This window comes from Kitasatospora sp. NPDC086009 (assembly GCF_044540385.1).
In the GTDB taxonomy this organism is placed as follows: domain Bacteria; phylum Actinomycetota; class Actinomycetes; order Streptomycetales; family Streptomycetaceae; genus Kitasatospora.
This window is the reverse complement of record NZ_JBITSA010000005.1, coordinates 6013-62825: the sequence shown is the minus strand read 5'-3', so window position 1 is coordinate 62825 and position 56813 is coordinate 6013. Positions and strand designations below refer to the sequence as shown.

Sequence of the window (56813 nt, the reverse complement as noted above, 5' to 3'; positions counted from 1 at the left end):
GCCATGCCGGCGATGCCGTAGACGACCCCGGCGCGGGAGGTGCGGTGCTGGGACAGCCCGGCCAGACTGAGGATGAACAACAGGGCGGCGACCAGGTCCGCGGCATGGGCGGCCGTCGTGGTAGTCATCGGGGCTCAGCCTTTCGAGAACATGGACAGCATGCGGCGGGTGACGGCGAAGCCGCCGAAGATGTTCACGCTCGTCAGCAGGATGGCCACGAAGGACAGGACGGTGACGAGCGCACCCCCGTGTCCGATCTGCAGCAGCGCGCCGACCACGACGATCCCGGAGATCGCGTTGGTCACCGACATCAGCGGGGTGTGCAGGGCGTGGTGGACCTTCCCGATCACGTAGTAGCCGATGACCACCGCGAGCGCGAACACCGTGAAGTTCTCGGCGAGTTGGGCCGGTGCCACGGCGACGAGGAGGAACATCGCCAGCATGCCGAGGCCGATCAGGCCGAAGCGGGCGGCCGGGGTGAGCCGGGGCCGCTTCGGTTCCGGCGCGGCCGGCGCGGCCGCGGGCTGCGCGGCGGGCGCGGCCGAGACGGCCACCGGCGGTGGCGGCCAGGTGACCTCGCCCGCCCGGACCACGGTCACCGCGCGCTGGACCACGTCGTCGAGGTCGAGGACCAGCCGCCCGTCCTTGCCGGGGGTCAGCAGGGTGAGCAGGTTGACCAGGTTGGTCCCGAACAGCTGGGAGGCCTGGGCGGGCAGCCGGGCCGCGAGGTCGGTGTAGCCGATCAGGGTGACGCCGTTGGCGGTGACCACCGTGCGGCCCGCCACCGTTCCCTCGACGTTGCCGCCCTGGGCGGCGGCCATGTCCACCACGACGCTGCCGGGCTTCATCGCCGCCACGTCCGCGGCGGTGAGCAGCCGCGGGGCGGTCCGCCCGGGGATCAGCGCGGTGGTGACGACGATGTCCACGTCCTGGGCCTGCGCGTGGTACAGCTCGGCGGCGGCCCGGTCGTAGTCGGCGGAGGTCGCCTTGGCGTACCCGTCGGTGCTCGCCTCCTGGGCGACCCGCACGGGGAGGTACTCGCCGCCCAACGACTTGACCTGGTCGGCGACTTCGGGCCGCGGGTCGGTCGCCCGGACGATCGCCCCCAGGCTGGAGGCGGCGCCGATGGCGGCGAGCCCGGCCACGCCGGCGCCGGCCACCAGGACCTTCGCCGGCGGGACCTTGCCCGCGGCGGTCACCTGGCCGGTGAAGAAGCGGCCGAACGCGTGGGCGGCCTCGATCACGGCCCGGTACCCGGCGATGTTCGCCATCGAGCTGAGCACGTCCATCGACTGCGCGCGCGAGATCCGGGGCACCGCGTCCAGGGCGAGCGCGGTGACCGGGCGCGCGGACAGCGCCTCCAGCAGGTCGGGTCGCTGGGCCGGTGCGAGCAGGCCGACCAGGGTCGCGCCGTCAGTCAGCCGGGCGATCTCGTCGGTGGACGGCGCGTTGACCTTCAGGACGATGTCGGCCCGCCAGGCGTCCCCGATCCGCGCGCCGGCCTCCGTGTAGGCCTCGTCGGCGAAGCCGGAGGCCGCGCCGGCCTCGGACTCGACCGCGACCTCGTAGCCGAGCGCCAGCAGTCCGCGCACCGTCGAGGGTGTCGCGGCGACGCGGGTCTCCCCGGTGGCCGATTCGGCGACCACACCGATGCGCAGCGGGGGGTGGTGCGTGGCGTCCTGTGCAGACATCACTCGTGCCTCTCTCGTCGGAGGAACTCTTGACGGCGGGACCTGCGCCCGAAGGGGGAGTCTCCTCCCCTTGGACGCAGGAACCTACCCGCCCGGGCCCTGCCGGGGGACGGGGCGAGGCCGTGACATGCTTCACCCGTTCGCGCCCTGTCGGGCGGGTCGGGTCGCGTGCTCGCCACCCGGGTGTGCCCCGGGCGTCGTGCCATCCTCGCTCCGCCGCAAGGTTTCTGACACCCCGTCCGATCGGCCGTGGCTTCGCGCCCGCGTTCGGTAACAAAGGTTGCCAGATGCGTTTTCGGAAACTAGGGTTGTCGCATGACTTCGGCTGAGATCACCCTGGAAGAGCAGGCGCAGCTGGCCAAGGCGCTCCTCGACGCCCTGAATCCGCTCGCCTCGGCCCTCCATGCGCGCACGTCCGGGCTGCCCGAGGAGCGGATGTGGGAGGCGGAGCCGGTCGAGGTGACCCTGTCCGTCCTCGCCGCCTGGAAGGTGGTGGACGCGGAGGTCAAGCGGCTGACGGCGATCGCGGCCGGCACCGCCGGCTCCTACGGCGCGAGCTACGAGCAGCTCGGCGCGGTATGGGGGATCACCCGGCAGGGCGCGCGCAAGAAGTGGCCCGAGGCGGTCACCCGCCCCGCGGCGCGGGCAGGCGCGGCCCTGCGGCTGTTCGGCGGTACGGCCGAGCTGGTGCGGGCCCCGGAGTCCGGCGGCTGGAGCTGGTCGGGCGAGGGTGCGGACGGCACGCGCGGCGCCGCCGACACCCGGTGCGCGAGCAAGGAGGAGGCCGCCGCCCACGCCGGAGCCTTCCTGGCGGCGCACGCCGCCTGACCCTCGCCGACCGGCCACCCCGCCGGACGGAGGTGGCCGGGGCGGTCGGGCCTGTGTGATCATCTCCGGATGATCTTCCGCGCTGCCACCGCAGACCCCTCCGACCTGGACCGTGCCGTCGCCTACCCGGCCGACGGCCCCGTCCCCGCCCTGACCGCCGAGAAGGTCCGCGAGGAGCTCGCCGAGAACCGGATCCGCCCCGAGTGGGTCTGGGTCGCCCAGGACGAGGACGGCGGGATCCTGGCCCGCGCCCTGTGGTGGGGCCGTTCCGACAGCGAGCGCCCGATCGCGCTGGACTGCCTCCAGGTCCGCGCGGGGGTGGCCGATCGGGCCGCTGTCGCCACCGCCCTGCTGGAGGCCGGCCACGCCGCCTTCGGGAACCGTCCGGGCTACCACATCTCGCTGCCGCGCGGATGGCGGGCGGAGCCCGAGCTGGCCGAGGCGGTCGCCTGGCGCCGGCAGGCGGCGGAGCGGGCCGGTCTGACCCGGGAGATCGAGCGGCTCCGCTACGAGTGGACCCCGCGGCGCGGGACCGCCGAACCGACCGGGCGGCTGGTCTTTCGTGAGGGCACCGACGAGGAGTTCCTGGAGGCCTTCGTGCGCCTCTCGCAGGACAGCCTCGACCTGGCGACGCAGAACGAGCTGCTCACCATGGATGCCGGGCAACTGGCCCGGGAGGACTTCGACTTCTACCTGAGCTGCCCCGGCGAGCGCTCGTGGTGGCGGCTGGCCGAGCTTCCGGACGGCACGCCGGCCGGGATGGCGATCCCCTCCGCGACGCCCTACCACCGCAACGTCGGCTACCTGGGCGTCGTGCCGGAGCAGCGCGGCAGGGGCCTGATCGACGAGATCCTGGCGGAGATCACCCGCTTCCACGCGGCGGCGGGCGCCGAGCGGATCACCGCGACCACCGACACCGTCAACGTCCCGATGGCCGCCGCGTTCGACCGTGCCGGGTACGAGGTCACCGAGATCCGCCTGGTCCTGGAGTGCCCCCCGCGGTAGCCCGGGGACCGGGCGCCGGTCGCCACCGGCTACCGGAATCTGACGCTCCGTCATCCACTCGTGTCCGGTTCGGAACACGGTGCGCGGCGTGCCCGGGCCACGGGCGGGGGAGGCTCGGGGAATGCGCGGGACGGGGGAGTGGGGAGCGGTCCGGCCGGTCGTCCGCTGGGCGGGGCACCCGGGGACGTCGGGCGCCGTGCTGGTGCTGCTGGTCAACGACCATGTCGCCAAACGGCTCTGGCCGGGTGCGGTCACCGGGAAGGTCAGCGACCTGGCGTGGATGCTGGTCTCGCCGGTGGTCCTGGCCCTCCTGCTGACGCCGCTGCTGCGCCTGCGCGGTGACCGCCCGGCGATCGCCGGACTGGCGGTCACGGCGGTGATGTTCACCGTCGCGAAGTCCGGCGAGGCCGGTGGCGAACTCGCCTCGACCGTCTGGTCGTGGAGCGGCGTACCGAGCCGGATCCAGGGGGACCGGAGCGACCTGCTGGCCCTGCCGGCGCTGGGCGTCTCCTGGTGGCTGTGGAAGCGGTCGCGGGCGACGCGGCGGCCCCGGCGGTGGGCGGCCCTGCTGGGCGTGCCGCTGGCCGTGGTCGCCATGGTGGCCACCTCCAAGATCGGGGAGCCGCCGCGGCCCGTCCTCTGGCACGCCGGGGCGCGGGCGATCCTGGACACCGAAGCCGGCCGGTGGGCGTCGCAGGACGGCGGCGCGACCTGGATCCAGGAGAAGCGGTCCGGTGACGTCGAGAAGTCCCGGCGGAACAGCCGGCCGCAGGACGGCCACTGCCTGGAGGGCGAGCCGGGGCCGTGCTTCCGACTGCTCGACTCCACCTCGCCGATCGAGATCAGCGAGGACGGCGGCCGGACCTGGCGGGCCGCGTTCGACCCCGGTCCGCCGTGGCGCGACGAGCCGCTCCCGCCCCCGACTCCGTCACCCACCGGCGTGGACGGGGCACCGGTCGACCCTGCCGTGCCGCCCCCCGGCGTGCCGGTCCCTGCCGTTCCGTCCCCCGGCGTGCCACCCCCTGCCGTGCCGTCTCCCGCCGAGCCGTCCCCCGGCGCGGAACCGACCGGGGGCCGCGCCGGGTATCCCGCCGACCTGTTCATCGTCCCCGCGCCGGAGGGCTGGGCGGTGCTGGCCCACTACCCGGGCGGCGGACTGGTGCGCGGCACCCCCGACGGCACCTGGTCGCGCCGGAGTTACCCCGTCCACCAGACGATCGTCGTCCCCGAGCAGCCCCGCCGTCCGGCGCTGGGCCTGCCCGTGGCGCTGACCGCCGGTTTCGCCGGCGTGCTGGCGGCCACGGGCGCCCGGCTGCTGGTCGCCGCCGGACCGGCCGGGCGGTCGCGCGAGCTGCTGCTCCTGCTGCTCCGTCAGGGAATCTGCCTCCTCTGGGTCCGCCTCGCGGCGTACCTCTGCGGCGGCGAGCTGTTCTGGAAGGTGCCCGGGGTGCTGCCGGCGAGTGTGCTGACGGTGGGCCTGCTGCCGATGCTGTGGCTCCTGCGGCGCGGCCCCGCGCCGACCGGCCGCGCGGTTCCCGTCCTGGCCGTCCTCGGCTCCGGGGCCGCCGCGGTGGCGCTGATCCCCTACGTCCACTGGGCGGCCCACCGGCTGGCGGCCTGGTCGGACGCCTCGGACCAGGCCTTCCTCTGGGCCCTCGCCGCCACGGCCGCCGGCGCGGCGGTGGGCGCCCTCGGCCGCCCCGTGGGGCGGCCGAGGCGGGTGTGACGCGACGAGGCGGGTGTGACGCGACCGCTCGGGGTACGAGCGGCCGGTACCGGAGCGCCTCGCCGGTGATCGCCTCGATCCCACGAGATCGCTCCCACGGGCGGGGGAGCGGTTCCGGTCGGTTCGGCGGGGCTCGTCACCGTCCGACGCACGGGCCCACCCCGCGGGCGGCTCCCGGGGGCCGCCCGCCGCCGTGACCGCTCCTACCCGCCGTGCACGAGCTGGATCAGGTTGCCGCAGGTGTCGTCCAGCACCGCCGTGGTCACCGGGCCCATCTCCTGCGGCTCCTGGGTGAAGCGGACCCCGAGCGCGCGCAGCCGCTCGTACTCGGCGGGCACGTCGTCCACGGCGAAGGAGGCTGCCGGGATGCCGTCCTCGACCAGCGCCCTCCGGTACGGCCGCACCGCGGGGTGGCCGCTGGGCTCCAGCAGGAGCTCCGTGCCGCCCGGATCCTCCGCCGAGACGACGGTCAGCCACCGGTCCTGGCCGAGCGGGACGTCGTGCTTCGTCACGAAGCCCAGCACCTCGGTGTAGAAGCGCAGGGCCTCGGCCTGGTCGTCGACGAAGACGCTGGTCAGGTGGATCCTCATGGACTACTGCTCCCCAGGTCACGATGCGTTCGGTGGGCACATGGGTGACGGCGGCCGGAGCCGGTCGGTCCGGCCCGGCGTCCGGACGGCTCTGACGCCCCGGGCCGGCCGTCCCGTTCTACCAGGCCGTCCGGAGCGGAGGCAGCCTCGGCCCCGCCGTGTCGCGACCGGGAACGGCCCCTGGGGGCGCGCCGGGATCCGAGTGGTTTGTCCGGCCGGATCGGGGTGAGAAGAGGACCGGGTGGGAAGAGCGTGACCCGGGCGGCGGGTACCCCCACTCCTCGCCGTCCGGGCCCGTCCCGCCACGGCTCAGAGCCCGGCCACCGTGACGACCGCTACCGGCGGCCGGGCGGCACGCCGAATCCGTGCCGCGTCCCGCCGTGACGCCCTGAGCCCGCACCCTCCTCCTGCGGAGGGCCACGGCCATTCGGCGCAGCCCGGCCCGCGCGTCGCCGACCCGGTGCCTAGCGTGGGCGGATGACCGATCGTCGGATCACGCGGCCGACTGCCGGACGGCTGGGCTACCTCGGGGCCGCCGCCGCCTTCGCCGTCTGCATGGCGGGCACCACGCTGCCCACCCCGCTGTACGGGCGCTACCAGGCGGAGCTCGGCTTCTCCGAGCTGATGGTGACGGTCGTCTTCGCCGTCTACGCGTTCGGCGTGATCGGTGTCCTGCTGCTCGTCGGCAACGTCTCCGACTCCGTCGGCCGCCGGCCCGTGCTGCTCGCCGGGCTGGCGCTCGCGGCCTGCAGCGCCGTCGCCTTCCTGGCGGAGGGCGGTCTGCCGCTGCTCTGCCTGGGGCGGCTGCTGTCCGGGCTGTCGGCGGGTCTGTTCACCGGGACCGCCACCGCGTACGTGCTGGAACTCGCCCCGCCGGGGCGCGAGGCCAGGGCGGGTTTCGTGGCGACCGCCGCCAACATGGGCGGCCTGGGCTGCGGCCCCCTGCTGTCGGGGCTGCTCGCCGAGTACGCGCCCGGGCCGCTGGTGCTGCCGTTCGTCGTGCACCTGGTGCTGCTCGCCGCTTCGTCCGCGGTCCTCTGGTTCCTCCCGGAGACGGTCGACGGGGCCCGGCCGCTGCGCACCGCCCGGCCGCACCGGCCGTCGCTGCCACCGGAGGTCCGGGGGGTGTTCGTGCCGGCCGGGATCGCCGCCTTCGCCGGCTTCGCCCTGCTGGGCGTCTTCACCTCGGTCAGCCCCGCCTTCCTCGCCGAGAGCCTGGACGTCCACAACTCCGCGGTCGTCGGCCTGATCGTCTTCACGGCCTTCTTCGCGTCCACCCTCGGCCAGCTCCTGGTGCCCCGCCTGGGTACGGCACGGGCGATCCCGCTCGGCTGCCTGGTGCTCATCGCCGGGCTGGCCCTGCTGGCCGCCTCGCTCGCCCGGACCACCCTCCCGCCGCTGGTGCTCAGCGCCCTGGTGGGCGGCGCCGGCCAGGGCATGGGCCTGCGCGGCGCGGTGGGCGAGATCGCCGCCGCCGCTCCCGCCGAGCACCGCGGCGGCGCGCTCTCGGCGCTCTTCGTGGTCGCCTACTTCGGCATCTCGATCCCGGTCATCGGGGTCGGCCTGCTCGCCGAACCGCTCGGCCTGGCCGACGCCGGCCTGGTCTTCGCCGCCTGCATGGCCGTCCTCGCCGCCGCCTCCGCGCTCTACCTGCTGCGCCGGGCCCGCGCCGCCCACCGACCGCGCGCCGGCCACTGACCCCGCGCCGCCCACCGACCGCGCGCCGGCCACTGACCCCGCGCCGCCCACCGACCGCGCGCCGGCCACCCGCTTGCCGCCCGGCCTCCCGCTCCGTCGGCGCGGGAACCGCCCGTGCGGCGTCCCACCCGCTATCCATGATCCATGTCGCCTGCGCACCCCCGTAGCCCCCGGTCCCACCGCCGGCCCCCGACGCCGGGCGGCCGCCCACCCGCGCGTGGTGCCGCGCCGGCGGGCGCGGCGGCCGGCGGTGCGGCATGCGGGTGAGACGGCCCGGCCCGCGCAAAAGGCCGGCTCCCGCGGCGGCCGCCCCCGGCGCGGGCCCGGGGCTGCGCCGGCTCTCCGACTACGCCTGGCGGCTGCTGGTCGTCGCGGTGGCCGCGTACCTGGTGCTCACGGTGCTGGGGCAGTTCCACCTGATCACGCTGGCCGCCTTCCTCGCCCTGGTGATCACCTCGGTGATCCGCCCGCTGGTCGACCTGGCGGCCCGCGCGGTACCCCGCCCGCTCGCCGTCCTGATCGGCCTGGCGGTGGCGCTGCTGCTGCCGGCCGGCCTGCTCGCGCTGATCGGCGAGAACGTGGCGGACGACGTGTCACGCCTCGCCAGGGAGTTCCAGGGCGGCCTGGACCGGCTGGAGAAGCTGCTGAAGGGACCGCCCCTCCACCTGGAGCCGACGTCCTTCGACGACCTCAAGCAGAAGGTCTCCGACTTCGCCGCCAAGCACCGCGCGACGCTGATCAGCACGGTCGTCAACGGCGCCCACCGGGCGGTCGAGATCGGGACGGGCGCGGCGCTCGCGCTCTTCATGTCGGTGTTCTTCCTGCACTCCGGCGAGCGGATGTGGCGCTGGACCGCCGCCCAGCTGCCGCCGGCCGCCGCCGACCACCTCGACCGGGCCGGGCGGGTGGCCTGGCGGACCTTCGCCGGCTACACCCGGGGCATCTTCGTCGTCGCGGCGAGCAACGCGATCATGGTCGGCATCTCGCTGTTCCTCCTCGACGTGCCGCTCGCCCTGCCCCTGACGGTGCTGGAGTTCCTCGCCTCGTTCGTCCCGCTGGTCGGCTCCCCGATCGCGATGCTGGTCGCCGCCCTGGTGGCGCTGGCCGCTCGCGGCCCGGTGATCGCGATCGTGGTGCTGCTGCTGATCGTGGTGATCGGTCAGATCGAGGGCCATCTGCTCCACCCGCTGGTGATGAGCCGGGCGGTCAGCCTGCACCCGGTGGTGGTCGCGGTCTCGGTGCTCGCGGGCAGCATCGCGGCCGGGGTGATCGGCGCGGTGGTCGCCGTCCCCGCCGTCTCGGTGCTCTGGTCGGTCTACGCCGAGCTGCGCCGCCCGCGACCGGCGCCGCCGACGCCCTGACGGCGGGGAAGGATCCGCCGGGTACGAACGGAGGGCGCGCTCCGGCGGGGCGGGGCGAGGTCTTTCGGACGCGCCGTCGGTGCGCGACCGGCGGTGGCACGCAAGGCCGTTCACGACCGGGTGTCGGACAGGTGTTCAAGAGATGCCAAAATAACGGCGCGCCCCCTTGCGGAATGTGTGATCAGATGTGACGTCGCTGTGGCGCTTCCTGCCACAGGGGAGGGATCGGCCTGCCCCCGCACCAGGCCCCGTCACACAGGAGACGTACCATCAACACCGCTATCCGCCGGGCCGCGCGCGGCGCAGTTCCCGTCGTCGTCAGTGCCTCCGTCCTCGCCGCGGGCCTGACCGCCTGTGGCACGGTCGAGCAGCTCACCGCCGCCCAGAAGGTGACCAAGGCCTTCGACAAGCTCGGCGACAGCAAGGCCGCCGGCCTCACCTTCTCCGTGGACGCCTCGCCGGAGCAGATCGTCGCCTTCGGCAACGCCACCGGTGACAAGATCGAGCAGAAGACCGCCGAGGCGCTGTCCGGCCTGAGCATCTCGGTCGCGATGGCCGCCGACAAGCCGCTCAAGGACCTCGACACCTTCAAGAACACCCGGGGCGCCGGCAAGGAGGTGACGCCGGACAAGTCGCTGCGCGTCTCCTACCTGCTCGCCGACAAGAAGGGCACCGCGCTCCTGGAGTTCCGTCAGGTCGACGCCAAGGCGTACGTGCGCGCCGACGCCAAGGGCCTGGTGAAGCTGGTCGGCGAGGACCCGGCGGAGGTGGACGCGGTCGCCGAGGACCTGCCCACCGAGCTGAACCCGGTCAAGGACGTGCTGGCCGGCAAGTGGGTCGCCTTCGACCTGCAGGAGCTCGCGGACACGGCCAAGAAGCCCGCCGACGCCGGCACCCCCGCCCCGTCCGGCCGGCCCACGCTGGACCCGGAGACCGCCGAGCAGCTGGCCGTCTCGCTGAAGGACGTCTTCTCCCGGACCGTCACCTTCGACGACAAGGGCAAGAAGGACGGCGCCGAGCACCTCCTGGTGAGCGCCCCGGCCCGACAGCTGACCGACGAGCTGCTGAAGGCGCTCAAGCCGCTCTCCGCGAAGCTCCCCGAGCAGTTCGGCAAGCTCCCCACCAAGGTCCCGGACGACCTGGCCGACACCAGGATCGGCGTCGACCTGTACCTGAAGGGCGGCACCTTCTCCTCGGCCACCTTCGACCTCGCGCAGCTGGAGCCCAAGGCCGGCCCGGGCAGCACCTTCCCGGTCAAGCTCGCGTTCAACAGTTCCGCCCCGGCGGTCCAGGCGCCCGCCGACGCGGTGAAGATCACCGACAAGGACATCCAGAACGCGACGCTCGCCCTCGTGAGCGCCGCCGCCGGTGAGGCCGGTGGCCCCGGTGCCCCCGCCGGCGCCGGCCGGCCCGGCACCCCGGGCAAGCCGCTGACCGACGCCCAGGTCAAGGAGCTGGTCGGCCTCGGCATGCCCGAGCAGCAGATCCAGGTCTTCAGCCGGCTCGGCATGGACTACGAGGAGATCAAGAGCCTCGCCCAGGAGGGCTGAGAGCAGTCCGGTGGCGCCGGGGCGTGGTGAGTCGGTTCGGCCGGCCCGCCACGCCCCGGCGCTCGTCGGGGCCCGTCCGACCGCGGCCGGCGTCGCTCAGAACGTCCACCGGGTGTGGCTGTAGACCCCGTCGTCCCGGCCGAAGCCGTACGCGGTGACCGGCGCCACCGCGAACACCGTCACGCTCCCGTTCCGGAACGCGTCCCCGATCCCGTGGAAGGTGCCCTCGGGCGAGGTGATGTGCGAGCCGTACTGCGACTCGTACGCCGTGATCACCGCCTCCAGCACCGCCGGATCGGTCACCGGCTCGGCCGTGCCCTCGATCACCAGGTCGAGGCCTTCGGTGAGCGAGTTCCCCCCGGTCGTCAGCGCGCAGTGCCCGTCGTGGGCGAGGTTCCTGGCCTTCTGTTCGTCCGGGCCGGTGGAGAAGTACAGCACCCCGTCGTGCCAGGCGGCGATCACCGGAGTGACGTGCAGCCGGCCGTCGGGCCGCACCGTCGACACCCAGAAGATCTCGGCGGCCTCCAAGCGGCGCCGGGCCTCGGCCCAAGGCGTGGCCGTGACCTGCTCGGCGCCCGGACGGGGGCGGAGCGCGGAGCTGTAGCGGGCGTCGAGCTCGGTGGTGGGCTGCTGCGCGGATTCGTGGGCCTGCATGGCGGTCCTCCTCACCTGTGGCCACCCTCCCGGTCATTCTCCCCGCCGCCCGCCGGCCCTGCCACGCGTCCGTCCCCCGCCGGCGATCGGTGGCGGGGGACCGGCCGACGGGCCGATCCTGGAAAGCGGAGGGCCCGGTCCGTCCACCCCGGAGGTCTGCCCGACTGTCCGCCTGTCCGTGCGCCCGGGCGTCCCCCGCCTGTCCGCCCGCCCGTCGCCAGGAGGTCCGCCGTGATCACCGTTGCCGCCTACGCCACGCCCGCCGCCAAGGCCCCGCTGGCGAGGACGACCATCGAGCGCCGCCCGGTGGGGAAGCACGACGTCCTGATCGACATCGCCTTCGTCGGCATCTGCCACTCCGACATCCACCAGGCCCGCGAGGGCTGGGGCTCGGCGATCTTCCCGATGGTGCCCGGCCACGAGATCGCCGGTACCGTCGCGGAGACCGGCCCCGGCGTGACGAGGTTCGCGGTCGGCGACCGGGTGGGCGTCGGCTGCATGGTCGACAGCTGCCGGGAGTGCGAGAACTGCCGGGCGGGCCTGGAGCAGTACTGCGCCGAGGGCCCGGTCTGGACGTACAACGCCGTCTGCAAGGACGGGCGGCCCACCTACGGCGGCTACTCGCAGAAGATCGTCGTCGACGAGAACTACGTCGTGCGCATCCCGGAGGGGCTCGCGCTCGACGTGGCCGCCCCGCTGCTCTGCGCCGGGATCACCACCTACTCGCCGCTGCGCCACTGGGGCGCCGGCCCCGGCCGGCGGGTCGCGGTGGTCGGCCTCGGCGGCCTCGGCCACGTGGCCGTCAAGCTCGCGCACGCGCTCGGCGCCGAGGTCACCGTCCTGTCGCAGTCCCTGCGCAAGAAGGAGGACGGCCTGCGGCTGGGCGCCGACCACTACTACGCCACCGGCGACCCGAAGACCTTCGAGGAGGCGGCGGGCCGGTACGACCTCGTCCTCAACACCGTCTCCGCGCCGCTCGACTTCGCCGCCTACCTGTCGCTGCTGCGCACGGACGGCACCATGGTGAACCTGGGCCTCCCGGAGGAGCCGGTGCGGCTGACCCTCCAGGCGCTGTCGGGCAACCGCCGCAGCCTCAGCAGCTCGGGCATCGGGGGCATCGCCGAGACTCAGGAGATGCTGGACTTCTGCGCGGCGCACGGCGTCGGCGCCGAGATCGAGCTGATCGGCGCGGACGGGATCAACGAGGCCTACGAGCGGGTCCTCGGGAGCGACGTCCGCTACCGCTTCGTGATCGACACCGCCACCCTGTGAGGCCCCGCGCGCTCGGCCGAGCGGACGCGGGGTCAGGTCGAAGCGCGGCCCGGCGCCGGCAGTCCGGGGTCCGGCCGCCCGCGGGCCGGGGCCGCCGTAAATGCCGTGCGCGGCGGCCGGGTTGCGGGTTAGGGTCCTGAACATGTGCTTCCACCAGATCTACGGCTGATCGGACGGGGCAGGCCCCCGTCCCGTCTCGCAGACCCGAGTGACGCTCCGCCGGCGGCCTCTCCCGCGCCGGGCCGGGCGCACGGGTCTGCCGTGTCCTCCCCGCCGCAGACCTGAAACGAGTGATCGCCCATGTCCCGTCGCCGTGCCCACATCGCGATGGTCGGTGTCCCCGCCGTCAGCCACGTCCTGCCCAGCCTTGAGGTCATCCGCGAACTGGTGGCCCGCGGCCACCGGGTGACCTACGCCAACGACCCGGCGGCCGCCGCGCTGATCGAGGCCACCGGCGCCGAACTGGTCCCCTGCGCCTCCGTGCTGCCGGTCGGTGACCAGAGCTGGCCCGATGACCCGATCGCCGGGATGGACCTCTTCCTCGACAACGCCGTCCAGGCCCTCCCGCAGCTGCGCACCGCCTACGACGACGACCCCGCGGACCTCTACCTGTACGACATCGGCGGCTACGCCGCGCGTGCCCTCGCCGAGTCCCAGGGCCGCCCCGTCGTGCAGCTGTCCCCGACCTTCGTGGCCTGGCAGGGCTACCACCAGGAGGAGGCGGTCCAGCTGTGGGAGCTGCCGGGGGCCGCCGCCCACCGGGCGAGGTTCGCCCGCTGGTTGGCCGGGAGCGGCGCCACCACCACCGACGTGGACGCCTTCGCCGGTCTCCCCGTACGGGTCCTGGCCCTGATCACGCGGGCGATGCAGCCGAACGCCGACCGGGTCGACGCGGACGCGGTGACCTTCGTCGGCCCCTGCTACGACCTGAGCGCGGGCGCGGACGCCTGGACCCGCCCCGCCGGTGCCGAGAAGGTCCTGCTGATCTCGCTGGGTTCGGCGTTCACCCGCCGCCCGGAGTTCTACCGGCAGTGCTTGGCGGCCTTCGGCGACCTGCCGGGCTGGCACGTCGTCCTGCAGATCGGGAAGTACACCGACCCGCGGGACCTCGGCACCGTCCCGTCCAACGTCGAGGTGCACCCGTGGGTCCCCCAGCGGGCGATCCTGGCGCAGGCGGACGCCTTCGTCACCCATGCGGGGATGGGCGGCTGCGGCGAGGGGCTGCTGGCCGGGGTGCCGATGATCGCCGTCCCGCAGGCCGTCGACCAGTTCATGAACGCGGACCGCCTGGTGGAGCTGGGGGTGGGCCGCCGGATCGACACCGAGGACGCCACGGCGCAGACCCTGCGGACGGCGCTGGCCGAGCTCGTCGGCGACCCGGAGGTGGCCCGCCGCTCCGCGCGGCTGCGGGCCGGCGCCCGGGCCGAGGGCGGCACCCGGCACGCCGCCGACCTCATCGAGCGCATGCTGGACTGATCGCCGGGGCGACCCGGCCGGGGCGGTGGGCCCGACCCGGCCGGGGGCCGCGCGGGATCAGCGGTGCGGTGTGCCGCCGACGAAGTCCTTCAGGGCGTCGAGGCGGGTCCGGCGGTCGGGCGGGTAGCGCCGCAGCGCGCGCTCGGCCTTGCGCGAGCCGGGGCGGTAGCGCCAACGGGCCCAGGGGGAGGTCGGCTTGGCCAGCCGCAGGATGCCGACCAGCCCGACCACCAGGGGCACCAGCAGGCCGATCACCCCGAGCGCCGTCTTGCCCTTGAGGATCGTGCCGACGCACAGCGCCAGGTTGACGAGCATCAGCGCGGCGAAGACCAGGTGGTTGGCCGTGCCCTGACCCACATCGGAGAACGGGTTGAACCCGGCGACCAGCAGCAGGCCGACCGCCACCGCGAGGAACGCCGCGTCGACCGACTTGCGGCCCTCCTTCGCCCAGTAGACGTCCTCCAGGTGCAGCCAGAGCGCGAACTCGTCCACGGCCAGGGCGGCGCCGGCGCCGAACAGCACGGCCAGGACCTGCGCCCCGGGACTGTCCGGCCGGTAGGAGAACTCGATGGCGCCCGCCACCAGCATCGCGAGGATGCCGTACACCTGGTGGTGCACGTGGGTGCCGCCGACCGCGACGTCGCGGAACGGTCCGCGGCCCGCCCTGATCAGCCGGGTGACGACCCTGGTCCCGGCGAAGGTCAGCACGAACGCGCCGAGCATCCAGAGCCCGACGCCGTGGTTGGGGACGGTGATGACCACCTCGACCTGGACCGATGCGCTCCGCACGGCGGTTCCGTTCCCGTCAGCCGTGGTGCGCGGGGACCTTGAGCAGGTCGCGCATCGTGGCGGAGGGCAGGTAGCAGCGCAGCAGGGCCAGCCCGATCCGGGGCAGGTCGGCCTCGTCGCGGTAGAGCAGGAACATCGGCTCGTAGCGCGGCTGGAACTTCGCCTTGAAGGAGTGCAGCGAGCGGAAGCCGTAGTACGGCTCCATGGCCGCGCCCAACTGGTCGAGGATCCGGTCCAGCACGGTCGGTGCGTGGGCGGGGCCGGTGCGTGCCAGCGGCGCGCCGGAGAGCGAGAGGTAGTGCGCGCCGTCGTCGCGCAGGGCGAGGCAGCTGGAGGCGATCATGAACTCGACGACCGGCCGGAAGCCCTCGCGGCGGCGGCGCATCATGTCCAGGGTCCAGCCCTGCGGCACCCCGTCCGGGCCGTACACCGGCATCCACGAGGTCACCCCGTGGAGGTGTTCGTCGCCCTCCAGCGCCAGGCCGACCCGCATCCGCGGATCCATCGCCTCCTCCACGCCGCCGAGCGTGAAGCCCATCTCCGGCAGCCCCATGTCACCGACCCACTCCTCGGAGATGCCGCGGACCTGGGACAGCACCGGTCGCGGCTGTTCGGCGAGGGCGCCGAGCCGGTACTCGACGCCGTCCTTCCTGGCGCGGTTCAGGGCGGTGCGCACGTCCTGCCAGGCCTTGCCGCGGAACTCCAGGTCCGGCAGGTCGATCACGGTGTCCTCGGCGACCTGGACGGACCGCCAGCCCAGCGCGTCGGTGGTCCCGGCGGCCCGGGCGGTGGCGGAGAACAGGCACGGGACCAGCCCCGCGCGGTCGCACATCTCGGCGAAGCGGGTGATCGTCCGGCCCCGGTCGTCCGGTGCTCCCACCGGATCGCCCAGCGCGACCGCGACGCCGGCGTGGGCCCGGTAGGCGATGTAGCTCCCGTCGTCGCCCTCGGGGAAGAAGTAGGAGTTGTCCGGCCAGGTGGTCATCCAGGAGAGGTTCGCCCCGCCGCGGTGGACCAGCAGGTCCGCGGCCCGGCTGCGCGGGTCCCCGTCGGACGCCGGCGCGGCTGCGGCCGCCGGCTCGGCACCGGGCACCTGCGCCCGGCCGCGCGGCCGCCTGGCCCGGAACGCCTCCCGGCCGGCGATCAGCACCACCAGCTCGGCCGTCCACACCACCGAGGTGGGGACGAACACCGCCGCGCCGGTGACCGTGACCTGCTCGTCGAGCGCCTTGCCGATCACGTACGCGACCGCCACGAACAGGCCCAGCAGCGCGTTCAGCGCGCAGAGCAGCACCGTCCAGCGCCAGGCGGTGCGGCGCCCCCGGCGCAGCCCGTTGACCAGCAGGGCGATCAGCGCCACCGAGAGCAGCACCTGCCAGCCCGGTCCGCCCAGCCCTCTGGTCTCCCCGACCGGACCGCTGCCCGGTACCAGCCAGACGACCAGCAGGATCGCCGCGATCAGGACCAGGCCCGCCACCGCGAGCAGCCGCCACTCCCGGCGGCTGAGCCGGCCGGAGGTCCGGGCCGCGCCCGGGACCCGCAGCCAGTGGGTCGCCACGAGGCCGCCGGCGACCGCCAGCGCGTGCTCCAGGTCGTCGAGCCCTCCGACGTACAGCAGCGAGACGCCGGCGTAGGCGGCCAGGGCCAGCCGCAGCCGCTGCCGCCACGGCGAGGCGAGGGCCGCCGAGGCCACCGCGCCCGCGCAGAGCGCGCCCGCCGAGACGCCGACGTCGACGGTGCCGGCCAGGTCCTTCGCCCAGGTCCACGCGGTGTGCCGGAGGGCGAACAGCAGCAGGGCGGCCAGCAGGACGGCGCCGAGCTGGCCGGCCACCGTCACCGCGGCGGTCCAGCGCGTGCCGAGCCTCGCCTCGGCGAGGCCGCAGAGCAGCACGACGGCGACGAGCACCGGGAGGTAGTCGATCGGTGTCGAGCAGAACAGCGGACCGGTGGCCAGGGTCCACCAGCGGCCCTTCTCGAACGAGGGCAGGCCGTACGCGACGTCCGGGTACCACGACCGGTCGGACGTCGCGTCCCACAGGCCGCCCACGGCCAGCCCGACCACCAGCACCACCACGGCGGTGGCGACGGTGAAGGGGAAGCGCCGCAGCGCGGCGGTGACCGCGGGCAGGACGTCACGCCGCCACCGCGGCTCTGATTCTCCCGGCACCTCGCACCTCCGCACGGTGTGGCCGACACCCCCGCCTCGGGCCCGGAGCCTCCTTGCTCAGCGTAGCCGGATTCGGCGGACGGGGCCGGGCGGGGAGACCGGACCGGGACGGGCCCGTCCGGGCGACGGGACGACCGCCCTTCGCTAGGCTCGGCGGTATCCGCGGCCCCGGTCACGGCCGGTCGGCCGGCGGTGTGCCAGGGCGCTCCCGGCGCCACGACGGCATGACGGGAGGACACCGGATGTCCACCGACCCGGTCGCGCCGGGCCCGGCCGGAGCCGACGGCGGGTACGGCGAATCCCTCTTCGAGCCCTGGCAGCCCGGCGAGGGCGAACGCATCGATCTCGGCTCCCTCGCCTACGACCACGTCACCCGCGCCCGGCTGCGCGCCCTCGGGGTCGGCGCGGGAGTGCGCTGTTGCGAGGTGGGAGCCGGTACCGGCACGATCGCGCGCTGGCTGGCGACCGCGGGCGGGGCCGGCGAGGTCCTCGCCGTCGACCGGGACACCCGCTTCGTCGAACCGTTCGCGGGCGGGGCGCTGCGGACGCTCACGGCGGACGTCTCCTCGCCCGACTTCGACCCCGGCGGCCGGTTCGACCTGGTGCACGCGCGCTTCGTGCTGATGCACCTGCCGGAACGGCACCGCGTCCTGGCCCGCCTGCGGGACCTCCTCGTCCCGGGCGGGTACCTCGTCCTCGGGGACCCGGTCGACCTCACCACGGCCGCGCCGCCGGACACCCCGTACCGGCTCGCGATGCGGGCGATGTGGCGGGCGCTGCGGACGTCCATCGGCACGGACATCAGCTGGACCCCCGACTGTCCGCGGCTGCTGCGCGACCTCGGGCTGTCCGAGGTCGGCGCGGAGGTGTTCGTGCCCGCCCTGGTCGCGGACGCCCCGATCACCGCGTTCTGGCTGGACACCTGGGACCGCACCCGCGAGGCCATGCTCGCCACCGGCCTCGTCGACGCCGGGCTCCTCGACGAGGCGCGGGAGTCCCTCGCCACGGGCACCGTCGCGGACCTCTCGCCCGGCCTGGTCACCAGCTGGGGGCGGCTGCCCTGAGCGGCGTACGCCCCGAGGCCGCGCTCAGGGGGCGGTGAACAGCAGCGGGAACCCGAGGGCGAGCCACGGCCTGCGCCCCCAGGCGAGGACCTTGCCCCGGGCCAGCACCGCGTACGGGCCGCACCGGCCGAGGGCGAGCAGCAGGAAGGCCACCGGCTCGGTGAGGATCGTGCAGTCCGGTCGGCGGGCCGGGTCGGCGGAGACCTCGGCCACGCCGTCGCGGAAGGTCACCGTGAAGCGGGCGCCGCCGCGCACCCGCAGGTCGTAGCAGGCGGTGTGACCGGCGGCAGAGCGGCCGTCGACCACCCGCGGCATGGCGGCCATCAGGAACGGTACGGTCAGCGCCACCCGGTGACGGTCCACCATGTGCGGCCGCCGCAGCGCGACGGCCAGGTCGTACCCGTGGCCGAGCATATGGGTGATCAGGTACGAGGCCAGCGTGGCCAGGTCCATCGGTCCGAGCGGGGCCAGCACCCCGGTCGACGCGGGCCGGCCGGCACAGGCCTCGGTGAAGGCGCGGGCGTGCCGGACGATCTGCTCGGCGAGGACGACCGCGTCCCGTTCGGGGAACGCGGCCAGGGACGCCGCGTTGGCGGCGGCCAGGCCGGCCGGCGTGCCGTCGCCGTAGGTCCGCCGCTCACCGGCGGCCAGTTCGGCCATCAGCCCGTTGGCCAGGGCGAGATGGGCCGCCGCCTCGCCCACGGTCCACAGCGCGCCCGGGATCGGCCGGCCGGTGTCGGGGCGGTCGCGGAGCAGCGCCGCGATGTCCTCGGCCACGCCGAGGACGGCGTCGAGGAGGGCGGGCTGCACGGAGCCCCGGGGGGCCGGCGTAGGGGTCATGGAGCTGAAGCGTGGACCAGGTGCGCCCGGGTGTCCAGGGGTTCGGCAGCGGAGCTTACCGGTGGGTAGGTCCGCCCGGTCGCCGCCGGACCGGCTGGGTGGCCGTCCCGGCGGGGGTGGCGGCCGGGTCCCTCGTCGGACTGTCCGTCAGAGCGGCCGCCCCGAGGGCGGGTCGCGGCTCGCCCGAGGTCCGGTCGTCACCATCGGCCGCCCGCTACCGGCGGGTTGGGTGTCCGGCGCGGGGCGGCGGGGGCCGGACCAGCTGTCCGGGGGCCCGTCGACGATCCGTGGAAGCTGCCCGCTGCCATCACATATCAGGCAATTAAGACATTTGCCGTGTTCGGGTGAGAAGTGTCACCCGGTCCGCCCGGCCGGACCGCGCGGAGCGGTGCTTCCCGGGCCTGGCAGGCCGAAGCCCCCGCCGCACGGGTCCCAGGGCCCGTCCGGTTCGGGACCAAGGGCCCGGAACCGGCGGACCTTCGTCCCCGTCGGGACCGCTTCGGAGCGGGCAACCGTGGACGGTCGCCCGGTGGGTCCGGGTGACGGGGTCGTCCGACCGGGCGGCCCCGACTTCTGCCGTCTACCAGGCGCACGGAGTGCGGGAGCACTGCCGTACGCCCCGGAGGACCCGAATTCCATGTCCCGAACCATCGACAACGCCCCGTATACCGCCTTCCACCGGAGACTGGCCCTGGCCTGTTCCGGTGGGCCCCTGCTGGACGGTTACATCCTGAGCATCGTCGGCGTGGCCCTGATCGGGATGCGTCCCGAGCTCGGCCTCTCCACCGCCGAGGTCAGCCTGATCGGCGCCGCCGCCCTGGTCGGCATGTTCGTCGGAGGCGCGCTGTTCGGCGTGCTGACCGACAAGATCGGCCGGGAGGTGATGTACACCGCCGACCTGCTGGTGATGGTCGTCTGCTCGGTGCTCTCCTTCTGGGTCGACCAGGTGTGGGCGATCGCCGTGCTGCGCTTCGTGCTCGGCCTGGCCGTGGCCGCCGACTACCCGATCGCGACCTCGCTGCTCGCCGAGTGGCTGCCGGCCCGCCACCGCGGGCGGCTGCTCGGCCAGCAGATCATCGCCTGGTACGCCGGTTCCGTCCTCGCCTACCTGACGGGCTACCTGTTCCTTCGGATCGGCGGGAACGGCAGCTGGCGCTGGATGCTGGCCAGCTCCGCGGTGCTCTGCGTGGTGTTCCTGGTGATCCGGCGCGGGTCGCCCGAGTCGCCGCGCTGGCTGGCCGCCAACGGGCGGGTCGGTGACGCGGTGCGCGTGGTCGAAAAGCACCTGGGCGTCCGGGTCGACGGGCGGGAACTGATGCCCGAGCCGGCCGAGGCGGGGCGTCCCAGCGGCCTGCGGCTGCTGATGACCGAGCCCTACCGGCGCCGCACGCTCTTCTGCGGGCTGTTCTTCCTCTGCCAGGTCGGCCCGCTCTTCGCGATGCTGACCTTCGGCCCGCAGATCCTGGCCTCCTTCGGCATGCCGGGCGGCACCGTGCTGGACACCCTCGGTACGGCCCTGGTGAGCCTGGTCTTCCTGCTGGGCTGCTTCCCGGCGCTCCGGCTGATCGACACCTGGGGCCGTCGTCCGGTGATCATCTGGTCGTTCGCCCTGATGATCGTGCCGCTCGCCCTGCTGGGTGTCTGGCCGGCCGCCCCCGCGGCCGTCGCCGTCATCGCGCTCTGTGCCTACGCGTTCCTGTGCGGCGGCCCGAACGTGCTCGACTGGACCTACCCGAACGAACTCTTCCCGACCGAGATCCGGGCGACGGCGGTCGGCGTCGCGACCTCGGTGAGCCGGATCGGCGCGGCCGTGGGCACGTACCTGCTGCCGCTGTCGCTCAGCGGCCTCGGGACCGGGCCGACCATGCTGATCGCGGCCGGTACCACGGCGGTCGGCCTGCTGGTGTGCGTCCTGTGGGCCGAGGAGACGCGCGGCACCGGCCTGGGGGCGGCCTCGGCCGCCGGCCCCGCGTCGGCCGCGCCGGCCCGGCCGACCCCTGAGCCGGTCAGCTGACGGCTGGGCGTCGTGGTCCTGCCGGAGTGGGACGTCGGCCCGTCCGACGCCCCACTCCGGCGTCGGGCCGTCGTACGGGGGGTGCCGGGGACGGACTCCAGCCGGTAGGCGTCGCCGTGGGCGACCACCCGGCCGGCGGTGGGCGGGGGGAAGTGGGTGCCGAGGACCAGCGTGCCGGTGCCGGCGAGCGACTCCAGCAGGGACCGCCGGGTCGCCCGCGACCGGGCGGGGTCGATGTCGACGCAGCTGCCGATGGCCGGATGGGCGAACTGGACCGGGTGGTGGACGCAGTCCCCGGTGACGAGGGCCGCGCCGCCCTCGCCGGACAGCTCGACGGCCAGGTGGCCCGGGGTGTGGCCGGGCGTGGGGAGCAGCCGCAGGCCGGGGGCGACCTCGGCGCCGCCCGCCGGGACGTCGACCAGGTCGAGCAGCCCGGCCTCCGCCACCGGGTCCACCGAGTCGCGGAACATCCGGCGGCGCGGCTCGTCCATCTCCCGGCCGGCCCAGAACTCGCGCTCGGTGCGCGAGGTGAGGTAGCGGGCGTGGGGGAAGGTGGGGACCCACGCCCCGGTCCCGTCGGCGCGGGTGTTCCAGCCGACGTGGTCGGTGTGCAGGTGGGTGAGGATCACGAGGTCGACGTCGTCGGGCGGGTACCCGGCGGCGGTCAGCCGGTCGAGGTAGTCGGTGTCGAGGTCGTGCCAGGCCGGGTTGGCGCGGTCCTTGCCGTTGCCGATCCCGGTGTCCACCAGGACCTTCAGACCGCCGACGGTGAACGCGAAGGTGTGGCTGTCGATCAGCAGCCGGCCGGCCGGGTCGGCGAAGTCGGGGCGCAGCCAGTCCTGCCCGCGCACGACCTCGGGCGTGGCGTCCGGCAGGAGCCACTGCCCGGTGTCGGGCGGCAGGGGGATCTCGTCGATCCGGTGCACGGTGAGGTCGCCGACGGCCCAGGCCGGGATGGTGCCAATGGCGGGTGAAGCACCGCGCGGGTCGTCGGACGTCGCGTGCATGGACCGGGGTTCCCTTCGTACGGGTGGCGTCGTCGCGGCGGCGGGAGCCCTTAAAGCTCCGCCTTTGCGTTAGCCGATCGTAGATCACGCCGGGTTGCTAAAGCAACGTCTTCGCTTTTAGAGCCACGGCGTGGGCCGGGCGGCTACCGCAGGGCCGTCAGGTAGTCGAGCACCTCCTGGCGGGCCGTCGCGGGGGCGAGGAGGGCGAGGTGGTTGTCCGGTCGGACGAGGGCGAGGGTGTCGGTGGCGATCCCGTAGGTCCGGTGGGCGTCGCCGGAAGGGTCGTCGAGCAGGACGGGCCGGATGTGGGCCGGGAGTCCGGCGAGTGCGGGGCGGGTTCCCGGGCCGAAGCCGAGCAGGGTGTAGTGGTCGCCGGCGAAGTGCTCGAAGAGTCGGGCCGGCCTGCCGTCGGGGCCGGTGAAGACGGCGTCCGGGGCCCGGTCGCCGGCCCGGAGCGGGCCGTCGGGACCGGGGGCCGCGAGCCGGCTCCATCGGTAGCCGAGCGAGAGGCCGGTGAGGTCGCCCACCCGGCCGGCCTCGACGCCCACGCCCGGAGTGCCGATGCCCGCCATGACGTTGGTCATGCCGGCCGTGGTGACGTCGAGCGTCCAGGCGGCGACCGGCCGGCGTTCGTCCTGGTAGGTGTCCAGCAGGGCCGGTGCGGCGAGGCCGCGCAGGACGTGCCCGAGCTTCCAGGCGAGGTTCCAGGCGTCCTGGATGCCGGTGTTCATGCCGAGCCCGCCGGCGGTGGGGTGGACGTGCGCGCAGTCGCCGGCCAGCAGGACCCGCCCCCTGCGGTACTCCTCGGCGATCCGGACGTTGACCCGCCAGGTGGAGAGCCAGGTGGCGTTGGTCAGCACGAGGTCCGTCCGACCGGTGTGCAGGGCGGCCAGCCGCCGGAAGCTCTCCAGAGAGGGGGCGACCGCCCGGCCGTCGGCGTCCGTCTCCGGGCTCGCCTGGAGCTGCCAGCGGCGGGTGCCCTCGAAGGGGCAGAGCATGAATACGCCCTGCGGTCCGAACCACTGGTGCCAGGCGCCGCGGTCGAGGCCCTCGACCTCGACGTCGCCGCAGACCATGAGCGGCTCCGGGTCGCCCTCGCCGACGAACGGTATCCCCAGCAGCTTGCGCACGGTGGAGCGGCCGCCGTCGCAGGCGACCAGGTACTCGGCGGAGATCCGTCCGCCGTCCGCGAGGTGGACCTCCACGCCCTCGTCGTCCTGGGTGAAGTCCACGAGCTCGGTGGCGAGTTCGATCGTCACCCCGTACTCGGCCAGCTTCTCGCGCAGCAGTCGCTCGACCCGCGTCTGCGGCAGCCACAGGCTCGCCGGGTAGGGGGTGGCCGTGCTGCGGCGGGCGCCGGCGAACGGTTCGGTCTCGTTGACGAACTCGCCGCCGAAGTACTTGCGGAACGGGAGGTGCGTGCGGCCGGCGGCCGCCAGTCGCGCGCCGAGCCCCAGGTCGGCGAGGACCTCCAGGCTCCGCGGGTTGAGCGTCTTGCCGCGTGAGCCGGTGTGGAACGCGGCCGCCTTCTCGGCGACCCGCACGGTGACCCCCTGCCGTGCCAGCCCGCAGGCCAGTGTCAGTCCGGTCGGTCCCGCCCCCACGATCACCACGGTTGTCATGGTGTGTCCGCCCTTCCGTCTCGTCGGTGATGCACACCAGCAAACTGCAACTCGGTAATAAAAGCAACCGAGTAACAAACATTTCCTGGTTATGATCGAGTCATGAGCGAGTCGGACACGGGTCTGCGGACCCTCAAGAAGCAGCGCACCCGGCAGGCCATCGCGGAGGCGGCGACCGCCCTGTTTCTGGCCCGCGGGTTCGACCAGGTCTCGGTGGCCGAGATCGCCGCCGCCGCCGAGGTCTCCAAGCCCACCCTCTTCCGCTACTTCGGCAGCAAGGAGGAGCTGGTCCTGCACCGTTTCGCCGACCATCTCGGCGAGGCCGGACGAGTGGTGCGCGCCCGCCCGGCCGGGACCACCCCGCTGGACGCGCTGGAGCGCCACCACCTGGAGCGGCTGGCCGCGCGCGACCCCAGCAGCGGGCTGACGGACAGCCCCGAGGTGCTGGCCTTCCTCCGGCTGGTCTACGAGACCCCCAGCCTCTCCGCCCACCTCTTCGACTACCTCGACGCCGACACCCGCGCGCTCGCCGAGGCGCTGGGCCCGGACGGGAACGTCACCGCCCGGCTGCTCGCGGCCCAGTACACGGCGGTGCGCCAGGTCCTCGCCCACGCCACCTGGGCGAGGCTCGCCGAGGGGCAGGATGTCGGCGAGGTGGCCGTGCTGGCCGCCGCGGAGACGGCCGAGGCGTTCGCCCTGCTGCGCGACGGCGCCGCCGCCCGCGGATTCTGAGCCCGGCGCGCGGGCGGCGGCCCCGCCCGGGGCCGGTCGGCCGCCCGGCGCGCGGCGGTGGTGAGGTCCGGGTCGTGCTCCTGGGCGTCGCGGTCGCTACCTCGCCCGCGCGCTGCTCACGGCCGCCGCGGAGTGTCGCCGGCCGGGCGTGGCCGGGGAATCCGGCCCCGCGCCGCGGTCAGGAGCCGGCGCTCCCGGGGGCGGCCCCGCGGTTCTCGACGAAGTGCTTGAAGCGCCGCAGGTCACCGCTGACCATCCGGTCGAGCACGCCCAGCTTGTCCGCGGCCTTCTCGGCGAATCCGGTGGGCTCGAAGTCCATGGTCATCCTGACCCGGGTGTGGGTCGCGTCGATCGGGTGCAGGGAGACCGTGCCGGTGTGCTTCACATTGCTGCTGCTGGTGCGCCAGGACACCCGTTCGTCGGGGACCCGTTCGACGATCTCGGTCTCGAACTCGCGGGACAGCCCGGCGATCCTGGTCTTCCAGTGGGCGTGCAGGTCGTCCAGCTGCCGGACCTCCTCCACCCCCTCCATGAACTCCGGGAAACGCTCGAAGCTCGTCCACTGGTCGTAGACGACGCGGACCGGCACGTCCACGTCGATCGACTCCTCCACCTTGCTCATCGCCACACCCACCTCGACCTCGTCGGGCGGCCTGCCGGTGGACGGACTCCCCGGGGAGGGTTCCCGCCGACAGCGCCACCACGAATGTCCGTCCTCCGGCGGTCGTCGGCAAGCCGCCCCGCCGGTCCGCCGCGTGTCGGTCGGACGCCCGGACCGTGCGCCGACCGGTGGCTCCCGGCGGCCGGGCGGAAGAGGCCGCGGGCGTGGGGTTTGGCCCGGCGGAGCGGGGTGAGAAGAGGGCGCGGTGGGTGCGCCCGCCGCGCCCGGACGGTGGCCGTCCCCCCTCGCCCGCCGTCCGGGCCGGGCGGCCCCCGACCACGACCGGCGGGCCCGCGTCCCTGACGCCCGGCGGTGGCGGGCTCAGGAGGCGGGGCCGGGCACGGCGCCGGCGATCAGGCGGGCCACCGCGTCGGGCTGTTCGAGCAGCACCAGGTGCCCGCTGTCGGGGACCACTTCCAGGGTCACCGTGGGGCAGGCCGTCAGTGCGGCCCGTTCGGCGTCGGTGAGCCCCACCTCGTCCCGGTCGCCGCGGACCACCAGGGCCCGGGCACCGGAGCGGCACAGCCGGGGTACCAGCTGGCCGTGCCGGTCCAGGTACGCGAAGTACTCGATCATGGCCCGGCGGCAGAACGACGCGGAGTTCTTGCCGAGGTCGGCGAGCAGGGCCTCCCGCCGCGACTCCGGAATGCTGTCGGCCAGCGCCTTCGGCGTCAGCCACAGCATCGCCGGCCAGGCCAGCGAGCCGAGCCCGGGGACCCGGCCGATCGCGGCGGCGATCGCCAGCGCTCTGGACTCGTCCGGTCGTGAGAACGTCGGGGAGAGCAGCACCACCGGCCCGGAGAAGTGCCCGCCGGCGACCATCTCCAGCGCGATGTTGGCGCCGATGCTGTGGCCGACCACGGTGGTGCAGCCGTGGTCGGCCGCGAAGGCACCGGTGATCGCCGCGTAGTTCTCCATCGACACGTCCGCGGGTGCGACCGTCCCGGCGTGGCCCGGGACGGTCGCCGCCACCAGCCGGACCGGCGCGCCGGCGAGCGTCGGGGCGGCCATCACGTCCTCGTAGAACGCCGCGCCGCACAGCCCGCCGGGCAGCAGCAGGACCCGGTGCGGGGCGTCGGCGGGACCCGACTCGCGGACGTCCCAAGCGTGGAACTGCGCGGTGCTGTCCATGATTTGACCTCCAGTCTCGTACGACCTCCGGCATTGTTCCGCGCCGTCGGCCGCCCGTCGGCGACCTTGGGCCGTGCGCGGCATGTCGGGCGGCGAGGGGGTGCGTGGTGCGGCACCGGGATGAGGACCGTGACCGGGACCGGACCGGGCCGAAAGGAATTCGGTTGCGCCGATCTTGGAAGTCGCTAAGCTTTCACCGTTCCCGCCGCGGTCTCGCCCGTGGCGTCGCCGCGGCGCTCTCGTGCCGTGGCACGAGGACCGACGTGGAGAAGCAGAGGAGGTGCGTACCAATGGTTGCCGCCGTGATGCGGCGCGCCCTCGTGTGCGCGCCAGACGCCTCTTCCTCTCGTCTTTCGCCCACCGGCTGACGACGCTTCACGACTGGCGCATCGGTGGGCCGTTCCTCAGGAGCCACCGCAGTGCGTGAGCGCTTTGCCGACAACGATTCCTTCTCCCGTATCCGCCCCAAGGGCGCACCCCGTCGCGGCCGCCGGTCCGAGCGGGACGGCGACTTCGAGCCCGAGGTGGCCTACCACTTCGAGGCCTTCGAGCCCGCCGGCCACCCGCATGACACCCACGGCGCGGACAGCGCCGACGACTTCGCCGACGCGTACGTCACCGACGATGACACCCCCGACGGCAGCTACGACGACGGCTCGACGCCGGTCGCCGACGGTCCCGCCGAGGGCGATCGCTGGTCCACCTGGGACCAGTCCACCCCCACCGAGAAGGGCCCCGCGCCGCGCCCTGCCTGGGTGGTGACCGAACTCGCGGCCGTGGACACCGAACTCGGGCTGGTCAAGACCGGCAAGGAGGCCGACGTCTTCCTCCTGGAGCGCGGCGTGCCCGGGACCGACCGGCGAACGCTGATGGCGGCCAAGCGCTACCGCGACGCCCAGCACCGGATGTTCCACCGCGACTCCGGCTACCTGGAGGGCCGCCAGCACAAGGAGTCCCGGATCGCCCGGGCCATGGCCAAGCGCACCGCGTTCGGCAAGGAGGCGATCGCCGGCCAGTGGGCCGCCGCCGAGTTCACGGCGCTGTGCCGGCTCTGGTCGGCCGGCGTGGCCGTCCCGTACCCCGTGCAGATCCTGGGCACGGAGATCCTGATGGAGTTCGTCGGCGACGCCGGCGGCACCGCCGCGCCCCGGCTCGCGCAGCTGCGCGCCGAGGAGGTGGACGTCGAGGATCTGTGGGAGCAGCTCGGCCGCAATCTGTCGCTGCTCGCCGTCGACGGCTACGCGCACGGCGACCTCTCGGCGTACAACATCCTGGTCCACGACGGGCGGTTGGTGATCATCGATGTGCCGCAGATCGTGGACGTCGTCGCCAATCCGCGCGGCCGTTCGTTCCTGGAGCGCGACGTGCGCAACGTCGGCGCCTGGTTCGTGTCGCGGGGCCTGCCGGAGCGCCGGGTCGGCGAGCTCGTCGAGGCGCTGACCTTCGACGCGCGCCTGCGGTGAGCGGGCCCGCCCGCCCCTTCCCGGGGTGTCGGGCCGCACGCCGGCACCCCGGACGGGGGCCCTCCCGGCGCGCACCCGACTGCGTCATTTGACCGAAGGTCAGGCCGCGCCCCCGCCCGCACGGGGGCGCGGCTTCCGAATCCCGTCAGTCATTGGACGGATCCGCCCCGGGCGGATCACGGCCATGCTCGATGTGCGCCGCCCCGCAGCTGCCGGGCGGCCCCCATCAACTCCTGACGAAACAGGGATACATGAACAGTTCCTCGCTGACCGGCCCGGCCACCACGGCCCAGGGCTCCGCGACCGGGCGCGCGACCCGCACCCGGGGCCGGATCGGGACGGTCCTCGGCGCCGGTGTCCTCCTGCTCACCTTCTCCGGGCCGGCCGCCCAGGCCGACTCGCTGCCCAATCTGCCGCAGCGCGCCGGCGGCTACGAGGCTTCGTTCTCGCCCGCCTACGACTACGACGTGGACGGCTGCTACGCCGTCTCGGCCATCGGCCCCGACGGCACCCTCAACCCGGGTCTGAAGACTTCCGGCGCCATCAACGGCAACTGCCACGACCAGTCCGACCTGGACCGGTCCCAGACCTACGCCCGGTCCAAGTGCAACAACGGCTGGTGCGCGATCGTGTACGCCAGCTACTTCGAGAAGGACCAGACGGTCAACGGCTCGGGCGGCCACCGCCACGACTGGGAGCACGTCATCTCCTGGGTCAAGCAGTCGTCCGACCAGGTCGAGTTCCTGACCGTGACCCAGCACGGCGGCCAGGCCACCTACCCGCGCTCGTCGGTGCGCTTCAGCGGCAGTCACCCCAAGGTCGTCTACCACAAGGACGGCCTGCCGGCGCTCACCCACCTGTTCCGGCTGGCCAACAGCAACGACGAGCCGCCGGAGAACCACTACCACAGCTGGCGCCAGCCGCCCATCGTCGACTGGAACGGCTGGCCGAGCACCTGGCTGCGCGACCGGCTCAACAACGCCGACTTCGGCTCGGCGACCATCAAGACCACCGACAAGGACGACCGCTTCCGCAACCTGCTCAACGCCTCCAAGCCCGGCGGCATCCCCTTCAACCCCTGGGCGTGACGCCACCGGGCCTGGGCACCGCACGGTGCCCGGGCCCGGCCGCGTCAGCCCCCGCGCTTCCAGAGCCCCCGGTTGGCGAGGAGCGGCAGGACGTTCTCGCCGACCCAGTACGCCTCCTCCAGGTGCGGCGCCCCGGAGAGGACGAACTCGTCGATGCCCATTCGATCGCGCACTTGAGCGCCCCGACCACCCTGCGGTCGTCGAACGGCGCCTTCTCGGCCTTGGCGTCCAGGACCGCCACCACCAGGGACGGGATCACCTGGACCTCCAGGCCCGCCGCCCTGGCCGCGGCGACCTGGCTACCAGGGATCTGGGCGGAGCGCCTCCGGCAGCGGCCGCCCGGCCTCGGCACGGTCGCGGCGGATCCGCGGGGGCGTGGAAGGGGGGCTCCTTCGACCCAAAAGCAATAGATTTGCTTTAGCTGACCGTAGAACCTACGTTCGGCTAAAGCAAAATGTTAGCTTTTGGGTCGGGAGTGCTTCGCGGCTCCCGACCCGACGAGGAGAGGACACCCATGTCTGCCGCCGAACTGACGCCGCGGGAGGCGGCCCGCTGGGCCGCCCGGGCGGGCCTTCCGTTGCCCGACGACCGGCACGGGCCGGTCGCGGCCACCGCCGACCAGCTCCACGCCGTCGTCGCGGTCCTGCGGGAGCTGGACTTCGGGGACACCCCGCCCGCGATCGCCTACCGCGCGGGAACGGAGCTGTCCGATGCGGCCGTATGAGCTCACCGTCGCCGCCGCGGCCGACGAGATCCGGGCCCGGCGGCTGTCTCCCGTGGAGCTGGTCGGCTCGGTGCTCGACCGCATCGAACAGGTGGAACCGCAGCTCAACGCCTATGTCTCGGTCCTCGCGGAGCAGGCGCGCGGTGCGGCGCGCGAGGCCGAGCACGAAGCGGCGCACGGCCGCTTCCGGGGGGCGCTGCACGGCATTCCGATGGGTCTCAAGGACCTGATCGACGTCGCGGGCACCGCGACCACGGCCAGCTCCCGGGTCCGCGAGGGCCACCGCGCGCAGGCCGACAGCACGGTCGCCGCGCGGCTGACGGCGGCCGGCGCGATCCTGCTCGGCAAGACGCACACCCACGAGTTCGCCTACGGCCTGACCACCCCGCAGACCCACAACGCCCGGGACCACGGCCGGGTCGCCGGCGGGTCCAGCGGCGGCTCCGCGGTCGCCGTCGCCTCGGGGGCGGCGGCCTTCGCGCTGGGCACCGACACCGGCGGCTCGATCCGGGTGCCGGCCGCGCTCAACGGCGTCGTCGGCCTCAAGCCGACCTACGGCCTCGTCCCCCGGCACGGCGTCACCTCGCTGTCCTGGTCGCTGGACCACGTCGGTCCGATCACCCGCACCGTCGAGGACGCGGCCGTCGTCCTGACGGCGATGGCCGGTCACGACCCGCGCGACCCCGCCTCGCTGGCCGCCGCCGCCGTGGAACACTGGCCCGGCCCGGGCACCGACCTGACGGGGCTGCGGGTCGGCGTGCCGCGCGACTACTACTTCGACCACCTCGACGCGGAGGTCGAGACCGCCGTCCGGCGCGCCATCGGGCACTTGGCGGACCTCGGCGCGGAGCTCGTCGACGTCGGGATCCCGATGGCCCGCTACATCCGGGCGACCCTCTGGGGGCTGGTGGCGCCGGAGGCCAGCGCGTACCACGAGCGCACCCTGCGGACGGTGCCCGAGCTGTACCAGGCGGACGTCCGGGTCCTCCTGGAGGCCGGCGAGCTGATGACCGCCGGGGACTACCTGCGGGCGCAGCGCTCCCGGACCCTGATGCGGGAGGAGTGGGCCCGTGTGCTGGCCGGGGTCGACGTGATCGCCGCCCCGACGGTCCCGACGACCGCGGTGCGGGCCGGCCAGACAACGGTGACCTGGTCGGACGGCACGTCCGAGGGTGTCGCCGACGCCCTGGTGCGCCTCAGTGCCCCCGCCAACATCACCGGGGTGCCGGCGCTGACCGTCCCGGTCGGCCGCGACGCGGCGGGCCTGCCGATCGGGATGCAGCTGCTCGGCCGGCCGCTCGGGGAGCGCCTCCTCCTGCGGGTCGGTCACGCCTACGAGCAGTCGCGGCCGGCCCCCGTGCCGGCGCCGGTCGGTACCGAGGTGGGCGCCCCCTAAACGCAAGGACTGTGCTTTAAGCTGGTCCCATGAGTCGCAAGCAGATGGTGCGCCCCGGCGGTCGCAGCGCCCGGGTCCAGGCGTCGGTGCACACCGCTGTGCGTGAACTCCTCGCCGAGGTGGGCCGCGACGGGCTGACGGTTCCGCTGGTCGCGCAGCGGGCGGGCGTCACCCCGTCGACGGTGTACCGCCGCTGGGGCGATCTGCAGGAGCTGCTGTCGGACGTCGCGGTGGAGCGGCTGCGGCCCGACGCGGAGCCGGCGGACCACGGCGACCTGCGGTCCGACCTGGCGGCCTGGGCCGAGCAGTTCCTCGACGAGATGGCGTCCCCGTCGGGGCGTGCCTACGTCCGCGACGCCCTGCTCGGCGACCCGGACGGCAGCAACGCCGGCCAGTGCTCGGCCTACGCGGCCGAACAGGTCGACGTCGTGCTGGCCCGGGCGGGCGACCGCGGGGAGGCCGCCCCCGAGGTGGAGACGGTGATGGACCGCGTGGTGGCCCCGATGATGTACCGCATCCTCTTCCGCCCGGCCGGCCTCGACGCCGGGTACGCCCGCCGGCTCGTCGGGGAGCTCCTCGCCGGGTGACGCGCCGGCTCCGGAGCGGCCCGCCGTTCCTCCGCCCGCTCCCCGCGCGGGCCGTGCTCAGGAGCCGTCGGCGAGCCGGTGCCGGAGGTGGTCGTAGGCCCAGGCGGCGAGCGTGGTCGGCGTGGTGGTCCGGACGCTGCGGCGCTGTTCGGGTGTGAAGTCCGCACGGAGGCCGGTCGACATGCCGAGCACGGCCTCCACCAGCCCCTCGGTCATCCCGGACCGCCTGAGCCCGGCGCGCATGGCGTCGTCGGTGATCCGCTCGACGCCGATCCGCCGGCCGGTCGCGGCGGTGAGGATTCCGGCCACCTGCCGCCAGGTCAGGTCCGCCGGTCCGTGCACCGCCCGCACGCACCGCCCGGACCAGGCGGGGGAGAGCAGACGGGTGGCGGCCACCTCGGCGATGTCGCGCGGCGCCACCCAGGCCATGGGCTGATCGAGGGGGAGGACCACCTGGAGCGTGCCCGCCCGGAGGGCTTCGAGCTGAAGTTCGAGATTGGTGAAGAAGTAGCCGCACCTCAGATGGGTGACATCGACCCCGAGGTCGTCCAGGGCGGTCTCGGTCCCCGCCAGGCCGTCGATCTCGCCGGCGCCGTGCCGCTTCTCGGCGCCGACACTGCTCTGGAAGACCACCCGGCCGATCCGGTTGCCGGTGACGGCACGGACCACGGCGGCGGTGGCGCGGGCGTAGTCGGCGAGCGGGTCCTGGCCGCCCGTGGTCGGGTCCACCCAGTACAGCGCGTCGACGCCCTCGGTGGCGGCCGCCACCGCCTCGGGGTCGAACTGGTCGACCCGCACGGCGTCCACCTCGCCCCTGACCTCGGGAGCCAGCCGGCCGGGTTCGCGCAGCAGGACGCGCGGCCGGACGCCGGCCCGGATCAGCGTGGCGACGACGTGGCGGCCGACGTTGCCGGTCGGGGTGGTGACGGCGATCTGCATGGGCTTCCTCTCGTCCGGGGGCGGCTCGGCCTCGGGCCGGGCACCTGGGGCGGCCCGAAGCACCCCATCCTTCCTCCGGTGCGGCCGGGGACGCGTTCGACGGGCGCCGCGTGTCGCGGCCTTCCCCGGAGCCCCCGGCCGACACCGGGGAGTCCGGGCACCGTCGGCGACCATGTCACCAGCCCCGGACGAACGCACGGCCGGGTGCGGGTGGTGTTCCCGGCCCTCGCGCTCTGCTCATGGTGACGCAGGCCGTCGGCGGTGCGGGCCAGGCGGGTCGGGCTCCTGCGCCGGGGCCGGTCCGCCGCCCGCCGCGGCCCGGCCTCAGTCGCCCGTGACCGGCAGGAGGCCGCGTTCGGCGAAGACCTTCTTGGCGACGAAGGTGGCGTTGAGGGCCCTGGGGAAGCCGCAGTAGCCGGCGGAGTGCAGCAGGGCCTCGACGATCTCCTCGGGGGTGAGGCCGACGTTGAGGGAGGCGTTGACGTGGACGTCGAGCTGGGACTCGCAGCCGCCGAGCGCGGTGAGCATCCCCAGGGTCACCAACTGCCGGTCGCGCGGCGCCAGCCCGGGGCGCCGGTAGATCTCGCCGAACCCCCAGGCCACGATCTGGTGGGCGAGTTCGGGGCTGATGTCGGCCAGCGCGTCGACCACCCGCCGGCCGGCCTCGCCGTCGATCCGGGTGAGCGTCTCCAGGCCGCGGTCGTAGCGGTCCTGGCGGGTTTCGGCGGCGTTCGGGGGGATGTCCATGGGGTCACACTCCGTTCCCGGCGGCGCCTCGGCGCCTGCCCGTGGTGTCCGGTCCTCGCCCGACCGTAGGACCTGGAGCGTGCCCGCTCCCGGCTCCGACATGCGGCCGGCCGTCACGCGGAGGTGCGTCCGGAGATATTCCTTGACACGAATATTCTTTGTGGCGAATACTTCTCCTCATGGACGCACTCCTCGCCGCACTGGCCGATCCGGCGCGCTGGCGCCTCGTGAGCCTGCTGGCCGAGCGGCCCCGCCCGGTCGGGGTGCTCGCCCGGCTCGCCGAGGCGCGCCAACCGCAGACGACCAAGCACCTGCAAGCCCTTGAGCGTGCCGGTGTCGTCACCTCCGAGCGCATCGGCCAGCGGCGTGTCTACGCGCTCCGTTCCGCCCCCCTGCGGGAGCTGGCGGCCGAGCTCGCCCGGCTCGCCGACAGCGCGGAGCGGCCCGGCGGCCCGGGCGAGACCCACGAGCGCTACGGGCTCGGCGTCCACGCGGAGCGGCGCGCGGCGGGCGAGGCAGGGTGGGCCGACGGCCGCTCGTTCCGGTTCCACCGCGAGCTGCCGGGGCGCCCGGACCTGGTCTGGCGCCACCTGGTCGAAGCCACCCTGCTCGCCCACTGGTGGACGCCCGACGACCTTCGGGTCTCCGAGCTCGTCTTCGAGGCCCGCCCGGGCGGCCGGATCGTCCAGGAGTACCGCGACATCGAGGACACCGACGGCTCCGACCCGGTCGCCGGCCGAGCGGAGGGAGTCGTCGAGGACGTCCGCCCGGGCGAGCGCCTCGCCTACCGGCTCTCCCCGCTGCTCCCCGGCGGCGGCACCGCCTTCACCGCCCACGTCGAGCTGGGCCTCCGGCCGACCGGCACGGACCCGGGCACCGGGCTCGACGTCCACTGGCGGATCACCGACAGCACCGTCGACTCGGCGGACTTCGTCGCCGGGATCGAGACCGGCTTCGGCCAGAGCCTCGACAAGCTCGCGGCGGCCCTCACGGCCGCCGACGACGACCGGCGACGGCGCCAGCCACCGACGACAGCCACTGACCACTGACGACAACGACACGAGGAGTACGCAATGACCGAGCAGACCGCAAGCCGCCGGGTCGTCACCAACATGAGCCTCTCCCTCGACGGCCGCTACGCCCGGCGCGACCCCCGGGACATGAGCTGGGTGATGCCCTACGCCCACACCGACGTCGCCCGCGACCACCTGACCGGCCTCTGGGAGCCCGCGACGACCGCCCTGCTCGGGCGGGTCAACGCCGAGGGTTTCCTCGGCTTCTGGCCCACCGTCATCGGTATGCCGGGCGTCGACCCGCGCGACGAGGGCTTCGCGAAGTGGCTCGTCGACGCCGACAAGGTGGTCCTCTCCGGCACCCTCGGCGAGTCCGCCCCCGGCGGGGCGCCGTGGGAGCGGACGACGGTCGTCGACCGGCCGACCACCGAGGTGGTCGCCGGCCTCAGGGCCACCGGGGGCGGCGACATCCTGGTGCTCTCCAGCGCGAGCGTCATCAAGGCACTGCTGGCGGCCGACGAGGTCGACCGGCTGGCACTCACCGTCTTCCCGGTCTTCCTCGGCGACGGACCGCGCCTGTTCGACGACGGCCTGCCCGCCGCCGCGTGGGCGCTCGTCAGCCAGACCGCGGGGGAGCACGGCACGCTGGCCCTCGTCTACGACCGGATCCGCTGAACCGGCCGCGTCTCTTCTCCGGGGCGGCCGGCCGGAGTGCCCGTTCGGCCGTGCCGGAGGTGCCTCTTCGGTCCACGCTTCGCCCGGGAACCTTCCGGTCCCGGGCGCTGTTCTGGCACCATCGGCCGCTACTGCGTGACGGACCGTCGGTGACCGCCGTCCTGCCCCGACGGAGGTTCCCGTGACCAGCTCCGACCCCACCCGGCCGGCGAGCCCGGCCCGTCCCGCCCGCCCGGTGACCTCCGGTGCCCACCGGCCGGCCCGGTGGGTGCGGACGAGGCTGCGCACCGGCCCCTGGGCGGCGCTGCTCACCGCCGGACTGGCCTTCGTGCTGGTGTTCCTGGCGGCGGCGATCCCGAGGGTGCTGGACCGCGGCGCGGACGCGGCGCTGCGGGACTTCCTGCACGACCGGGGCCCGCTGGAGACGAGCCTGCTCAGCACCGCTCGCTCCCCGGAGGGCGGCGGGACGGAGGCGGAGCTGGAGGCGGTGGCGGCTCAGCTGGTCGCCCGGGCCGGGGCCGGCCTCCCGGTGGCGCCGTCGGGACCGGTGTTCGGCGCCGAGGCCCTGCTGCGCCACGCGCTGACCACCCCCGGCCTGGACCGCCCGGACGGGCACTCCCCGCCGACCCTGCACCTGCGCTACCTCCACGGCTTCACCGAGCACACCACCCTGGTCGCCGGCGCCTGGCCGTCCGGCGGGAGCAAGGGCGAGCCGATCCCGATCGCGGTGGCCCGCAGTGCGGCGGAGACGATCGGGATCCGGCTCGGTGCGGTCCTCGACGACGACTCGGTGCCCCCGCAGCGGGTGCGGGTGACCGGCCTCTACACCGTCACCGACCCGGCCGAGCCGTACTGGGCCGACCTGCCGTGCACGGGCCGGGCCTGTCTGGAACGCTCGCTCAGCGACCCCAACATCAGGAGCTGGCACACCGCCGCGGTGATCGGGGGCGACGACCTGGGCGCCCTCGGGCGCTGGGGGCGCAACACGCGTGACTTCTGGCGGCTCCCGGTGGACACCGGCGTGCTGCGGGCCGACCGGCTGGCCGGGGTCAGGCACGATGTCGCCGCGTTCCTCACCGGGCCGACGGCCACCGCACTGCTCGCCGCCACCGGCCGCTCCGACCTCTCTACGACGTCCCGGCTGCCCGGCCACCTCGACCGGGCGGTGGCGCGGCAGGCCGCGGTCGCGCCGACGGCCCTGATCGGGCCGGCCGCCGTGGCGGGGGTCGCGGGGGTGGTGCTGGCCCTGGCCACCGCGCTCACCACCGACCGGCGCGGCGCGGAACTGCGGCTGCTGAGGGCCCGGGGCGGGTCCGGCACCGGGCTCCTGCTGCGGCTCTGCGGGGAGGGCGCGGTCACCGTCCTGCCGGCGGCCGTCGCGGCCACCGCGTCGGCGCTCTGGCTGTGGCCCACGCCGCGCTGGGCGGCGGCGGTGGCCGCCGCGCTGGTCACCACCGCCCTCGCCCTGCTCGCCGTTCCGGTCCGGGCCGCGCTGCCGCCGGCCGACGGCTCCGGCAGGGCCGCGCGCCGGGGCCGGCTGATCGCCGAACTCGTCGTCCTCGCCCTGACGGTGGCGGCGGTGTCGGGTGTCCGGCGCCGTGGCGTCGCCCCACCGGACGCGGGCCCCGACCTGCTGCTGGTGGCGGCCCCGCTGCTGATCGCCCTCACCGCGGCGCTACTGCTGGCACGCCTGCTGCCCGTCCTCGCGGGCGGCCTGGCCCGGGCGGCCGCCCGTTCCTCCGGCACGGTGGCGTTCCTGGGCCTGGCCCGCGCCGCCCGGGGCTCCGGTGGCCGGGGCGGCCGGCGGTCGCGGCCCTCCGTCCTGCCGCTCCTGGCCCTCGTGCTCGCGGTCACCACCGCCGGCTTCGGCGCGACCGTGCTGGCGGGCGTCGGGCTCGCCCGGGAGCAGGCCGCGAAGCTCGTGGTCGGGGCGGACGCCTCGGTGGCGGCGCCGGCCGGGATGACCCTGCCGCCCGGGTTCGCCGCGGCCGCCGCAGCGCTGCCGGGGGTCACGGCCGCCACCGCCGTGCGGCTGGAGAGCGAGGCGTTCCTGCTGGAGGGGGTCCCGGGCGTGCGCGCGGGTGTCGACCCGGAGGCCACCCAGGTCACCCTGGTGGTCGCCGAACCCCGGGCCTACGCGCGGATCGCCAGGACTGTCGGGGCGGGCACCTTCGACCCGGCGGCGCTCGACGCGCCGGCCGCGGCGGATCCGGGCGCGCCGACCGTCCCCGCCCTGTTCAGCGCCGACCTCGCCCGCCACCTCGGCCCCGGCGGCCACCGGCTGCGACTGCCCAGCGGCGGCGAAGTCCTCACAGCCCACGCCGGCACGGTCGACGCGACCCCCGCCCTGCCCGGCGCCACCCGCCCCTTCATCGTCCTGCCCACCCCCGCCGCGAGCGCCGTGCTGCCGGAACTCGCCCGCATCACCGACTGGTTCGCGCTCGGCCGGATCGACGAGCCGGCCCTGGCCGGCCTGGTCCGCGCGCTGCCGGCCTCCTCCCTCGCCGACCCCGCCGCCCCGCCGCCGCCCGGGCCGACCGCCGCCACCGCCGTGGTCGGCAACGACCCCGACGCGCTGCGCAGCGGCTACGTCACCCGGACCAGCGCCGCCGTCGCCGCCGACCTCGCCCAGGACCCCCTCCAGCACGCGGCGGGCCGCCTGTTCGGCCAGGCCCAGGCCGCCGCGGGCGCCTTCACCCTGCTCGCCGTCCTGCTCACACTGCTGCGCGCCGCCCCCGACCGGGCCGCCCTGCTGGCCCGGCTGCGCACCATGGGCCTGCGCTCCCGGCAGGGCCTCGCGCTCGTCCTCGCCGAGACGCTGCCGCAGACCCTGCTGGCCGCGGCCGGCGGCGCCCTGGCCGCGCTGACCGCCGTCGCCGTGCTCGGGCCGGCCGTCGACCTGTCCACCCTGGTCGGCGCCCCGGTGCCGACCAGGCTGCGCCCCGCGGCGGCGCCCCTGCTCCTCCCGGCCGCTGCGCTCGCCGCGCTGACTGCTCTCGCGGTCGTCGCCGAGGCCCTGACCGGCGGCCGCCGCCACCTCACCACCCACCTACGACTCGGCGACCGGCCTTGAGCCGTCCGGCCTCGGGGCGTCCGGCCCTGAGCAGACTCGCCCTGAGCCGACCCGTCCCGAGCGGACCGGCCTTGAGCCGTCCGGCCTCGGGGCGTCCGGCCTTGAGCCGACCCGTCCCGAGCCGACCCGTCCCGAGCGGACCGGCCCTGAGCCGTCCGGCCTCGGGGCGTCCGGCCTTGATCCGACCCGTCCCGAGCCGACCGGCCCTGAGCCGTCCGGCCTCGGGGCCACCGGCCTTGATCCGACCCGTCCCGAGCCGACCCGTCCCGAGCGGACCGGCCCTGAGTCGTCCGGCCTCGGGGCCACCGGCCTTGATCCGACCCGTCCCGAGCGGACCGGCCGTGAGCCGACCCGCCCCGAGCCGACCGGTCCTGCCGGGGCGCCGACCGGTCGCCGGCACCGGTCGGGCCCGCCGCGCGCCCTCCGGGGCTCGGCCGAGGAGGAGGCCGAGCCGCGATCCGGGGAGCCGCTGTCGGGCGACGACCGGGGGAATCCCCTGCGAAGGGCGGTACGCCGAGGCGGGCAGCGGCTCCCGCGATCGAGGCCGGACCGCCGGCCCGGCCTCACGGCACCGCCCGAGAAGTGACGAGCCCACAGCACCGTCGGCCCGGGCCGTGGGCGCGAGCGGCCGAGCCGGTGGCCTCCTGTGCCCTGGGCACGGCACCGTTCCCTACCTGATCGTCTCCATCGCGGCCCCCGGCGAGACCGCAGGGATCGGGCCCGGCATGACCGGTGGCAGGCCGATCGGCTGTTGGGCGGCGGGCCCGGACTCGACCGGGCCGGGGCCGACCACCGGGCGTGGGGCCGGTCACAGGGGCGGCAGCCTGGAGGTCCGGGGCAGTCCCCAGGGGAGCTCTCGGACTCGACCCGGCGGACACCGGAGGGCGGTTCCGCGTTCCCTCGCACCTGGCTATCGGCGAGCGCGACTCCGCCGGCCCCGTGACGTACGAGACGGTTCTCGGCCGTCTCGCGGCACGCGGCTGCGTCTGGCGCCAGGACGATGCCCCGACCTTCGACGACCAGCTCCGCGTCCGCACGGAGGCCGACGTCCCTCGGCTTCGTGCGCGCGCCCGACGGGTGGCTGCCGCCGATCCCCTCCATGTCGGCTCTCACGAAGGCCGGCCGAGGTCCCCGGTGCGGGCGGCGGCTGCCTCCTCCAGCAGCGACCAGCCGTCGAGCTCCACCGGTCGCCGGTCTCCCGGCTGCCATCCACGGGCCGCGGCCGTGCCCAGCAGGGCCCGGACGGCGCCCGGTTCGTGCAGGTTCAGTGAGCCACCCCGGACGAACCCGACGTCCCCGGAGCCCAGGGGGAACCCGCCGGGGACGTACCGGTCGGGTCCGCCGGCGAAGACGATGCGCAGCGTTCCGCCGGAGCCGGCCGGCTGCGGGTGCAGGGTGAGGGTCTCGCGGCAGTCGGTGAAGGCCTCGCCGGCCGGTCCGGGGTGGCTGTGGCGGAGCGACCACAGGTACGTCCGGCCGTCGGCGACCAGTCGGCGGGGCTTTCTCGGGTGGCGTGGCACAGAGCCGAGCGTACGCGGCGCGATCCGCCGGGTCCGCCGGGTCAGGGGGCCGGAGAGGGCGCGGACCTACGGTGCGGCCGGTCCGCGCGGGTCGGCGCCCGAGGTCAGCCAGGCCCCGATCCCTGAGAGGGCGTCCGGCCCGTTGTCGGCCTCCACCGTGGCGGCCAGGTCGGCGATCGTGACCCCGGCCAGCGAGGCCCGCCAGGCGGCGTCCGCGGCCCCCATCGCGCGGGCGATGGGGCACGGCTCGGTGCACTGCTCAGCTGGTGTCGCGAACGGCCCGCGCCGGCGTATCTCGGTGCACACGAACGCCGGGGTGGCGCCGTCGACGGCCTGGACGACGTCGAGCAGCGTGATCTCGTGGGCCGCCCTGGTGATCACGTAGCCGCCGGTCTTGCCCTGGACCGAGCGCACCAGACCCGCCCGCGAGAGGGCCTGCAACTGCTTGGCCAGGTAGCTGGGCGATACCTCGTGCAGCTCGGCCAGCCGGGCCGCCGGCACCGGCTCCCCGGCGGCGGTCAGGACCACACAGCAGTGCAGCGCCCATTCGACGCCGCCGGACAGCTTCATGTCGCCTCCACATTGACTCGGACATAGACTATCCGAGTATTATCCCGGACATCTGGTATCCGGGTTTGCCCCCAGGGGAAGCCCCCGTCACGAAGGAAGGCACACCATGAGGATCACCGTCATCGGCACCGGCCTGATCGGCTCCCGGCTCGCCGACGTGCTTGAGCGGCAGGGCCACGACGTGACGGCGGTGTCCCGGTCGTCCGGCCTCGACCTGCTCACCGGCGAGGGTCTCGACCAGGCGGTCGCCGGCGCCCACACGGTCGTCAACGTGACCAACTCCCCGACCTTCGACGAGCAGTCCCTCGACTTCTTCCGCACCACCGTCGGCAACCTGCTCGACGCCGGCGACAAGGCGGGCGTGCGCCACCAGGTCGCCCTGTCGATCGTCGGCGTGGACCAGGTGCCCCAGCTCGACTACTACCGGGCGAAGACCCTCCAGGAGGACCTGCTGCGCGGCGGCCCCACCCCCTACTCGATCGTCCGCGCCACCCAGTTCTTCGAGTTCGTGGAGCCCACCATGTCGTGGACCTCGGACGACAGCGCCGTCCGGCTGCCCGCGACTCCCCTCCAGCCCATCGCCGCCGACGACGTGGTCGACGTCCTCGCGGAGGTGGCCACGGCGGCCCCGCTGACCGGCACCCTCGACATCGCGGGCCCCGACCGGTTCACGCTGGACGAGCTCGGCCGGATCACCCTGGCCGCCAGGGGCGACGGGCGCCCTGTCGTCACCGACGACCAGGCGGGCCTGTTCGCCGCCGTCCGCGGCGACGTCCTCACCCCCGGCCCCGAGGCCCGCCTCGCGCCCACCCACTACCGCGACTGGCTGGCGGCCGCCATCGCCGGCTGAGGGCCGCGCCGGGCGGGGGCCCGGGCGCCGGGCGAGTGGTGCGGGTGTCGCGCCCCTGGGTCGGACGCCCGGCCCCATCGGTACTCGGACGCGCACCGTTTGCGCGGGCCCGTAGCGGAAAGGCGCGGCGCATGGCAGTCATCGATCTCACCCGGACCACTCCACTCGCCGCGGACGGGGCGGGCGCACACCTCTGGCTGATCGCCGTGGGCGTCCTCCTGGTCGTCGCCCTCATGCTCGCCTTCGTCCTGGGGCAGCGCCGCAAGGACCGCGAGCCGCCGCCCGTCGACCTGTCGGGGGCACGGGAGTCCGACCCGCGGCGCCAGCCGCCGCCGGGCTGATCCCGCTCGCCGGACCGCCCCGAAGGGCCCCGGGTCGGTCTGCCGACCCGTGAGCATCCGGCCTCCGCCGCACCTGCCCCAGCACGACCTCCGCCCCGGTACCGGACCCCGGTACCGGGGCGGACGTGTGGGTGGTGGTGCCCGCGGGGCCGGTGAGCGGTGGTGGCGGAGCCCGGGTGGACGGTGGCGACGGCGGGATCGAGCCGGTCGCCGATGGTCCGCACCACCCGGTGCGGACCATCGGCGGTTGGGCGGGGGTGCGGTGAGGCTTCGGGCCGGTGGGGGAGTCGACGGTGCCCGATGGACCGTCAGGCACCCGGGGGGTCAAGCGACGGACGGGTGGGCCGGGTTTCGGCCAACCCGGCGGGCGGGTGCTGACATGTCCGCGCAAACATGGCACGCTGCCGCTAGCCGTTCGCGTCCAACATGGCCGTACAACTTCGGTAGTTGACGTTGAGTCAGCGCTTTGGTTCCTTCCCGCCCCCGCTCCGTCGGACGAACACGGTTCCGCTCCACCCGGACGGCCAGGGTCCTGCCCGTCCGGGCCTGCACCGGCCGAGGTCGTACATCGGCCGCCTCCACGAGGAGTTCCGTTGAGAGGTTCCCCCCGCAAGGCCGTCGCCGCAGGTGCGTTGATCGCCGCATCCGCGATGATCGCCGTCACCTTCCCGGCACACGCCGCCCCCGCCCCCGTGTCCGAAGCTCCCGCCCCCGTGTCGGAAGCTCCCGCCCCCGCGTCCGAAGCTCCCGCCCCCAGGGCCGGCGCCCTCGCGGCGCCGCTGGGCGAGGAGGAGCGGACGGCGCTGCTGGCCGACGCCCAGGAGCGCCGCGCCGCCACCGCGAAAGCCCTCGGCCTCGGCGCCCAGGAGGAGTTGGTGCCGAAGGCGGTCGCCAGGGACGCGGACGGCACGGTGCACACCCGGTACGACCGCACCTTCGCCGGACTGCCCGTCCTCGGTGGTGACCTGGTGGTGCACACGGCCGCGAACGGCGCCACCACCGGCGTCGACAAGGCCACCGGCGCGGCCATCGCGATCGCGCCCGCCCTCGCGGCGGTCACCGCCGAGTCCGCCGACTCCGCCGCCCTGGAGCGCGCCAGGGCCGAGGGGGCGAAGGACGCGAAGTCCGAGTCCGTCCGCAAGGTGGTCTGGGCGGCCTCCGGCAGCCCGGCGCTCGCCTGGGAGAGCGTCGTCGGCGGTCTGCAGCACGACGGCACCCCCTCCGAGCTGCACGTGATCACCGACGCGGCGACCGGCGGCAGGCTGTTCGAGTACCAGGACGTGAAGAACGGGGTCGGCAACAGCCGGTACTCCGGTCAGGTCACCATCGGCACCGCCGGGTCGGCCGGCGCGTACAGCCTGACCGACAACGCCCGTGGCGGGCACCGGACGTACGACCTGCGGCACCAGGAGACCGACGACACGCCGGGCACGCTGTTCACCGACGCGGACGACGTGTGGGGCGACGGCGCCACCGGCAACGCGCAGACCGCCGGTGTGGACGCGCAGTACGGTGCCCAACTGACCTGGGACTTCTACCGGAACGTGCTGGGCCGCAACGGCATCAGGAACGACGGCGTCGCCGCCCACAGCCGCGTGCACTACGGCACCTCGTACGTCAACGCGTACTGGTGGGACGGCTGCTTCTGCATGACGTACGGCGACGGCGAGGGCGATGCCAACCCGCTCACGTCGATCGACGTCGCCGCCCACGAGATGACGCACGGCGTCACCTCCGCCACCGCCGACCTCGTCTACGGCAACGAGTCCGGCGGCCTGAACGAGGCCACCTCCGACATCATGGGCACCGCCGTGGAGTTCTGGGCGAACAACGCCGCCGACCCGGGCGACTACCTGATCGGCGAGAAGATCAACATCGACGGCGACGGCAAGCCGCTGCGCTACCAGGACCAGCCCTCCAAGGACGGCTACTCCAAGGACTACTGGTACTCCGGTGTGGGGTCCGAGGACGTCCACTTCTCCTCGGGCGTGGCCAACCACTGGTTCTACCTGGCCTCCGAGGGCAGCGGCGCCAAGCGGGTCAACGGCGTGAACTACGACTCGCCGACCCACGACGGCCTGCCGGTCAACCCGGTCGGCCGCGACGCCGCCACCAGGATCTGGTACCGGGCGCTGAGCACCTACATGACCTCCACCACCGACTACGCCGCCGCCCGTACGGCCACCCTCAAGGCGGCCGCCGACCTCTACGGTGCCACGAGTCCGACCTACAAGAACGCCGCCAACGCGTGGGCCGCGGTCAACGTCGGCGCGCGCCTCACCCAGGGCGTGACGGTCACCAACCCCGGTGACCAGGTCACCAGGACGGGTACGGCGGTGAGCCTGCAGACCAAGGCCGTCAGCAGCAATCCCGGCGCCCTGGCCTACGCGGCCACCGGGCTGCCCGCCGGCCTGACGATCAACGCCGTTACCGGCCGGATCACCGGCACCCCCACCGCCCAGGCCGAGAGCACCGTGACGCTCACCGTCAAGGACTCCACCGGCGCGCTGGACGTCGTGTCGTTCCTCTGGACCACCTACACCCTCGGCCAGTGCGCGACGTCCCAGCGACTCGCCAACCCCGGCTTCGAGTCGGGCCCGACGGCCTGGTTCGCCTCGGGCGCCCGGGTGATCGACTCCACCAATCCCTACACCGCGCCGCGCAGCGGCAGCTGGAAGGCGTTCCTGGACGGCTACGGGAGCACCCACACCGACACGCTGTCCCAGACGGTGTACATCCCCTGGGGGTGCCGGGCCACCCTCGGCTTCTGGGTGGACATCGCCACCGACGAGGGCACCAGGAGCATCCCCTACGACAAGCTCACCGTGCAGGCCGGGGACACCGTGCTGGCCACCTACTCCAACCTGGACGCCACCACCGGCTACGTCCGCAAGAGCGTCGACCTCTCCGCGTACGCCGGGCAGTACGTCAACCTGCGGTTCGTGGGGTCGGAGGACCTCGCCGCCCGGACCACGTTCCTGATCGACGACACCTCGGTCGACCTCGGTAACTGAACCGTCCGCCCGGACGGTTCCGCCGGCCGGTGACGGGCCGGTGCACCGGGGTGCACGGCGAGGCCCGGCCCGGCGGGGCCGGGCCTCGCTCCGCGCCCCGGTCGGTGCGGCCGGTCATTTCGGTACGGCGGTGGGCCAGTTGTTCTTGACGACGGTCTGCGCCTTCGCCACCTGGGACTCCTTCGGGAAGGCGGGGGTGCCCTCCACCGTCGGCAGCTTCGCGGCGAGCGCGGTGTCGAGGGTGCCGTTCTTGGCCATGGCGTCCATCAGGACCGGGCGGGCGAAGTCCACCAGCCGCAGGTTCTGGCCCTCGGGGGAGGCGAGGTACTCCTCCCAGAGGCGGGCGGCGGCCGGGTGCGGGGCGTCCTTGTTGACGGCCTGCGCGTAGTACTGGGAGAAGCTGCCGTCGAACGGGATGGAGACCCTCCAGTCCACGCCCGCCGGGCGCAGCTGGTCGACGTGCTGGAGGTTGAGGAAGTCCCACTCGATGCTGATCGGCGTCTTCCCGGTGGTGATCGCGGTCAGGTCGGAGTTGGCGTGGCTGAAGTTGCCGGCCTCGTTCAGCCGGGCGAAGAAGTCGATACCGGGCTGGATGTCGTCGAACGACCCGCCGTTCGCCAGGGCCACGGCGTACACGGCGGCGAAGGCCGACCCGGCGCTGGTGGGTTCGCCGGTGAACGCGATCATGCCCTTGTACTGCGGGTCGAACAGCTCGGCGAAGGAGTTCGGGCAGGTCTTCACCCGGTGGGCGTCGCAGCCGATGGAGACGTAACCGCCGTAGCTGTTGTACCAGCGGGCCTGGTGGTCCTTCTGGGCGGCGGGTATCTGGTCGTACCCGGTCGTGCGGTACGGGGCCAGCAGGCCCTGCGCGGCCGCGGACTGGGCGAAGGAGTCGCCCAGGTCGAGCACGTCGGGCGCGCCGGGCTGTCCCTTGAGCCGCTTGATGTCGTCGATCTCCTGCTGGCTGGAGCCGTCCGGGTTGTCGTTGACGACCTTGATCCCGTACTTCTTCGAGAACCCGTCCATCAGGCCGCCGTAGTTCGCCCAGTGGGGGAGCAGCGTGGTGGTGTTGAGCTGTCCCTCCGCCTGCGCCTGCCGGACCAGCTCGTCCATGCCGCCGATGTCCTGGGCGGAGGCGGAGCGGGCCGCCGCCACCGGCGTGCCGGCGCTCTGGCCGCCGCAGCCGGCGAGTCCGGCGGTCACCAGGGTCAGGCAGGCGGCGAGTGCGGCCAGGTGGCTTCGACGAGGTGTGACCACGACGCCTCCAGAAGGAGTGCAGGGAAGTTCGGGGGCCGGGCCGCCGGAAGGGGGGGGGCGGCGAGGTCTCGGCGGGGGCCGGTGCCGGGCGGCGGGGTGTCCGGCGGCCCGTGGACCCACGGGTCCCGCGTCCGGCCCGTGGGTCGGGCGTTGCCGACCGGAGGACTGCCGACCGCGGGGTCGCCCGGCCGGGCCACGGAGCCTGCGGCCGGTTCCGAGGTGGTGACGATGAGTTACGGATTCCGGGGCGCGGTGACGCTGAGTACCAGACTACCGGCCCGGTGGGCGGTTCCGCCGGAAATGCCTGGCCGGCCTCACGAATCCCCGCCCGACCCGCCCCGTGACCGGCCTCAGAGCTCGATGTCGTCCCAGGATCCCAGCAGCATGGCGCCCAGCGCCTCCTCGTCCTGCGCCCCGCCGCTGTCGAGCGTCTGGGAGGCCCAGATGGTCTTGCCCCGCGGGGAGTACCGGGTGCCCCAGTGCTGGGCGTACTGGGCGACGAGGAACAGGCCGCGGCCGCCCTCGTCGGTGTCCTTGGCCCGGCGGATGTGCGGGGCGGTGCTGCTGCCGTCGGAGACCTCGCAGACCAGGGTCTGGGTGAGGAGCAGCCGCACCCGGACCGGGTCCTTGCCGTAGCGGACGGCGTTGGTGATCAGTTCGCTGAGGATGAGCTCGGTGCCGAACGAGATGTGCTCCAGGCCCCACTCCGCCAGCTTGCGGGCACAGGCGTTGCGCACCGGGCCGACCGCGGCCGGGTCCCGGGCCACCTCCCACTCGGCGACGTGGTCGCGCTCCAGCAGCCGGGTCCGCGCCACCAGCAGCGCGACGTCGTCCTCCGGTCGGCCGGGCGGCAGCGTCGCCATCACGGCGGCGCAGACGGCCTCCGGCGAGGAGTCCGCCCCGCCGACGGTCGTGCGCAGCTCCTCCAGCGCCGCGTCCAGGTCGCGGGTGCGGTCGCCGAGCAGCCCGTCGGTGTAGAGGACCAGCCGGGAGCCCTCGGGCACGGTCAGCTCGGCAGTCTCCACGGGCAGGCCGGCACCGAGGCCCAGCGGCGGGGAGACCGGTGGGCGCAGGAACGTCACCGTCCCGTCGGGGTGGGCCACGGCGGGCGGGAGGTGGCCGGCGGTGGCCGCGGTCACCTGCCCGGACACGGCGTCGTAGACCACGTAGAGGCAGGTGGCGCCGGTGATCGCCTGGACGCTGTTCTCGCTGTCCTCGTCCTGGACGTCGATCCGGGAGACGAGCTCGTCCAGGTGGCCGAGCAACTCGTCGGGGGGCAGGTCCAGCGCCGAGAAGTTGTGGATGGCGATGCGCAGCCGGCCCATGGTGGCGGCGGCGTGCAGTCCGTGCCCCACCACGTCGCCGACCACCAGCGCGACCCGGGCGCCGGGCAGCGGGATCACGTCGAACCAGTCGCCGCCGGCCCCGGCCTGCGCGGGCAGGTAGCGGTGGGCCACCTCCAGGGCCTGCTGCTCCGGCATGCCGCGGGGCATCAGGCTGCGCTGCAGGGTCACCGCCATGGCGTGTTCGCGGGTGTAGCGCCGCGCGTTGTCGATGCACACCGCGGCGCGGCCGGCGACCTCCTCGGCGAAGGAGAGGTCCTCCTGGTCGAACGGCAGTGAGGCCCCGGCGCGCCAGAAGTTCACCAGACCGAGCACCACCCCGCGGGCCTGCAGGGGCACCACCGCGAGCGAGTGGATCCCGTAGTCGAGGATCTGCTGGGCGCGTTCGGGGTCCTGGGAGCGCCAGCCGCTGGAGCCGGCCAGGTCCGGTTCCACGAGGGAGCGCCCGTCGTGCACGCTGGCCGCCATGGGTGTGTCGGGCGCGAACCGGATCAGCTTGCCGACCGGGTAGAGCGGGTGGTCCTCGGCCAGCCCGGCGACCGCGCTGCGGCGCAGCCGGACGCTGGCCCCGTCCGGCTCCTCGCCACGCAGCACGGCGTCGCGCAACTCGACGGTGACGACGTCGGCGAACCCGGGGACGGCGACCTGGGCGAGCTCCTCGGCGGTGCGCACCACGTCCAGCGTGGAGCCGATCCGCATCCCGGCGTCGTAGAGCAGCCGCAGCCGCCCCCGGGCCACCTCCGCCCGGCCGGACAGCGAGCGCAGCTCGGTGGTGTCGCGCAGGGTCACCACGTTGGTGCGGTGCACGCCGAAGGGGGTGGTGGAGCGCTTGTTGAGGGCCAGCAGGCGGTCCGCCGCCAGGTGGACCTCGTCGCTGGCGATCCGGTCCGAGCTCAGCAGGTCGGCGGTGCGGGGGTCCAGCCCCAGGTCGCCGATCCGGCGTCCCTCCGCGTCGGGCGGGAGGTCCAGCAGCCGCCTGGCCTCGTCGTTGGCGAGCAGCAGCCGGTCGTCGTCGCCGGTGATGAGCACGCCCTCCCGCACGGCGTGCAGGACGGCGTCGTGGTGTTCGTACATCCGCGTCATCTCGGCCGGGCCCAGGCCTCGGGTCTGCCGGCGCAGCCGGCGGCTCACCAGGGCGGCGCCGCAGGCGGCCAGCGCGACGGCCACGCCGGCGCCGCCCAGGAAGAGGGGCAGCTGCCGGTTCACCGAGTGCTGCACCGATTCCACCGTGACCGGGACGGAGACGATCGCGACCACCTTGCCCGAGGCGTCCTTGACGGGGGCGGCGGAGATCACCGACGGGCCCAGCACTCCGTTGAAGGTCCGGGTGAAGGAGATGCCCTGCGCGGCCTTGGCGTACGGACCGATGACGTGCTTGCCGATCTGCGTGGTGTCGCTGTGGGTGAGGGTGATCCCGTCCAGCTTGTACACGATGATGGCGTCGACGCCGGCGGCCTTGCGGGCCTCCTCGGCCAGGGGCTGCAGCGTCGCGCTGGGATCGTCGCTGTCCAGGGCCTCCAGGAGGCCCGGGGCGTGCGCGAAGGACTGGGCGGCGGCGACGGTGCGGTCCCGGGCGTCGGCCAGGGTCTCGCGCCGGGTCTGCAGGACGAGGGCCACCAGCGCCCCGGCGATGAGCAGGATCACCAGCAGCAGTTGGAGGAAGAAGACCTCCCGGGCGAAGCTGCGGGTGGCCGGACGGGTCCGGCCGGCGAACGGGCGCGACCCGGCTGCCGACTCGCCCGTCGACTCCGGGGCGGCGGCCTCGGTCCGGGGCGATGCGGTGGCGCCGGGCTTTCCGGAGCGACGGGTGAACCATCGCCGGAATATGCCCGAATTTACGCTCATACCCCCTTTTATCCTGGTTTCCACAGAACTGGCAAGGAAACCGTGACCGCCCGGTCCCTCCTGGGGGGCGGCTTCGGCCGCGCGGGCGGCCGGCGTGCTCCCGGTGTCCTCCCGGGCACGGTCGGCGGCGCGGCGCCGACCCCGGGCGGCGCGCGCACAAAACGCTGCACAAACGATTCGACTGGGCCGATGGAGCGGAATCGCTGCAGCGTGGGGACGTGACCCCACCCACGCGGACCTGTGTCGGCGTCCCCCTCCAGCGGGCGGCGCCGGCAGGCGACGGCCTGCCGCGGCTCCTGGCCCGCTCGGCGCGCGGCGACGAGGCGGCGTTCGAGCAGCTGTACCGCGCCGTCGCCGGGCCGGTGTACGGGACCGCGCTGCGGACGCTGCGCGATCCGGCCCACGCCGAGGAGGTCGCCCAGGAGGTCCTGTTCGAAGTGTGGCGCACCGCCGCGGCCTACCGGGCCGAGCGCGGGTCGGTGCTGACGTGGGTGCTGACCATCGCGCACCACCGGGCCGTGGACCGCGCCCGCGCCGCCCGGGCGGCCACCGAGCGCGACCGGAGCCTCGCCCGCCGGGACGTCGCGGAGGCTGACCCGCCGGACGAACAGGCCGTCCGCTCGCTGGACCGGCTGCGGGTCCGGTCGGCACTCGCGGGTCTGAGCGGCGTCCAGCGCGAGGCGGTGGTGCTGGCCTACTTCGGCGGGTACTCGCAGCGCGAGATCGCGCACCGGCTGGAGGTGCCGCTGGGCACCGTCAAGACCCGGATCCGCGACGGTCTGACCCGGCTCCGGGCCGCGTTCGCACTGCCGGACCGGGGCGGAGCGCGCCCGGGGGGAGTGCCGGCCCAGCCGTCCCCCGGCACCGGCCGCCCGGGCCGGTCACCGGCCGGGAGCGGCCCGCGATCGCCGGAAGCGGGCCGCGGCGCCGCGCCGGCAGGGATCCGCCCGAGCCCGCCGGCGGGCCCGCCAGCTCCGGCCGCGCGCAACGGTGCGGGAACGCTGCGCCGGGCGGCGGGGTGCCGTGCGGGCGAGCATGGAAGCGTCACTTCTGACGACGGGCCACCGTCGGTGGCCGTCGCCACCGGGCGTCCGCGGCCGCGTATACGGTTGACCGCGCGAGCCCCTACGCGCACGCGAGCACCCACCCGATGCCCGGGGCGGCAGCGCTCCGACGCAGGCCCACGGACCGTCCCACCAGCGGGAGGACATCATGACTCTCGACCACCGCACCCCCGCGCACGAGCGCCCCGTGCCCGCGAGCCCGCCCACCGAGACGCCCGAGTGCGAGGCGTCGACCTGCGCGGGCATCTCCACCCCGGAGGTGACCGAGCTGCACACGGCCTGGCCCGGCTGGATCCCCCTCCTGGTGATCACCGTGCTGGTGGTCTGCTGCGTCGGCTTCGCGGTGGGGAGGATCGGGGGATGGTGACCCTGCCCGCCGAGCACGGCGCCGGCCCGTGGGGCGGTGGCCGGCCGGGCCCACCGGACGCCCCCGAGGACGCGGGGCTGCCCACCGGCGGAGTCGCCCGCCGCCTCGGCGTGTCGCCGACCACGGTCCGCTCGTGGGAACGCCGCTACGGCATCGGCCCGGCCGACCGCGCGGCCGGGCACCATCGCCGCTGGAGCCGGCAGGACATCGCGGTCCTGGAGGCCATGTGCCGCCTGACGGCCCGCGGAGTGCCGCCGGGCGAGGCGGCCCGGGCCGCCCTCGCCGAGCGCCGCGCCGCGCTCCACGACGCACCGCCGCCCGCCGGCCGGCCGCCCGGAACGGAGGGGTCGAGTGACATCCCGGCCCGCCGCGACCCGGGCGGCAGCCGTGCCCTGCGGGTCGGGACGGTACGCCCCGAGTGCCGCGGCCTGGCCCGGGCGGCGGTCCGGCTGGACGCACCCGAGGTCGCCGGGATCCTGCGCGACGCGGTCGTCGCACTGGGGGTGGTCGACGCGTGGACGGAGGTCATGATGCCCGCCCTGCGGGCCGCGGGCCGCAAGTGGGCGGCCGACGGCGAGCAGTACGTCGAGGTCGAGCACCTGCTCTCCTGGCACGTCTCCAGCGTCCTGCGCGGCGTGGCCGTGGAGACCGGCCCGACCCGGCCGGTGCCGCCCGTCGTCCTCGCGGCGGTGCCCGGCGAGCAGCACACCCTCCCGCTGGAGGCGACGGCCGCGGCGCTCACCGAGCGCGGCCTGCCCTTCCGGATGCTGGGGGCGGCCGTCCCGTTCCGGGCCCTGCTCGACGCCGTCCACCGGATCGGCCCGGGCGCCGTGATGATCTGGTCCCAGGACCGGCACACCGCCGACCCCGAGCTGCTGCGCCGGGTGAGCGGCAGCATGTGGGGTCCGCGCGGCTCCCGCACCCGGGCCCTGGTGGTGGCCGCCGGCCCCGGCTGGGCCCGCGCCCTTCCCCCGGCCGGCGCCGCCTGCCCCCGCACCCTCGCGAGCGCCGTGGACCTTCTCGAACAGGCGCTCACGGGCTGACCTCCGCCGCCCGGCGGGCCGGTTCCCGGCCGCGCCGGGCCCCGCCGGATCCGCGCCGGTCCCGCCCGCTGTGCCGGACGCTCGTCGGCCACGGTGCGCGATGCGCACGAGCCCCCGCAGCCCGACGCCGGGCCGCTCCACGAGCCGGGATCCACGAGTCGGGCCGGTCCCCACGAGCCGGGCCAATCCAAGGACCGGGTCGGCTCCGAAGATCCGGTGCAACGACAAAGCGGGCCGCGCCGCGGCCCCGTCGGGAGGGGCTCTCGTGACCATGTTCGGCATCGTCTCCACCTCGCGGGCCCCCGCCCGCGGCGACGGCGGCGCGCGTCCGCGCCGGGTGGCGGTGGTGGGGTCCGGCGTGGCCGGACTCACCGCGGCGTACGAGCTGTCCCGCGCCGGGACGGAGGTCGAGCTGTTCGAGGCCGACGGGCGCCTCGGCGGCCACGCCCACACCCAGCGGGCGACCGCACGGGACGGGCGGACGCTGGCCCTGGACACCGGCTTCCTGGTCCACAACACCCGGACCTACCCCCACCTGCTGCGGCTCTTCGCCGAACTCGGGGTGCGCACCCAGGACACCGAGATGAGCATGTCCGTGCGGTGCGACGGGTGCGGTCTGGAGTACGCGGGCGCGCGCGGACCGGCCGGCCTGCTGGCCAGGCCCGACGCCCTGACGCGCGGCCGGTACCTGCGGATGCTCACCGAGGTGCCGCGCTTCCACCGGCGGGCCCGCCGCCTGCTCGCCGACCCGGCCGCCGGCGACCCCAGCCTGCGTGACTTCCTCACCGCCGAGGCCTTCTCCCCGTACTTCGTGAGCCACTTCATGACCCCGGTGGTGTCCGCGGTGTGGTCCTGCGCCCCCGACCTGGCAGGCGACTACCCGGCGCGGTACCTGTTCACGTTCCTCGACAACCACGGCCTGCTCGGGGTGACCGGCGCGCCGGCCTGGCGGACCGTCGTCGGCGGCTCCCGCACGTACGTGGAGAGGATCGCCGAGCGGCTCACCACCGTCCGCCGGTCCGCCCCGGTCCGGGCGGTGCGCCGGCACCCGGACGGGGTCAGCGTCGTCACCGCGGACGGACACCGGACCGAGGCCGACGCCGTCGTCGTCGCCACCCACGCCGACCAGGCGCTGCGCCTGCTCGCCGATCCGACCGACGCGGAGCTGGAGATCCTCAGCGCCTTCACCTACTCGCGCAACCCGACCGTGCTGCACCGCGACCCCTCCGTGCTGCCCACCGCCCGGTGGGCCCGCGCCTCGTGGAACTACCGGATGCCCCACTGCACCGCCCCCTCGGACCGGGTACGGGTCAGCTACCACCTCAACCGGCTGCTCCGGCTGGACGCCGACGACGACTACCTGGTCACCCTCAACGAGGACCGGGACCAGCCCGTCCCGGAGCACCTGATGGTCTCCCGCACCGTCTACGAGCACCCGGTCTACACCGCGGGCACCCTCGCCGCGCAGCGCCGGCTGCCCGAACTCGCCACGGCCCGCACCGCGTTCGCCGGCGCCTACCACGGCTGGGGCTTCCACGAGGACGGCTGCCGCTCCGGGGTCGAGGCGGCCCGGTCGCTGCTGGGGGTGGGCGCGCCGTGACCACCCCGCCCGGGCCCTGGGGCGCGGTCCTCTACGACACCCTCACCACCCATGTGCGCACCGATCCACCCAGGCCGCCGTTCCGCCACCGCGGCTACCTGTGGCTGGTCGACCCGGACCGCCTCCCCCGGGTGCCGTGGCCACTGCGTCCGCTGGCCTCCTTCCGCCCGCGGGACCACCGGATCGACCGGGGTGCACGAGAGTTGACGATCCGTCAGGAAATCGACCGGTACCTGGCCGAGCACGGCGTACGGCTCGGCGAGGGCCGGATCCTGATGCTCACCCAGGCGCGGTCGCTCGGGCACGTGTTCAACCCGCTGACCGTGTACTGGTGCCGCGACGGCGCGGGCCACCCGCTCTGCACGGTCGTCGAGGTCCACAACACCTACGGCGGCCGCCACCGCTACCTGCTGCCGCCCGATCCCGGCGGCCGTGCCGAGACCCCCAAGGACTTCTACGTCTCACCGTTCTTCCCGGTCGACGGACGCTACCGGATGGTGCTGCCGGAGCCGGGGGAGCGGCTGGCCCTGACCGTCCACCTGGACCGCGGCGGCGGCCGCGCCTTCACGGCCACCGTCCGCGGCACCGGCCGCCCGGCCGGCCCCGCCGCCCTGCTGCGTGCCGCGCTCGCCCACCCCCTCGCCACCTGGGCCGTCAGCCTCCACATCCGCTACCGGGGCGTCCGCCTCTGGCTGAGCGGCCTGCCCGTCCACCCCCGCCCGACCGCCGGCCCGGACCGGTGCGCAGAGCGGTCCACGCCCACGGAAGAGCCCACGGAAGTGCCCACGGAAGAGGTGCCCGCCCCATGACGACCACGGTTCCCCCGACGGCGAGGCCGACGCCCGTCGTCGATCCCGCCCGCTGGCCGGACGTCGCCAGGGTGCCGCACGTGCCGCTGCGCGCGGCCGTCGCCGGACGCCTGCTGCGCCGGGTCGCCGCGCGGCGCGGCCTGCTCGTCGAACTCCCCGGCGGCCGGGCCCTGCGCCCCGCCCCGCCCGGCGCGCCGGTGCTGCGCCTGCACCACCCGCGGGCCTTCCTCCACCGCCTCGGCGAGAGCGGCCTGATCGGCTTCGGCGAGTCCTACCAGGCCGGCGACTGGGACAGCCCCGACCTGGTCGCCCTCCTCACCGCGCTGGCCAGCGCCCCCGAGACCCTCGTCCCGGCCGGCGCGCGCTGGCTGCGCCGCTTCTACGTCCGGCGCCCGCCGGCGGCGGAACTGCCCACCGCGGCGAACGCCCGGAGCAACGTCCGCCGGCACTACGACCTGTCCAACGACCTGTTCGCCCTGTTCCTCGACCCGACGATGACCTACTCCTCGGCGCTCTTCGCCGCCGGACCGGACCGTCGGCCGACCGCCACCCGGGAGGAGCTGGCCGCCGCCCAGCACCGCAAGATCGACCGGCTGCTCGACCTCGCGGACGTCGGCCCCGGCACCCGGCTGCTGGAGATCGGCACCGGCTGGGGCGAACTCGCCCTGCGTGCCGCCGCCCGGGGCGCCCGCGTCGTCAGCCTGACCCTCTCCGAGGAGCAACTCGCCCTCGCCCGGCGGCGGATCGCCGAGGCCGGACAGCAGGACCGGGCCGAGGTCCGGCTCTGCGACTACCGCACCGCGGAGGGCGAGTACGACGCCGTCGTCAGCGTCGAGATGATCGAGGCCGTCGGACGCCCGTTCTGGCCGGACTACTTCACCGTGCTCGACCGGGTCCTCGCCCCCGGCGGCCGGGTCGCCCTCCAGGCGATCACCATGCCGCACGACCGCATGCTCGCCGGCAGCCGCAGCCACACCTGGATCCTCAAGTACGTGTTCCCCGGCGGCCGGATCCCGTCCGTGCGGGCGATGACCGAGACCGCCGCCCGCCACACCCGGCTGCGGGTGACCGGCACCGACGCGTTCGGGCCGCACTACGCCGAGACCCTGCGGCTGTGGCGCGAGCGCTTCTGCGAACGGCCCGAGGAGGTCGAGTCCCTCGGCTTCGACGAGGTGTTCCGGCGGATGTGGGAGCTGTACCTCGCCTACTCCGAAGCCGGGTTCCGCACCGGGTACCTCGATGTCCACCAGCTGCTGCTGACCCGTGCGGAGGGGGCGACGTGAACACCGGAGCCTTCGTCCTCGGCCTCGCGGCGACCGCTGCCGCGGCCCTCGTCGTCCTGCTCGTCGCGTTCGCGGTGGGCGTGCGGACCGGCCGCCACCGGGGTGTGGACGTCGCCTGGGGCCTGGCGTTCGCCGCGGTGGCGCTCACCGGGTACGCGCTGTCGGCCGGGCACGGGGACGACGGCCGCCGGCTGCTCGCGACCGCGCTCGTCCTGGTGTGGGGCCTTCGCCTGTCCGCGCACCTCTGGTGGCGCGCCCGGGGAGCGCCCGAGGACCCCCGCTACGCCGCGATGCTCTCCCGCGCCCCCGAGGGCCCGGCCCGCACGCGGTACGCGCTGCGGATCGTCTACCTGCTCCAGGCCGCCCTGGTGTGGTTCGTCGCGCTGCCGGTCCTGGCCGCCCAGTACACCGACCGGCCGCCGGGCGCGCTCGCCTGGGCGGGCACCGCGCTCTGGGCGGTCGGCCTGTTCTTCGAGGCGGTCGGCGACCGGCAGCTCGCCCGGTTCAAGGCCGACCCCGGCAACCGGGGCGCGGTCATGGACCGCGGCCTCTGGCGCTACACCCGCCACCCGAACTACTTCGGCGACGCCTGCGTGTGGTGGGGCCTGTTCCTGCTCGCCGCCGACACGCCGGCCGGCGCGGCGTTCGTCCTCAGCCCGCTCCTGATGACCTACCTGCTGGCCTTCGGCAGCGGCAAGCCGATGCTGGAACGCCGGATGGGCGCGCACCGCCCCGGCTGGGCCGAGTACGCGGCCCGCACCAGCGGCTTCCTGCCCCTGCCGCCCCGCCGGACCCCGCGGGAACCCCGAACTCCCCGCACCCCCCAGCCCCCGTCGTCCCCGAGGTCCCCCCGATGACCGTCTCGATCGCCCTGTTCACCCAGGACCTGCGCCTGCACGACAACCCCGTGCTGCACGCCGCGCACACCGCGGCCGACCAGGTCGTCCCGCTGTTCGTGCTCGACCCCGCCGTCGCGGCCGCGGGGTTCGCCGCCCCCAACCGGCAGGCGTTCCTCGCCGACTGCCTCGCCGACCTCGACGCCTCCCTGCGCGCCGCCGGCTCCCGGCTCGTCCTGCGCACGGGCGACCCGGCCGAGCAGGCGGCCCGCGTGGCCGCCGAGACCGGGGCCGCCACCGTGCACGTCGCCGCGGGCGCGAGCGGCTTCGCGCACCGGCGCGAGGCACGGCTGCGCAAGCTCCTCGACGACCGGCTGCACGTCCACGACGCGTCCCTGACCGTCGTCGCGCCCGGCCGCGTCACCCCGGCCGGGCGCGACCACTACACGGTCTTCACCCCGTACCACCGCGCCTGGCTGGAGGCACCCCGGCGGACCGTGCTGGCCGCACCCCGCCGGCTCGCCACCCCGGAGCACGTCCGCGGCGAGGACCTCCCCGCCGCCCGTCCGAGCTCACCCGCCCTGCCGCCCGGCGGCGAGACGGCGGCCCGCCGGCGCCGGCGGGACTGGGACGTCGACGGCTACGCCGACCTGCACGACGACCTCGCCGCCGACGACACCTCCCGGCTCTCCCCGTACCTGCACTTCGGCTGCCTGTCCCCGACGGAACTCGCCACCGATGCCCTGCGGCACGACGGCCCCGGTGCACGGGCGTTCGTCCGGCAGCTCGCCTGGCGCGACTTCCACCACCAGGTGCTCGCCGCCCGCCCCGAGGCCGCGCACCGCGACTACCGCACCCGGGACGACCACTGGCACCACGACGAGCGCGAGGCCGAGGCGTGGCGCCGGGGCCGCACCGGCTACCCGATCATCGACGCCGGAATGCGCCAACTCGCCCACGAGGGCTGGATGCACAACCGCGCCCGCCTCCTGACGGCGAGCTTCCTCACCAAGAGCCTCTACCTCGACTGGCGCATCGGCGCCGCCCACTTCCTGTCCCTGCTCGTCGACGGCGACGTCGCCAACAACCAGCTCAACTGGCAGTGGGTCGCGGGCACCGGCACCGACACCCGGCCCAACCGGGTCCTCAACCCGCTGCGCCAGGCCGACCGTTACGACCCCGAGGGCGATTACGTCCGCCGGTGGGTGCCCGAACTCGCCCACCTCCCCGGCCCGCTGGTCCACCGGCCCTGGCTCCTGGACGACGGCTACCCGCCGCCGATCATCGAGCCGGAGGCCCTGACCGCGCGGTTCCGGCACGGGCGCTCCTGACCCCGGGCGCTTCTGACCCCGGGCGCACGTGCCGGCCACGCCAACGGCGGTGGGGGGGGGGGCCCCCCGCCCCCCCCCCCCCCCCCCCGGCCGGGGGCGCCCCCCCCCACCGGCGGCCCCCGGGCGGCGGGCGCGCGCCCCACCACCCGGCCGGGGC

The 56813-nt window shown here is 74.9% G+C and carries 45 protein-coding genes and 3 pseudogenes (1 of these 48 running past the window's edge); 30 read left to right on the top strand and 18 right to left on the bottom strand.

From position 1 onward, the window contains the following. Together pntB and ACIF6L_RS14835 are read right to left on the bottom strand one after the other, a co-directional pair. A protein-coding gene (pntB, locus tag ACIF6L_RS14840; RefSeq protein ID WP_359838029.1) for a Re/Si-specific NAD(P)(+) transhydrogenase subunit beta crosses the window boundary here: on the bottom strand, positions 1–128 show its 5' end (the start). It extends 1348 nt beyond the left edge of the window; the window shows 128 of its 1476 coding nt (coding positions 1–128); the start codon lies at positions 126–128; the stop codon falls past the left edge of the window. Positions 129–134: 6 nt separating this feature from the next. Beyond that, the gene (locus tag ACIF6L_RS14835; protein WP_396487207.1) at positions 135–1691 is read right to left on the bottom strand and encodes a Re/Si-specific NAD(P)(+) transhydrogenase subunit alpha; all 1557 of its coding nucleotides are present in this window, start codon (positions 1689–1691) and stop codon (positions 135–137) included. Positions 1692–2006: 315 nt separating this feature from the next. Here ACIF6L_RS14835 and ACIF6L_RS14830 point away from each other — a divergent pair, with 315 nt between their 5' ends. From ACIF6L_RS14830 to ACIF6L_RS14820, 3 genes are all read left to right on the top strand, one after another. Continuing rightward, complete coding sequence (locus tag ACIF6L_RS14830; protein ID WP_396487206.1) at positions 2007–2519, top strand: hypothetical protein; 513 nt, start codon at positions 2007–2009, stop codon at positions 2517–2519. A 69-nt stretch (positions 2520–2588) separates the two neighbouring features. Continuing rightward, the gene (locus ACIF6L_RS14825) at positions 2589–3524 is read left to right on the top strand and encodes a GNAT family N-acetyltransferase (protein WP_396487204.1); all 936 of its coding nucleotides are present in this window, start codon (positions 2589–2591) and stop codon (positions 3522–3524) included. A 121-nt stretch (positions 3525–3645) separates the two neighbouring features. Continuing rightward, complete coding sequence (locus ACIF6L_RS14820) at positions 3646–5250, top strand: hypothetical protein (RefSeq protein WP_396487202.1); 1605 nt, start codon at positions 3646–3648, stop codon at positions 5248–5250. 203 nt (positions 5251–5453) lie between these two features. Here the strand turns inward: ACIF6L_RS14820 and ACIF6L_RS14815 are convergent, their stop codons facing one another. Continuing rightward, positions 5454–5840, bottom strand: a complete 387-nt coding sequence (locus tag ACIF6L_RS14815; protein ID WP_396487201.1) for a VOC family protein — start codon at positions 5838–5840, stop codon at positions 5454–5456. Between the two features lie 477 nt (positions 5841–6317). Between ACIF6L_RS14815 and ACIF6L_RS14810 the strand changes: the two genes are divergently transcribed. From ACIF6L_RS14810 to ACIF6L_RS14800, 3 genes are all read left to right on the top strand, one after another. Further along, entirely contained in the window at positions 6318–7538 is a 1221-nt protein-coding gene (locus ACIF6L_RS14810) for an MFS transporter (protein WP_396487199.1), read from the top strand. A 257-nt stretch (positions 7539–7795) separates the two neighbouring features. Continuing rightward, positions 7796–8899 (top strand): AI-2E family transporter, encoded by a 1104-nt coding sequence (locus ACIF6L_RS14805; RefSeq protein ID WP_396487197.1) that lies wholly within the window; start codon positions 7796–7798, stop codon positions 8897–8899. Between the two features lie 389 nt (positions 8900–9288). After that, positions 9289–10449: a hypothetical protein gene (locus ACIF6L_RS14800; RefSeq protein ID WP_329491567.1), complete on the top strand. Its 1161-nt coding sequence runs from the start codon at positions 9289–9291 to the stop codon at positions 10447–10449. Between the two features lie 96 nt (positions 10450–10545). Here ACIF6L_RS14800 and ACIF6L_RS14795 read toward each other — a convergent pair whose 3' ends face one another. Further along, entirely contained in the window at positions 10546–11103 is a 558-nt protein-coding gene (locus ACIF6L_RS14795) for a pyridoxamine 5'-phosphate oxidase family protein (RefSeq protein WP_396487195.1), read from the bottom strand. Positions 11104–11334: 231 nt separating this feature from the next. On the opposite strand from ACIF6L_RS14795, the gene ACIF6L_RS14790 reads away from it, so the two are divergent. Continuing rightward, positions 11335–12375 carry an NAD(P)-dependent alcohol dehydrogenase gene (locus ACIF6L_RS14790; RefSeq protein WP_396487193.1) on the top strand — a complete coding sequence of 347 codons (1041 nt, stop codon included), beginning with the start codon at positions 11335–11337 and terminating at the stop codon, positions 12373–12375. A 300-nt stretch (positions 12376–12675) separates the two neighbouring features. Next, positions 12676–13851, top strand: coding sequence for a macrolide family glycosyltransferase (locus ACIF6L_RS14785; RefSeq protein WP_396487191.1), 1176 nt, complete (start codon positions 12676–12678; stop codon positions 13849–13851). Positions 13852–13908: 57 nt separating this feature from the next. Here the strand turns inward: ACIF6L_RS14785 and ACIF6L_RS14780 are convergent, their stop codons facing one another. Continuing rightward, positions 13909–14640 (bottom strand): hypothetical protein, encoded by a 732-nt coding sequence (locus ACIF6L_RS14780; protein ID WP_329491570.1) that lies wholly within the window; start codon positions 14638–14640, stop codon positions 13909–13911. Between the two features lie 16 nt (positions 14641–14656). Then, positions 14657–16807 (bottom strand): bifunctional lysylphosphatidylglycerol flippase/synthetase MprF, encoded by a 2151-nt coding sequence (locus ACIF6L_RS14775; RefSeq protein ID WP_396487188.1) that lies wholly within the window; start codon positions 16805–16807, stop codon positions 14657–14659. A gap of 242 nt (positions 16808–17049) precedes the next feature. Here ACIF6L_RS14775 and ACIF6L_RS14770 point away from each other — a divergent pair, with 242 nt between their 5' ends. Then, on the top strand, positions 17050–17871 hold the full coding sequence (locus ACIF6L_RS14770; RefSeq protein WP_329491572.1) for a methyltransferase: 822 nt from the start codon (positions 17050–17052) through the stop codon (positions 17869–17871). 24 nt (positions 17872–17895) lie between these two features. Here ACIF6L_RS14770 and ACIF6L_RS14765 read toward each other — a convergent pair whose 3' ends face one another. After that, positions 17896–18711 carry a maleylpyruvate isomerase family mycothiol-dependent enzyme gene (locus ACIF6L_RS14765; RefSeq protein WP_396487186.1) on the bottom strand — a complete coding sequence of 272 codons (816 nt, stop codon included), beginning with the start codon at positions 18709–18711 and terminating at the stop codon, positions 17896–17898. 637 nt (positions 18712–19348) lie between these two features. Here ACIF6L_RS14765 and ACIF6L_RS14760 point away from each other — a divergent pair. Beyond that, positions 19349–20725 carry an MFS transporter gene (locus ACIF6L_RS14760; protein WP_396487184.1) on the top strand — a complete coding sequence of 459 codons (1377 nt, stop codon included), beginning with the start codon at positions 19349–19351 and terminating at the stop codon, positions 20723–20725. Between the two features lie 86 nt (positions 20726–20811). Here ACIF6L_RS14760 and ACIF6L_RS14755 read toward each other — a convergent pair. Together ACIF6L_RS14755 and ACIF6L_RS14750 are read right to left on the bottom strand one after the other, a co-directional pair. Further along, positions 20812–21732, bottom strand: a pseudogene (locus tag ACIF6L_RS14755) (MBL fold metallo-hydrolase); the annotation flags it as partial. A 143-nt stretch (positions 21733–21875) separates the two neighbouring features. Next, positions 21876–23354, bottom strand: a complete 1479-nt coding sequence (locus tag ACIF6L_RS14750) for an FAD-dependent monooxygenase (protein ID WP_396487183.1) — start codon at positions 23352–23354, stop codon at positions 21876–21878. Between the two features lie 102 nt (positions 23355–23456). Between ACIF6L_RS14750 and ACIF6L_RS14745 the strand changes: the two genes are divergently transcribed. After that, positions 23457–24086, top strand: a complete 630-nt coding sequence (locus tag ACIF6L_RS14745; protein ID WP_396487181.1) for a TetR/AcrR family transcriptional regulator — start codon at positions 23457–23459, stop codon at positions 24084–24086. A 178-nt stretch (positions 24087–24264) separates the two neighbouring features. Here the strand turns inward: ACIF6L_RS14745 and ACIF6L_RS14740 are convergent, their stop codons facing one another. Continuing rightward, positions 24265–24708 (bottom strand): SRPBCC family protein, encoded by a 444-nt coding sequence (locus ACIF6L_RS14740; RefSeq protein ID WP_329491578.1) that lies wholly within the window; start codon positions 24706–24708, stop codon positions 24265–24267. A 360-nt stretch (positions 24709–25068) separates the two neighbouring features. Next, positions 25069–25878, bottom strand: a complete 810-nt coding sequence (locus ACIF6L_RS14735; RefSeq protein WP_396487178.1) for an alpha/beta fold hydrolase — start codon at positions 25876–25878, stop codon at positions 25069–25071. Between the two features lie 419 nt (positions 25879–26297). Here ACIF6L_RS14735 and ACIF6L_RS14730 point away from each other — a divergent pair, with 419 nt between their 5' ends. Beyond that, positions 26298–27341, top strand: a complete 1044-nt coding sequence (locus tag ACIF6L_RS14730) for an RIO1 family regulatory kinase/ATPase (RefSeq protein WP_329491580.1) — start codon at positions 26298–26300, stop codon at positions 27339–27341. A 251-nt stretch (positions 27342–27592) separates the two neighbouring features. Further along, complete coding sequence (locus ACIF6L_RS14725) at positions 27593–28429, top strand: NPP1 family protein (RefSeq protein ID WP_359838057.1); 837 nt, start codon at positions 27593–27595, stop codon at positions 28427–28429. 44 nt (positions 28430–28473) lie between these two features. On the opposite strand, the pseudogene ACIF6L_RS14720 reads toward ACIF6L_RS14725, so the two are convergent. After that, positions 28474–28593, bottom strand: a pseudogene (locus ACIF6L_RS14720) (alkanesulfonate monooxygenase); the annotation flags it as partial. Between the two features lie 350 nt (positions 28594–28943). On the opposite strand from ACIF6L_RS14720, the gene ACIF6L_RS14715 reads away from it, so the two are divergent. Genes ACIF6L_RS14715 through ACIF6L_RS14705 form a run of 3 tightly spaced genes read left to right on the top strand, consistent with a single transcriptional unit; the run spans position 28944 to position 31136 of the window. Further along, a complete protein-coding gene (locus ACIF6L_RS14715; RefSeq protein ID WP_396487176.1) occupies positions 28944–29153 on the top strand; it encodes a hypothetical protein in 210 nt (69 codons plus the stop codon). Next, on the top strand, positions 29140–30549 hold the full coding sequence (locus ACIF6L_RS14710) for an amidase (protein WP_396487174.1): 1410 nt from the start codon (positions 29140–29142) through the stop codon (positions 30547–30549). Before ACIF6L_RS14715 ends, ACIF6L_RS14710 begins: the two co-directional genes overlap by 14 nt. Positions 30550–30578: 29 nt before the next feature. After that, positions 30579–31136 (top strand): TetR/AcrR family transcriptional regulator, encoded by a 558-nt coding sequence (locus tag ACIF6L_RS14705; RefSeq protein ID WP_359808595.1) that lies wholly within the window; start codon positions 30579–30581, stop codon positions 31134–31136. A 57-nt stretch (positions 31137–31193) separates the two neighbouring features. On the opposite strand, the gene ACIF6L_RS14700 is transcribed toward ACIF6L_RS14705, so the two are convergent. Together ACIF6L_RS14700 and ACIF6L_RS14695 are read right to left on the bottom strand one after the other, a co-directional pair. Beyond that, positions 31194–32075, bottom strand: coding sequence for an NAD(P)H-binding protein (locus ACIF6L_RS14700; RefSeq protein ID WP_396487172.1), 882 nt, complete (start codon positions 32073–32075; stop codon positions 31194–31196). Between the two features lie 324 nt (positions 32076–32399). Next, positions 32400–32822 carry a carboxymuconolactone decarboxylase family protein gene (locus ACIF6L_RS14695; protein ID WP_329491587.1) on the bottom strand — a complete coding sequence of 141 codons (423 nt, stop codon included), beginning with the start codon at positions 32820–32822 and terminating at the stop codon, positions 32400–32402. 179 nt (positions 32823–33001) lie between these two features. Here ACIF6L_RS14695 and ACIF6L_RS14690 point away from each other — a divergent pair, with 179 nt between their 5' ends. The 3 genes from ACIF6L_RS14690 (at position 33002) to ACIF6L_RS14680 (ending at position 37583) form a co-directional block, all read left to right on the top strand. Next, positions 33002–33871 carry a metalloregulator ArsR/SmtB family transcription factor gene (locus ACIF6L_RS14690; protein WP_396487170.1) on the top strand — a complete coding sequence of 290 codons (870 nt, stop codon included), beginning with the start codon at positions 33002–33004 and terminating at the stop codon, positions 33869–33871. Between the two features lie 24 nt (positions 33872–33895). Next, positions 33896–34510, top strand: a complete 615-nt coding sequence (locus ACIF6L_RS14685) for a dihydrofolate reductase family protein (protein ID WP_396487168.1) — start codon at positions 33896–33898, stop codon at positions 34508–34510. 181 nt (positions 34511–34691) lie between these two features. After that, entirely contained in the window at positions 34692–37583 is a 2892-nt protein-coding gene (locus tag ACIF6L_RS14680; protein ID WP_396487166.1) for a hypothetical protein, read from the top strand. Positions 37584–38692: 1109 nt separating this feature from the next. On the opposite strand, the gene ACIF6L_RS14675 is transcribed toward ACIF6L_RS14680, so the two are convergent. Together ACIF6L_RS14675 and ACIF6L_RS14670 are read right to left on the bottom strand one after the other, a co-directional pair. Beyond that, positions 38693–39103: a hypothetical protein gene (locus ACIF6L_RS14675; RefSeq protein ID WP_396487164.1), complete on the bottom strand. Its 411-nt coding sequence runs from the start codon at positions 39101–39103 to the stop codon at positions 38693–38695. Between the two features lie 66 nt (positions 39104–39169). Further along, entirely contained in the window at positions 39170–39673 is a 504-nt protein-coding gene (locus ACIF6L_RS14670; RefSeq protein ID WP_396487163.1) for an RrF2 family transcriptional regulator, read from the bottom strand. Positions 39674–39779: 106 nt separating this feature from the next. On the opposite strand from ACIF6L_RS14670, the gene ACIF6L_RS14665 reads away from it, so the two are divergent. From ACIF6L_RS14665 to ACIF6L_RS14655, 3 genes are all read left to right on the top strand, one after another. Then, positions 39780–40523, top strand: a complete 744-nt coding sequence (locus ACIF6L_RS14665; RefSeq protein WP_396487161.1) for an SDR family oxidoreductase — start codon at positions 39780–39782, stop codon at positions 40521–40523. 131 nt (positions 40524–40654) lie between these two features. Continuing rightward, positions 40655–40864 (top strand): DUF6479 family protein, encoded by a 210-nt coding sequence (locus ACIF6L_RS14660; RefSeq protein WP_329491594.1) that lies wholly within the window; start codon positions 40655–40657, stop codon positions 40862–40864. A 650-nt stretch (positions 40865–41514) separates the two neighbouring features. Beyond that, positions 41515–43878: a M4 family metallopeptidase gene (locus ACIF6L_RS14655; RefSeq protein WP_396487669.1), complete on the top strand. Its 2364-nt coding sequence runs from the start codon at positions 41515–41517 to the stop codon at positions 43876–43878. A 114-nt stretch (positions 43879–43992) separates the two neighbouring features. Here ACIF6L_RS14655 and ACIF6L_RS14650 read toward each other — a convergent pair whose 3' ends face one another. Both ACIF6L_RS14650 and ACIF6L_RS14645 read right to left on the bottom strand, forming a co-directional pair. Further along, positions 43993–45135 (bottom strand): ABC transporter substrate-binding protein, encoded by a 1143-nt coding sequence (locus ACIF6L_RS14650; protein ID WP_396487159.1) that lies wholly within the window; start codon positions 45133–45135, stop codon positions 43993–43995. A gap of 350 nt (positions 45136–45485) precedes the next feature. Next, on the bottom strand, positions 45486–48323 hold the full coding sequence (locus tag ACIF6L_RS14645; RefSeq protein WP_396487157.1) for a SpoIIE family protein phosphatase: 2838 nt from the start codon (positions 48321–48323) through the stop codon (positions 45486–45488). Positions 48324–48541: 218 nt separating this feature from the next. Between ACIF6L_RS14645 and ACIF6L_RS14640 the strand changes: the two are divergent. The 8 genes and pseudogenes from ACIF6L_RS14640 to ACIF6L_RS14605 form a co-directional block, all read left to right on the top strand. Further along, a pseudogene (locus ACIF6L_RS14640) lies at positions 48542–49108 on the top strand (sigma-70 family RNA polymerase sigma factor); the annotation flags it as partial. Positions 49109–49535: 427 nt separating this feature from the next. Next, positions 49536–49754, top strand: a complete 219-nt coding sequence (locus ACIF6L_RS14635; RefSeq protein ID WP_396487668.1) for a DUF6480 family protein — start codon at positions 49536–49538, stop codon at positions 49752–49754. Next, positions 49748–50797: a MerR family transcriptional regulator gene (locus tag ACIF6L_RS14630; protein ID WP_396487666.1), complete on the top strand. Its 1050-nt coding sequence runs from the start codon at positions 49748–49750 to the stop codon at positions 50795–50797. The genes ACIF6L_RS14635 and ACIF6L_RS14630 overlap by 7 nt, the downstream gene beginning before the upstream one ends. Before the next feature lie 271 nt (positions 50798–51068). Beyond that, complete coding sequence (locus tag ACIF6L_RS14625; protein ID WP_396487664.1) at positions 51069–52397, top strand: NAD(P)/FAD-dependent oxidoreductase; 1329 nt, start codon at positions 51069–51071, stop codon at positions 52395–52397. Further along, positions 52394–53206 carry a DUF1365 domain-containing protein gene (locus tag ACIF6L_RS14620; protein ID WP_396487155.1) on the top strand — a complete coding sequence of 271 codons (813 nt, stop codon included), beginning with the start codon at positions 52394–52396 and terminating at the stop codon, positions 53204–53206. Before ACIF6L_RS14625 ends, ACIF6L_RS14620 begins: the two co-directional genes overlap by 4 nt. Next, entirely contained in the window at positions 53203–54489 is a 1287-nt protein-coding gene (locus tag ACIF6L_RS14615) for a class I SAM-dependent methyltransferase (protein ID WP_329491598.1), read from the top strand. The genes ACIF6L_RS14620 and ACIF6L_RS14615 overlap by 4 nt, the downstream gene beginning before the upstream one ends. Next, on the top strand, positions 54486–55346 hold the full coding sequence (locus ACIF6L_RS14610; RefSeq protein ID WP_396487154.1) for a DUF1295 domain-containing protein: 861 nt from the start codon (positions 54486–54488) through the stop codon (positions 55344–55346). The genes ACIF6L_RS14615 and ACIF6L_RS14610 overlap by 4 nt, the downstream gene beginning before the upstream one ends. Continuing rightward, entirely contained in the window at positions 55343–56656 is a 1314-nt protein-coding gene (locus ACIF6L_RS14605) for a cryptochrome/photolyase family protein (protein WP_396487152.1), read from the top strand. The genes ACIF6L_RS14610 and ACIF6L_RS14605 overlap by 4 nt, the downstream gene beginning before the upstream one ends. The last annotated feature ends 157 nt before the right edge of the window (positions 56657–56813 follow it).

Bases quoted from the DNA above. Each gene is read 5' to 3' on its own strand.
- ACIF6L_RS14835 (WP_396487207.1), bottom strand. From the start codon at position 1,691: ATGTCTGCACAGGACGCCACGCACCACCCCCCGCTGCGCATCGGTGTG.
- ACIF6L_RS14830 (WP_396487206.1), top strand. From the start codon at position 2,007: ATGACTTCGGCTGAGATCACCCTGGAAGAGCAGGCGCAGCTGGCCAAG.
- ACIF6L_RS14825 (WP_396487204.1), top strand. From the start codon at position 2,589: ATGATCTTCCGCGCTGCCACCGCAGACCCCTCCGACCTGGACCGTGCC.
- ACIF6L_RS14820 (WP_396487202.1), top strand. From the start codon at position 3,646: ATGCGCGGGACGGGGGAGTGGGGAGCGGTCCGGCCGGTCGTCCGCTGG.
- ACIF6L_RS14815 (WP_396487201.1), bottom strand. From the start codon at position 5,840: ATGAGGATCCACCTGACCAGCGTCTTCGTCGACGACCAGGCCGAGGCC.
- ACIF6L_RS14810 (WP_396487199.1), top strand. From the start codon at position 6,318: ATGACCGATCGTCGGATCACGCGGCCGACTGCCGGACGGCTGGGCTAC.
- ACIF6L_RS14805 (WP_396487197.1), top strand. From the start codon at position 7,796: ATGCGGGTGAGACGGCCCGGCCCGCGCAAAAGGCCGGCTCCCGCGGCG.
- ACIF6L_RS14795 (WP_396487195.1), bottom strand. From the start codon at position 11,103: ATGCAGGCCCACGAATCCGCGCAGCAGCCCACCACCGAGCTCGACGCC.
- ACIF6L_RS14785 (WP_396487191.1), top strand. From the start codon at position 12,676: ATGTCCCGTCGCCGTGCCCACATCGCGATGGTCGGTGTCCCCGCCGTC.
- ACIF6L_RS14770 (WP_329491572.1), top strand. From the start codon at position 17,050: ATGTCCACCGACCCGGTCGCGCCGGGCCCGGCCGGAGCCGACGGCGGG.
- ACIF6L_RS14765 (WP_396487186.1), bottom strand. From the start codon at position 18,711: ATGACCCCTACGCCGGCCCCCCGGGGCTCCGTGCAGCCCGCCCTCCTC.
- ACIF6L_RS14760 (WP_396487184.1), top strand. From the start codon at position 19,349: ATGTCCCGAACCATCGACAACGCCCCGTATACCGCCTTCCACCGGAGA.
- ACIF6L_RS14750 (WP_396487183.1), bottom strand. From the start codon at position 23,354: ATGACAACCGTGGTGATCGTGGGGGCGGGACCGACCGGACTGACACTG.
- ACIF6L_RS14745 (WP_396487181.1), top strand. From the start codon at position 23,457: ATGAGCGAGTCGGACACGGGTCTGCGGACCCTCAAGAAGCAGCGCACC.
- ACIF6L_RS14740 (WP_329491578.1), bottom strand. From the start codon at position 24,708: ATGAGCAAGGTGGAGGAGTCGATCGACGTGGACGTGCCGGTCCGCGTC.
- ACIF6L_RS14735 (WP_396487178.1), bottom strand. From the start codon at position 25,878: ATGGACAGCACCGCGCAGTTCCACGCTTGGGACGTCCGCGAGTCGGGT.
- ACIF6L_RS14725 (WP_359838057.1), top strand. From the start codon at position 27,593: ATGAACAGTTCCTCGCTGACCGGCCCGGCCACCACGGCCCAGGGCTCC.
- ACIF6L_RS14715 (WP_396487176.1), top strand. From the start codon at position 28,944: ATGTCTGCCGCCGAACTGACGCCGCGGGAGGCGGCCCGCTGGGCCGCC.
- ACIF6L_RS14710 (WP_396487174.1), top strand. From the start codon at position 29,140: ATGCGGCCGTATGAGCTCACCGTCGCCGCCGCGGCCGACGAGATCCGG.
- ACIF6L_RS14705 (WP_359808595.1), top strand. From the start codon at position 30,579: ATGAGTCGCAAGCAGATGGTGCGCCCCGGCGGTCGCAGCGCCCGGGTC.
- ACIF6L_RS14700 (WP_396487172.1), bottom strand. From the start codon at position 32,075: ATGCAGATCGCCGTCACCACCCCGACCGGCAACGTCGGCCGCCACGTC.
- ACIF6L_RS14695 (WP_329491587.1), bottom strand. From the start codon at position 32,822: ATGGACATCCCCCCGAACGCCGCCGAAACCCGCCAGGACCGCTACGAC.
- ACIF6L_RS14690 (WP_396487170.1), top strand. From the start codon at position 33,002: ATGGACGCACTCCTCGCCGCACTGGCCGATCCGGCGCGCTGGCGCCTC.
- ACIF6L_RS14685 (WP_396487168.1), top strand. From the start codon at position 33,896: ATGACCGAGCAGACCGCAAGCCGCCGGGTCGTCACCAACATGAGCCTC.
- ACIF6L_RS14670 (WP_396487163.1), bottom strand. From the start codon at position 39,673: ATGAAGCTGTCCGGCGGCGTCGAATGGGCGCTGCACTGCTGTGTGGTC.
- ACIF6L_RS14665 (WP_396487161.1), top strand. From the start codon at position 39,780: ATGAGGATCACCGTCATCGGCACCGGCCTGATCGGCTCCCGGCTCGCC.
- ACIF6L_RS14660 (WP_329491594.1), top strand. From the start codon at position 40,655: ATGGCAGTCATCGATCTCACCCGGACCACTCCACTCGCCGCGGACGGG.
- ACIF6L_RS14655 (WP_396487669.1), top strand. From the start codon at position 41,515: ATGATCGCCGTCACCTTCCCGGCACACGCCGCCCCCGCCCCCGTGTCC.
- ACIF6L_RS14645 (WP_396487157.1), bottom strand. From the start codon at position 48,323: ATGAGCGTAAATTCGGGCATATTCCGGCGATGGTTCACCCGTCGCTCC.
- ACIF6L_RS14635 (WP_396487668.1), top strand. From the start codon at position 49,536: ATGACTCTCGACCACCGCACCCCCGCGCACGAGCGCCCCGTGCCCGCG.
- ACIF6L_RS14630 (WP_396487666.1), top strand. From the start codon at position 49,748: ATGGTGACCCTGCCCGCCGAGCACGGCGCCGGCCCGTGGGGCGGTGGC.
- ACIF6L_RS14625 (WP_396487664.1), top strand. From the start codon at position 51,069: ATGTTCGGCATCGTCTCCACCTCGCGGGCCCCCGCCCGCGGCGACGGC.
- ACIF6L_RS14615 (WP_329491598.1), top strand. From the start codon at position 53,203: ATGACGACCACGGTTCCCCCGACGGCGAGGCCGACGCCCGTCGTCGAT.
- ACIF6L_RS14605 (WP_396487152.1), top strand. From the start codon at position 55,343: ATGACCGTCTCGATCGCCCTGTTCACCCAGGACCTGCGCCTGCACGAC.